The 55075-nt window shown below is 62.7% G+C and carries 58 protein-coding genes, 2 tRNA genes and 1 riboswitch (2 of these 61 cut by a window edge); of the genes, 37 read left to right on the forward strand and 23 right to left on the reverse strand.

Going from position 1 to position 55075, the window contains the following annotated elements; translation table 11 throughout:
* From polA to ACR3EK_RS14820, 3 genes are all read right to left on the reverse strand, one after another.
* Nucleotides 1-1662, reverse strand: partial view of a DNA polymerase I gene (gene polA / locus ACR3EK_RS14810; RefSeq protein ID WP_480633772.1) — the 5' portion only. Its footprint begins 1137 nt before the window's first position; only the first 1662 of its 2799 coding nucleotides appear in the window; the start codon lies at nt 1660-1662; its stop codon lies off the left edge, out of view.
* Between the two features lie 70 nt (nt 1663-1732).
* Nucleotides 1733-2203 (reverse strand): hypothetical protein, encoded by a 471-nt coding sequence (locus ACR3EK_RS14815; RefSeq protein WP_480633773.1) that lies wholly within the window; start codon nt 2201-2203, stop codon nt 1733-1735.
* A gap of 81 nt (nt 2204-2284) precedes the next feature.
* On the reverse strand, nt 2285-2461 hold the full coding sequence (locus tag ACR3EK_RS14820; protein WP_005980050.1) for a zinc-finger domain-containing protein: 177 nt from the start codon (nt 2459-2461) through the stop codon (nt 2285-2287).
* Between the two features lie 89 nt (nt 2462-2550).
* Between ACR3EK_RS14820 and ACR3EK_RS14825 the strand changes: the two genes are divergently transcribed.
* Complete coding sequence (locus ACR3EK_RS14825; protein WP_480633774.1) at nt 2551-3543, forward strand: ABC transporter ATP-binding protein; 993 nt, start codon at nt 2551-2553, stop codon at nt 3541-3543.
* 139 nt (nt 3544-3682) lie between these two features.
* Here ACR3EK_RS14825 and ACR3EK_RS14830 read toward each other — a convergent pair whose 3' ends face one another.
* Nucleotides 3683-4288: a PIN domain-containing protein gene (locus tag ACR3EK_RS14830; RefSeq protein WP_480633775.1), complete on the reverse strand. Its 606-nt coding sequence runs from the start codon at nt 4286-4288 to the stop codon at nt 3683-3685.
* A gap of 183 nt (nt 4289-4471) precedes the next feature.
* On the opposite strand from ACR3EK_RS14830, the gene ACR3EK_RS14835 reads away from it, so the two are divergent.
* The 3 genes from ACR3EK_RS14835 (at nt 4472) to ACR3EK_RS14845 (ending at nt 8925) form a co-directional block, all read left to right on the forward strand.
* Nucleotides 4472-7426, forward strand: a complete 2955-nt coding sequence (locus ACR3EK_RS14835; protein WP_480633776.1) for an error-prone DNA polymerase — start codon at nt 4472-4474, stop codon at nt 7424-7426.
* A 16-nt stretch (nt 7427-7442) separates the two neighbouring features.
* Nucleotides 7443-7856 carry a group III truncated hemoglobin gene (locus tag ACR3EK_RS14840; protein ID WP_170340938.1) on the forward strand — a complete coding sequence of 138 codons (414 nt, stop codon included), beginning with the start codon at nt 7443-7445 and terminating at the stop codon, nt 7854-7856.
* A gap of 115 nt (nt 7857-7971) precedes the next feature.
* Complete coding sequence (locus ACR3EK_RS14845; RefSeq protein ID WP_170341822.1) at nt 7972-8925, forward strand: DMT family transporter; 954 nt, start codon at nt 7972-7974, stop codon at nt 8923-8925.
* 70 nt (nt 8926-8995) lie between these two features.
* Here the strand turns inward: ACR3EK_RS14845 and ACR3EK_RS14850 are convergent, their stop codons facing one another.
* Nucleotides 8996-10108 carry an S-(hydroxymethyl)glutathione dehydrogenase/class III alcohol dehydrogenase gene (locus ACR3EK_RS14850; protein WP_480633777.1) on the reverse strand — a complete coding sequence of 371 codons (1113 nt, stop codon included), beginning with the start codon at nt 10106-10108 and terminating at the stop codon, nt 8996-8998.
* A 130-nt stretch (nt 10109-10238) separates the two neighbouring features.
* Between ACR3EK_RS14850 and ACR3EK_RS14855 the strand changes: the two genes are divergently transcribed.
* Together ACR3EK_RS14855 and ACR3EK_RS14860 are read left to right on the forward strand one after the other, a co-directional pair.
* Entirely contained in the window at nt 10239-10526 is a 288-nt protein-coding gene (locus ACR3EK_RS14855; RefSeq protein WP_170360393.1) for an I78 family peptidase inhibitor, read from the forward strand.
* Nucleotides 10527-10593: 67 nt separating this feature from the next.
* Nucleotides 10594-12246, forward strand: a complete 1653-nt coding sequence (locus ACR3EK_RS14860; RefSeq protein WP_480633778.1) for a Y-family DNA polymerase — start codon at nt 10594-10596, stop codon at nt 12244-12246.
* A gap of 3 nt (nt 12247-12249) precedes the next feature.
* Here ACR3EK_RS14860 and ACR3EK_RS14865 read toward each other — a convergent pair whose 3' ends face one another.
* Nucleotides 12250-12975: an SDR family NAD(P)-dependent oxidoreductase gene (locus tag ACR3EK_RS14865; RefSeq protein WP_480633779.1), complete on the reverse strand. Its 726-nt coding sequence runs from the start codon at nt 12973-12975 to the stop codon at nt 12250-12252.
* 239 nt (nt 12976-13214) lie between these two features.
* Between ACR3EK_RS14865 and ACR3EK_RS14870 the strand changes: the two genes are divergently transcribed.
* From ACR3EK_RS14870 to ACR3EK_RS14890, 5 genes are read left to right on the forward strand one after another with little or no spacing between them, the layout of a single operon-like run.
* A complete protein-coding gene (locus ACR3EK_RS14870) occupies nt 13215-14549 on the forward strand; it encodes an NAD(P)/FAD-dependent oxidoreductase (protein ID WP_170439400.1) in 1335 nt (444 codons plus the stop codon).
* The gene (locus ACR3EK_RS14875; protein ID WP_170440030.1) at nt 14500-15036 is read left to right on the forward strand and encodes a hypothetical protein; all 537 of its coding nucleotides are present in this window, start codon (nt 14500-14502) and stop codon (nt 15034-15036) included. Before ACR3EK_RS14870 ends, ACR3EK_RS14875 begins: the two co-directional genes overlap by 50 nt.
* Entirely contained in the window at nt 15036-16259 is a 1224-nt protein-coding gene (locus ACR3EK_RS14880; protein ID WP_480633780.1) for an MFS transporter, read from the forward strand. Before ACR3EK_RS14875 ends, ACR3EK_RS14880 begins: the two co-directional genes overlap by 1 nt.
* Entirely contained in the window at nt 16256-16873 is a 618-nt protein-coding gene (locus ACR3EK_RS14885; protein WP_170342870.1) for a DUF3833 family protein, read from the forward strand. The genes ACR3EK_RS14880 and ACR3EK_RS14885 overlap by 4 nt, the downstream gene beginning before the upstream one ends.
* Nucleotides 16874-16881: 8 nt before the next feature.
* Nucleotides 16882-17403, forward strand: coding sequence for a DUF3833 family protein (locus ACR3EK_RS14890; protein WP_170510733.1), 522 nt, complete (start codon nt 16882-16884; stop codon nt 17401-17403).
* A 33-nt stretch (nt 17404-17436) separates the two neighbouring features.
* Here ACR3EK_RS14890 and ACR3EK_RS14895 read toward each other — a convergent pair.
* Nucleotides 17437-17512: transfer RNA gene (locus ACR3EK_RS14895), tRNA-Lys, on the reverse strand.
* A 211-nt stretch (nt 17513-17723) separates the two neighbouring features.
* Between ACR3EK_RS14895 and dapF the strand changes: the two genes are divergently transcribed.
* Nucleotides 17724-18563: a diaminopimelate epimerase gene (gene dapF, locus ACR3EK_RS14900; RefSeq protein ID WP_480633781.1), complete on the forward strand. Its 840-nt coding sequence runs from the start codon at nt 17724-17726 to the stop codon at nt 18561-18563.
* Nucleotides 18563-19819, forward strand: coding sequence for a tRNA (N(6)-L-threonylcarbamoyladenosine(37)-C(2))-methylthiotransferase MtaB (gene mtaB / locus ACR3EK_RS14905; RefSeq protein ID WP_260063762.1), 1257 nt, complete (start codon nt 18563-18565; stop codon nt 19817-19819). Before dapF ends, mtaB begins: the two co-directional genes overlap by 1 nt.
* Before the next feature lie 6 nt (nt 19820-19825).
* On the opposite strand, the gene ACR3EK_RS14910 is transcribed toward mtaB, so the two are convergent.
* From ACR3EK_RS14910 to petA, 6 genes are all read right to left on the reverse strand, one after another.
* The gene (locus tag ACR3EK_RS14910) at nt 19826-20347 is read right to left on the reverse strand and encodes a helix-turn-helix transcriptional regulator (RefSeq protein ID WP_170451683.1); all 522 of its coding nucleotides are present in this window, start codon (nt 20345-20347) and stop codon (nt 19826-19828) included.
* Nucleotides 20344-20919, reverse strand: coding sequence for a cytochrome b/b6 domain-containing protein (locus tag ACR3EK_RS14915; protein WP_170451685.1), 576 nt, complete (start codon nt 20917-20919; stop codon nt 20344-20346). Before ACR3EK_RS14915 ends, ACR3EK_RS14910 begins: the two co-directional genes overlap by 4 nt.
* A 6-nt stretch (nt 20920-20925) precedes the next feature.
* Nucleotides 20926-21177, reverse strand: a complete 252-nt coding sequence (locus ACR3EK_RS14920) for a PepSY domain-containing protein (RefSeq protein WP_170451686.1) — start codon at nt 21175-21177, stop codon at nt 20926-20928.
* 207 nt (nt 21178-21384) lie between these two features.
* Nucleotides 21385-22170 (reverse strand): cytochrome c1, encoded by a 786-nt coding sequence (locus ACR3EK_RS14925; protein ID WP_170361312.1) that lies wholly within the window; start codon nt 22168-22170, stop codon nt 21385-21387.
* Nucleotides 22171-22188: 18 nt separating this feature from the next.
* Nucleotides 22189-23520 carry a cytochrome b gene (gene petB, locus ACR3EK_RS14930; protein WP_093964026.1) on the reverse strand — a complete coding sequence of 444 codons (1332 nt, stop codon included), beginning with the start codon at nt 23518-23520 and terminating at the stop codon, nt 22189-22191.
* Between the two features lie 12 nt (nt 23521-23532).
* Nucleotides 23533-24093, reverse strand: a complete 561-nt coding sequence (gene petA, locus ACR3EK_RS14935) for a ubiquinol-cytochrome c reductase iron-sulfur subunit (RefSeq protein ID WP_093964025.1) — start codon at nt 24091-24093, stop codon at nt 23533-23535.
* Between the two features lie 473 nt (nt 24094-24566).
* Between petA and ACR3EK_RS14940 the strand changes: the two genes are divergently transcribed.
* Nucleotides 24567-25010 (forward strand): c-type cytochrome, encoded by a 444-nt coding sequence (locus tag ACR3EK_RS14940; protein ID WP_480633782.1) that lies wholly within the window; start codon nt 24567-24569, stop codon nt 25008-25010.
* A 17-nt stretch (nt 25011-25027) separates the two neighbouring features.
* Here the strand turns inward: ACR3EK_RS14940 and ACR3EK_RS14945 are convergent, their stop codons facing one another.
* The gene (locus ACR3EK_RS14945; RefSeq protein WP_480633783.1) at nt 25028-25642 is read right to left on the reverse strand and encodes an FMN-binding negative transcriptional regulator; all 615 of its coding nucleotides are present in this window, start codon (nt 25640-25642) and stop codon (nt 25028-25030) included.
* A 54-nt stretch (nt 25643-25696) separates the two neighbouring features.
* Nucleotides 25697-25851, forward strand: a riboswitch (FMN riboswitch).
* Nucleotides 25852-25968: 117 nt separating this feature from the next.
* Between ACR3EK_RS14945 and ACR3EK_RS14950 the strand changes: the two genes are divergently transcribed.
* The 5 genes from ACR3EK_RS14950 to cobO all read left to right on the forward strand — a co-directional run bounded on the left by ACR3EK_RS14950 (nt 25969) and on the right by cobO (nt 29886).
* A complete protein-coding gene (locus tag ACR3EK_RS14950; protein ID WP_170342850.1) occupies nt 25969-26409 on the forward strand; it encodes a 6,7-dimethyl-8-ribityllumazine synthase in 441 nt (146 codons plus the stop codon).
* A gap of 94 nt (nt 26410-26503) precedes the next feature.
* On the forward strand, nt 26504-27604 hold the full coding sequence (gene aroC, locus ACR3EK_RS14955) for a chorismate synthase (RefSeq protein WP_480633784.1): 1101 nt from the start codon (nt 26504-26506) through the stop codon (nt 27602-27604).
* Nucleotides 27588-28262 (forward strand): HD domain-containing protein, encoded by a 675-nt coding sequence (locus ACR3EK_RS14960; protein WP_170361305.1) that lies wholly within the window; start codon nt 27588-27590, stop codon nt 28260-28262. Before aroC ends, ACR3EK_RS14960 begins: the two co-directional genes overlap by 17 nt.
* 32 nt (nt 28263-28294) lie before the next feature.
* Nucleotides 28295-29230: a DMT family transporter gene (locus ACR3EK_RS14965; protein ID WP_149774168.1), complete on the forward strand. Its 936-nt coding sequence runs from the start codon at nt 28295-28297 to the stop codon at nt 29228-29230.
* Between the two features lie 56 nt (nt 29231-29286).
* A complete protein-coding gene (gene cobO / locus ACR3EK_RS14970) occupies nt 29287-29886 on the forward strand; it encodes a cob(I)yrinic acid a,c-diamide adenosyltransferase (protein ID WP_480633785.1) in 600 nt (199 codons plus the stop codon).
* Nucleotides 29887-29890: 4 nt separating this feature from the next.
* On the opposite strand, the gene ACR3EK_RS14975 is transcribed toward cobO, so the two are convergent.
* The 4 genes from ACR3EK_RS14975 to ACR3EK_RS14990 all read right to left on the reverse strand — a co-directional run bounded on the left by ACR3EK_RS14975 (nt 29891) and on the right by ACR3EK_RS14990 (nt 32684).
* The gene (locus ACR3EK_RS14975) at nt 29891-30097 is read right to left on the reverse strand and encodes a hypothetical protein (protein ID WP_480633786.1); all 207 of its coding nucleotides are present in this window, start codon (nt 30095-30097) and stop codon (nt 29891-29893) included.
* Between the two features lie 186 nt (nt 30098-30283).
* Nucleotides 30284-30649 (reverse strand): hypothetical protein, encoded by a 366-nt coding sequence (locus ACR3EK_RS14980; RefSeq protein ID WP_170342836.1) that lies wholly within the window; start codon nt 30647-30649, stop codon nt 30284-30286.
* Between the two features lie 109 nt (nt 30650-30758).
* On the reverse strand, nt 30759-31709 hold the full coding sequence (locus ACR3EK_RS14985; RefSeq protein WP_170364029.1) for an AraC family transcriptional regulator: 951 nt from the start codon (nt 31707-31709) through the stop codon (nt 30759-30761).
* A 108-nt stretch (nt 31710-31817) separates the two neighbouring features.
* The gene (locus ACR3EK_RS14990) at nt 31818-32684 is read right to left on the reverse strand and encodes a branched-chain amino acid aminotransferase (protein ID WP_480633787.1); all 867 of its coding nucleotides are present in this window, start codon (nt 32682-32684) and stop codon (nt 31818-31820) included.
* Nucleotides 32685-32842: 158 nt separating this feature from the next.
* Here ACR3EK_RS14990 and ACR3EK_RS14995 point away from each other — a divergent pair, with 158 nt between their 5' ends.
* The 8 genes from ACR3EK_RS14995 (at nt 32843) to ACR3EK_RS15030 (ending at nt 40052) form a co-directional block, all read left to right on the forward strand.
* Nucleotides 32843-33355, forward strand: a complete 513-nt coding sequence (locus tag ACR3EK_RS14995) for a MarR family winged helix-turn-helix transcriptional regulator (RefSeq protein ID WP_170459594.1) — start codon at nt 32843-32845, stop codon at nt 33353-33355.
* Nucleotides 33352-34053, forward strand: coding sequence for a response regulator (locus tag ACR3EK_RS15000; protein ID WP_480633788.1), 702 nt, complete (start codon nt 33352-33354; stop codon nt 34051-34053). The genes ACR3EK_RS14995 and ACR3EK_RS15000 overlap by 4 nt, the downstream gene beginning before the upstream one ends.
* Before the next feature lie 71 nt (nt 34054-34124).
* Nucleotides 34125-35051 carry a histone deacetylase family protein gene (locus tag ACR3EK_RS15005; protein WP_480633789.1) on the forward strand — a complete coding sequence of 309 codons (927 nt, stop codon included), beginning with the start codon at nt 34125-34127 and terminating at the stop codon, nt 35049-35051.
* Nucleotides 35048-35290: an exodeoxyribonuclease VII small subunit gene (locus tag ACR3EK_RS15010; protein WP_005979588.1), complete on the forward strand. Its 243-nt coding sequence runs from the start codon at nt 35048-35050 to the stop codon at nt 35288-35290. The genes ACR3EK_RS15005 and ACR3EK_RS15010 overlap by 4 nt, the downstream gene beginning before the upstream one ends.
* The gene (locus ACR3EK_RS15015; RefSeq protein WP_170525593.1) at nt 35290-36156 is read left to right on the forward strand and encodes a polyprenyl synthetase family protein; all 867 of its coding nucleotides are present in this window, start codon (nt 35290-35292) and stop codon (nt 36154-36156) included. The genes ACR3EK_RS15010 and ACR3EK_RS15015 overlap by 1 nt, the downstream gene beginning before the upstream one ends.
* A gap of 15 nt (nt 36157-36171) precedes the next feature.
* Complete coding sequence (gene dxs / locus ACR3EK_RS15020) at nt 36172-38100, forward strand: 1-deoxy-D-xylulose-5-phosphate synthase (protein WP_480633790.1); 1929 nt, start codon at nt 36172-36174, stop codon at nt 38098-38100.
* A 196-nt stretch (nt 38101-38296) separates the two neighbouring features.
* Nucleotides 38297-38372: transfer RNA gene (locus ACR3EK_RS15025), tRNA-Thr, on the forward strand.
* A 135-nt stretch (nt 38373-38507) separates the two neighbouring features.
* The gene (locus ACR3EK_RS15030; protein ID WP_480633791.1) at nt 38508-40052 is read left to right on the forward strand and encodes a cryptochrome/photolyase family protein; all 1545 of its coding nucleotides are present in this window, start codon (nt 38508-38510) and stop codon (nt 40050-40052) included.
* Here ACR3EK_RS15030 and ACR3EK_RS15035 read toward each other — a convergent pair.
* Nucleotides 40049-40201, reverse strand: coding sequence for a DUF2256 domain-containing protein (locus ACR3EK_RS15035; protein WP_217353607.1), 153 nt, complete (start codon nt 40199-40201; stop codon nt 40049-40051). The two genes, ACR3EK_RS15030 and ACR3EK_RS15035, sit on opposite strands and share 4 nt — an antisense overlap.
* Before the next feature lie 6 nt (nt 40202-40207).
* Complete coding sequence (locus ACR3EK_RS15040) at nt 40208-41719, reverse strand: FAD-binding domain-containing protein (RefSeq protein WP_480633792.1); 1512 nt, start codon at nt 41717-41719, stop codon at nt 40208-40210.
* A gap of 289 nt (nt 41720-42008) precedes the next feature.
* On the opposite strand from ACR3EK_RS15040, the gene ACR3EK_RS15045 reads away from it, so the two are divergent.
* From ACR3EK_RS15045 to urtE, 6 genes are all read left to right on the forward strand, one after another.
* Nucleotides 42009-42317, forward strand: a complete 309-nt coding sequence (locus ACR3EK_RS15045; protein ID WP_170340832.1) for a hypothetical protein — start codon at nt 42009-42011, stop codon at nt 42315-42317.
* Between the two features lie 287 nt (nt 42318-42604).
* Nucleotides 42605-43879, forward strand: coding sequence for an urea ABC transporter substrate-binding protein (gene urtA, locus ACR3EK_RS15050; RefSeq protein WP_170340831.1), 1275 nt, complete (start codon nt 42605-42607; stop codon nt 43877-43879).
* Nucleotides 43880-43946: 67 nt separating this feature from the next.
* The gene (gene urtB / locus ACR3EK_RS15055) at nt 43947-45902 is read left to right on the forward strand and encodes an urea ABC transporter permease subunit UrtB (protein WP_480633793.1); all 1956 of its coding nucleotides are present in this window, start codon (nt 43947-43949) and stop codon (nt 45900-45902) included.
* Between the two features lie 31 nt (nt 45903-45933).
* Nucleotides 45934-47166, forward strand: coding sequence for an urea ABC transporter permease subunit UrtC (gene urtC, locus ACR3EK_RS15060; protein WP_170364400.1), 1233 nt, complete (start codon nt 45934-45936; stop codon nt 47164-47166).
* The gene (urtD, locus tag ACR3EK_RS15065; protein WP_480633794.1) at nt 47163-47903 is read left to right on the forward strand and encodes an urea ABC transporter ATP-binding protein UrtD; all 741 of its coding nucleotides are present in this window, start codon (nt 47163-47165) and stop codon (nt 47901-47903) included. Before urtC ends, urtD begins: the two co-directional genes overlap by 4 nt.
* A complete protein-coding gene (gene urtE, locus ACR3EK_RS15070) occupies nt 47893-48600 on the forward strand; it encodes an urea ABC transporter ATP-binding subunit UrtE (RefSeq protein WP_170451726.1) in 708 nt (235 codons plus the stop codon). The genes urtD and urtE overlap by 11 nt, the downstream gene beginning before the upstream one ends.
* 2 nt (nt 48601-48602) lie before the next feature.
* Here the strand turns inward: urtE and ACR3EK_RS15075 are convergent, their stop codons facing one another.
* Nucleotides 48603-49448, reverse strand: a complete 846-nt coding sequence (locus ACR3EK_RS15075; RefSeq protein ID WP_480633795.1) for a LysR family transcriptional regulator — start codon at nt 49446-49448, stop codon at nt 48603-48605.
* Nucleotides 49449-49534: 86 nt separating this feature from the next.
* Between ACR3EK_RS15075 and ACR3EK_RS15080 the strand changes: the two genes are divergently transcribed.
* From ACR3EK_RS15080 to ACR3EK_RS15090, 3 genes are all read left to right on the forward strand, one after another.
* Nucleotides 49535-50002 carry a c-type cytochrome gene (locus tag ACR3EK_RS15080; RefSeq protein WP_170419832.1) on the forward strand — a complete coding sequence of 156 codons (468 nt, stop codon included), beginning with the start codon at nt 49535-49537 and terminating at the stop codon, nt 50000-50002.
* Between the two features lie 13 nt (nt 50003-50015).
* On the forward strand, nt 50016-50924 hold the full coding sequence (locus ACR3EK_RS15085; RefSeq protein WP_170433641.1) for a c-type cytochrome: 909 nt from the start codon (nt 50016-50018) through the stop codon (nt 50922-50924).
* A 201-nt stretch (nt 50925-51125) separates the two neighbouring features.
* Nucleotides 51126-51851 carry a hypothetical protein gene (locus tag ACR3EK_RS15090; RefSeq protein ID WP_480633796.1) on the forward strand — a complete coding sequence of 242 codons (726 nt, stop codon included), beginning with the start codon at nt 51126-51128 and terminating at the stop codon, nt 51849-51851.
* Between the two features lie 61 nt (nt 51852-51912).
* Here ACR3EK_RS15090 and ACR3EK_RS15095 read toward each other — a convergent pair whose 3' ends face one another.
* Together ACR3EK_RS15095 and ACR3EK_RS15100 are read right to left on the reverse strand one after the other, a co-directional pair.
* Nucleotides 51913-52569, reverse strand: coding sequence for a response regulator (locus ACR3EK_RS15095; protein WP_480633797.1), 657 nt, complete (start codon nt 52567-52569; stop codon nt 51913-51915).
* Nucleotides 52566-53891, reverse strand: a complete 1326-nt coding sequence (locus ACR3EK_RS15100; RefSeq protein WP_170340815.1) for a sensor histidine kinase — start codon at nt 53889-53891, stop codon at nt 52566-52568. Before ACR3EK_RS15100 ends, ACR3EK_RS15095 begins: the two co-directional genes overlap by 4 nt.
* A 317-nt stretch (nt 53892-54208) precedes the next feature.
* On the opposite strand from ACR3EK_RS15100, the gene ACR3EK_RS15105 reads away from it, so the two are divergent.
* Nucleotides 54209-55075, forward strand: partial view of a M16 family metallopeptidase gene (locus ACR3EK_RS15105; protein WP_480633798.1) — the 5' portion only. Its footprint extends 423 nt past the window's final position; 867 of the gene's 1290 nt are visible here — the first part of the coding sequence; the start codon lies at nt 54209-54211; its stop codon lies beyond the right edge, outside the window.

Here is a 55075-nt window from a genome sequence, read left to right on the forward strand (position 1 = left end):
CACGTCGCGGTCGACCTTGATGCCATGCATCTCCATCTCGGCCAGAACCGGCACAAGGGGGCGCTCGAGCGTTTCATAGACGGTGGTCACCTGAACCCGGTGCAACTGCGGCTTGAACAGCTTCCACAGTCGCAGGGTGATGTCCGCATCCTCGGCGGCATAGCCGGTGGCCTCGTCGATCGGCACCTTGTCGAAGGTGATCGCCGATTTGCCCGAGCCCAGCAGCGGCTTGATCGGGATCGGCGTATGGCCCAGATAGCGTTCGGACAGGGTGTCCATGCCATGCCCATGCTCGCCCGCATGCATGGCATAGGACATCAGCATCGTGTCGTCGATCGGGGCCACACCCACGCCATAACGCGCAAATATCTTGGCGTCATATTTCATGTTCTGCCCGACCTTCAGGATCGACGGGTCCTCCAGCACCGGCTTGAGCATCTCCAGCGCCTCGTCCAGCGGCATCTGCCCCTCGGCCAGCGCGTCCGAGCCGAACAGGTCGTCGCTGGACCCATCGCGGTGGGTCAACGGGATATAGCAAGCCTCGCCGGGCTCGATACACAGCGAGATGCCGACCAGATCGGCGATCATTTCGTTCAGGCCCGTGGTCTCGGTGTCCACGGCCAGCCAGCCGCGCTCATAGGCTTGATCGATCCATTTCCGCAGCGCGGCCGCATCGCGCACGCATTCGTATTTGCTGGCATCGAACGGAATGTCCTCGGCCTGCGGCTCATCTGCCGCCGGCGCCGGAGTATCCGCGATCACCGGCGGTTCGACGCCCAGCTTGTCGGCGATCCGCTTGGTCAGAGTGCGGAACTCCATCTCGGCCAGAAACTCCATCAGCTTGTCCGGATCGGGATCGCGCAGCTCCAGATCATCCAGCGTGAAGTCCAGCGGTGTCTCACAATCCAGCTGCACCAGCCTCTTCGACAACTCGATCTGATCTCGTTTCTCGATCAGGGTTTCGCGGCGCTTGGGTTGCTTGATCTCCTCGGCGCGGTCCAGCAGCGTCTCCAGATCGCCGAACTCGTTGATCAGCAGCGCCGCCGTCTTGATCCCGATCCCCGGCGCACCCGGCACGTTGTCGACGCTGTCGCCGGCCAGCGCCTGCACATCCACCACGCGCTCGGGATAGACGCCGAATTTCTCGAACACCCCTTCGCGGTCGATGCGCTTGTTCTTCATGGCATCCAGCATCTCGACACCGTCGCCCACCAGCTGCATCAGGTCCTTGTCGGAACTGACGATGGTCACCCGCCCCCCGGCCTGGCGCGCCTGGCAGGCCAGCGTGGCGATGATGTCGTCGGCCTCGTACCCCTCCAGCTCTTTGCAGGCGATGTTGAAGGCCTCGGTCGCCTGCCGGGTCAGGGGGATCTGCGGGCGCAGGTCCTCGGGCATCGCCTCGCGGTTGGCCTTGTAAAGGTCGTACATGTCGTTGCGGAAGGTGTGCGAGCCTTTGTCGAAGATCACTGCCAGATGGGTCGGCGCGTCAGGGCCGTGGTCGCCATCCACGTAACGCTGCAGCATGTTGCAAAAGCCCGAAACGGCGCCAATCGGCAGCCCGTCCGATTTCCGCGTCAGCGGCGGAAGGGCGTGATAGGCGCGAAAGATGAAGGCCGATCCGTCGATCAGATGCAGATGGCAGCCTTTTCCGAATTTGCTCATGCGCGCTCTCCCTGTCGGTCAGGGACGGTTCTGCCACAGGGGCAGCCGGGTGACCAGTCAGGAACGCGCCCTAGCCGCCAAACAGACCGCTGAAAACATCCGAGAAACTGTTCAGCAGCGCCATGATGACCAGCGCACCGAGGAACGCGAAAAACGCCATCGCGAAGAACTGGAACAGGATCGCACCCGTTCCGATGACCACCCCGGCGATGGCCGGGCGGCGTTTTTCGTGCCGCAGGATGCCGATGACCGAGACGACGATCGCCAACCCGCCCAGCATGGCGACGCCGATCTGCAGAAAGTCATCCAGATCGCGGGTTGGGGCGACCGCCGCGGGCTGCTCCATCCCCGCGGCGGCCCGCAGGGTCGATTTGCCCAACTCGGCGGCCAGTTCGCCCAGCGTCACGCCGGAGGATTGCTGCGGTGCGAACGGCCCTGCCCAGAACACGAACAAGGCTGCGAACAGGGCCAGTACCGCAAGCATAAACCCGGCCCAACCAAAAACCGGATTGCCGGTATCAGCAGCAGTCATATCGGTCATCATTCGCACCTACGTTGGTCACACCAACGCACTAGGTGAAAATCGCGGCGAGATTTGGGCGGACCGCGGTTGGGCAGGCAATCAGTGTTGCTGTGCGTCCTTCAGAACATACTTGCAATCGCAATAGGGGCACTCGACCCAGCCCTGATCCTCGGGGATCTGCAACCAGACGCGCGGATGGCCCAGCGCGCCCTCACCGCCATCACAGGCGACACGGCTTGTCTCGACGATCTTGGTTTCCGGAGCTTCGATTGTCACGGCGTGCGATCCTTCACTGGTTGTAGGCCTCGCGGGCATGCATTAGGTGCGTTTATGAGCGATCAGGAAACCGGGGGCAAGAGCCAGCAATGACCGATGCAGCGATCAGCCTTCGCGGCCTGCGCAAAACCTATCGCGGCGGCAAGGGCCAGCCCGAGAAACACGCACTGAAGGGTATCGATCTGGATATCCCGCGCGGCTCGGTCTTCGGCCTGCTGGGGCCGAACGGGGCGGGCAAATCGACCCTGATCAACATTCTGGCGGGGCTGGTGATCAAGACCGCCGGCCAGGTGACGATCTGGGGCTTTAACCAGGACCGCAACCCGCGCCAGGCCCGCGCCGCCATCGGCGTGATGCCGCAGGAGTTGAACCTCGACCCGTTCTTCACCCCGCGCGGCGCGCTCGAGGTGCAGGCGGGGCTCTATGGCGTCCCCAAATCGCAGCGGCGCAGCGACGAGATCCTCGAACTGGTGGGCCTCAGCGACAAGGCCGAGGCCTATGCCCGCACGCTGTCGGGCGGGATGCGCCGGCGCCTGCTGCTGGCCAAGGCACTGGTGCACCACCCCAAAATCCTGGTGCTGGACGAACCCACCGCCGGCGTGGACATCGAACTGCGCCAGATGCTGTGGGCCAATGTGCGCAAGCTGAACCAGCAGGGCATGACCATCATCCTGACCACCCATTACCTGGAAGAAGCGCAGGAGATGTGCGACGAGATCGCCATCATCAACCACGGCGAGAAGGTGGCGCAGGACAGCACTGCCAACCTGCTGGGCCGCATGGACGGCCGCACCATGGTCATCACCCCCGAGGCCGCCGTGACCGCCTTGCCCGCCGCCCCCGGCGTTCAGGCCAGCCTGCGCGACGACGGCAGCCTGGCGCTGCACTACCGCAGCCCGGAAACCAGCGCCGAACAGGTGCTCGAAGCGGTCCGTCAGGCCGGCATACGCATCCGCGACGTACGCACCGAAGAGGCCGATCTCGAGGACGTGTTCCTTGCCCTGACCTCCTCACGCACCGACGATGCCCCGGCCGACGATCAGGACCAGCCGCGCCGGGGCCTGCACCGGGTCAAGCTGTGACTGGGCCCTGTGACACTTCGGTCTGGGCAGATGAGGTTTTTTCCGAACATCATAAGGCCATCCGCCGGGCCGCCCTTGTGTGGCGGCAGTGCGGGCCAAGCGGTCATCCAGCACACGCAATTCTCAGCCGAAAAGCAGGTCAGTTTCGGACGATACGAGGGCCGTAGCTGACTGACTGATCAGAGCAGACAACATGACCACGTCTTATTAACTCACCAACTAGCGTTTCTAGTTCTTCGTGTTCCAAGGTCTTTCGAAAAAGGGCATTCACCGTTCCTTTTAAGGTTTTGATCTTCCTTGGACGCGAAGTTCCTCTAGACTGCAAACTGTCAACAATCGCATCAATTTTTTGATCTAACGAACTTGCGTTCGAGATTTTGACGAATGGGATTTCGGATATGTCAATATGACGGAGAGCAGGGATCTTCCTTTGTCGCAAATGTGCAATCAAAGGGTCGAAGCCCTTGTCACGAGAAATAATATGAAAGTATGCATCGGCATTATTGGCCGCGAGTTCTCCCAAATAAAAAGCGATATGGAAGTCTAAGGCATTCGAGCCGTTACCCGTTATCTTCTTATAACCAGCACTTTCTCCTAAGCTTTGAAGTGCTTTTGCGAAGTCAAAAGGTACACTCTTTTGGTTAGCGCCGACGAAGACAATCAACTGGCAGTCATGCCCACTGAGGAGCTCAAGGTTCTTCGGCTGAACATTTTCGAAGTCGATCAGGATAAAGTTTTTCTTCAAAGGCCGTGCTCCAATTCGAGCTCGAATCAAATACAGATTACTGGATAAGGTCAATACGAAGCACCTTTGTCCGCTGTGGGCTCGAACCAAACCTTCACCGCACCTGAATCAACACCCCAATTCCTGCGCAATGCAGACAGGGACTCGAAAAAGAACAAAACAAGAATATAATGACGACTCGCCATGTATGCCGAGCTGTCGATCACGTCGAACTTCACCTTCCTCACCGGGGCCTCGCACCCCGAGGAGTACATGGAGCGCGCCGTCACCCTGGGCCTGCCCGCCATCGCCATCGCCGATGACAACTCGGTGGCCGGCATCGTCCGCGCCCATACCCAGGCGCGCGAGATCGCCCGCAAGGTGCGCGAGCGCCGCGCGTGGGAGGAGCAGAACACGCCCATCGGCCCGCCCCGCCCCGATCACATCCCGAAACCGCCCTCGTTCCCGGTGCATGCGGTGCCGCGCCTGATCCCGGCGGCGCGGCTGATCTTTACCGACGCCCCGCCCGTCACCGCCCTGCCCCTCAACCGGCAGGGCTGGGCCAGCCTGTGCCGCCTTCTGTCCACCGGACGGCTGCGCGCGGCCAAGGGCGACTGCATCCTGCACCTGTCCGACCTGCTGGAGTTTTCCGACGGCCTCCACCTGCTGCTCTGGCCACAGGCGGGCCGTCCGACCGGCGGCGCGAGCGGGTGGCGGACACAGGCGCAACAGCTGACGCGCCGCTTTACCGGGCGCATGCATTTGCTGATGCATCCGCGCTATGACGGGGCGGATTCGGCGTTTTTCCATTTGTTAGAGACTGAATCATGCCACCTGGGCCTGCCCACCATCGCCAGCGCCGCGCCGATGATGCATCACGGCTCGCGCCGCCGGCTGGGTGATGTGCTGACCGCGATCCGGCTGCGCCGCAAGGTGGACGATCTGGGCCGTCACGCGCTGGCCAATGGCGAACAGCGCCTGCGCTCGGAACCCGAGATGCTGCGCATCTTCAAGGGGCATGAAGGCGCCGTGGCCCGCGCTTATGCGCTCAGCCAGGAACTCACCTTCTCGTTGGACGAGCTACGCTATGAATACCCAAGCGAGGTCAGCGGCACCGAAACCCCCGCCCAGCGCCTGCACCGTCTGGCGCATGAGGGGCTGGCCTGGCGCTATCCCGCCGGCGCGCCCGAAAAGGTCAAGGCGATGCTGGCGCATGAGCTGACCCTGATCGGCAAGCTGAAATACGAGCCCTATTTCCTGACCGTCCGCGACATCGTGCACTTCGCCCGCGGTCGCGGGATCCTGTGCCAGGGGCGCGGCTCGGCGGCCAATTCGGTGGTCTGCTACTGCCTGGGCGTCACCTCGGTCAGCCCCGAGATGGGCACCATGGTGTTCGAACGCTTCGTCTCCGAGGCGCGGGACGAGCCGCCCGACATCGACGTGGATTTCGAACATGAACGCCGCGAAGAGGTGATCCAGCACATCTATGAACGCTATGGCCGCCACCGCGCGGGGCTGTGCGCCACGGTGATCCACTATCGCGGCAAGCGCGCCATCCGCGAGGTGGGCCGCGCCATGGGCCTGACCGAGGACACGATTTCCGCCCTGTCCTCGCAGCTGTGGGGGTTCTTCTCGACCGCAGGGCTCGAGGCGGAACGGATGCGCGAAATCGGCCTCGACCCCGAGGACCGCCGCCTAAAACAGACTCTGACACTGGTGCATCAGATCAACGGCTTCCCCCGCCACCTGTCCCAGCATGTGGGCGGGTTCATCATCACCGAGGGCCGTCTGGACGAGCTGGTGCCCATCGAGAACGCCACGATGGAGGACCGCACCGTCATCTGCTGGGACAAGGACGACATCGACAGTCTGGGCATCCTCAAGGTCGATGTCCTGAGCCTTGGCATGCTGACCTGCATCCGCAAGGCCTTCGACCTGATCGCCCAGCACCATCAGACGAGTTACACGCTCGCCACCCTGCCGCCCGAGGACCCGGCGGTCTATGACATGCTGTGTCGCGCGGATTCGGTGGGCGTGTTCCAGGTGGAATCACGTGCGCAGATGAACTTCCTGCCCCGGATGCGGCCGCGCAATTTCTATGATCTGGTGATCGAGGTCGCCATCATCCGCCCCGGCCCCATTCAGGGCGACATGGTGCATCCCTATATCCGCCGCCGCAACGGCGAGGAGGAGGTCAGCTTCCCCTCGGACGCACTGGGCGAGGTGCTGGGCAAGACGCTGGGCGTGCCGCTGTTTCAGGAACAGGCGATGCAGATCGCCATCGTCGGCGCGGGCTTCACCCCCGAACAGGCCGACCGGCTGCGGCGGTCGCTGGCGACCTTCAAGAAGCACGGCAATGTCAGCGAATTCCGCACCCTGTTCCTGCGCGGGATGCAGCGCAACGGCTATGACGCCGAATTTGCCGAGCGCTGTTTCTCGCAGATCGAGGGGTTCGGCTCCTACGGCTTCCCCGAAAGCCATGCGGCCAGCTTTGCGCTGCTGGTCTATGCCAGCGCCTGGATCAAGTGCCACCATCCGGGGATTTTTGCCTGCGCGCTGCTGAATTCGCAACCAATGGGGTTCTATGCCCCCGCCCAGATCGTGCGCGATGCGCGCGAGCATGGCGTGCAAGTGCGTCCGGTCTGCATCAATGCCAGCTTCTGGGACAACGTGATGGAGCCAGACGGCCATGGCGGGCTGGCCCTGCGGCTGGGCTTTCGCCAGATCAAGGGCCTGAGCGAAGAGGACGCCAGTTGGCTGACCGCCGCGCGCGGCAACGGCTACCACCAGGTTGACGACGTCTGGCGCCGCGCGGGCCTTGGCCCCTCGGTGATCGAGCGTCTGGCCGAGGCCGATGCCTTTGCCGCCTGCGGCCTGACCCGGCGCGAGGCGCTGTGGCAGGCCAAGGCGATCGCCACCGCCAAACCCCTGCCCCTGTTCGCGCAGGATCTGGAAGGCGAGGCGCTGGACGAACCCGCCGCCCATCTGCCGCAGATGTCGCTGGGCGAGCAGGTGGTCGAGGATTACGTCGCCACCCGCCTGAGCCTGCGGGCACACCCGGTGGCCCTGTTGCGGCACCTGCTGACGCCGGGGCAGCGCGACAATTCCGCCCCTGCATCCGGGCCGGAAAACGCGGTATCTGCCCTGAACAGAGCCTGAATCGAAAGCCTCGACCATGACCCGGCCCGTGCTGCCCCCACGTTTTCCCGCCACGCCCGACCAGATCCGCGCGCAGGTCACCGCATTCTACGCCCGCGTCCGGCAGGACGCCCTGCTGGGCCCGATCTTCAACCGCCACGTCACCGACTGGCCCGCGCATGAGGACCGGATCGCCGCCTTCTGGCGCAACGCCATCCTGTACGAGCGCGGCTACAGCGGCAATCCGCAGCGTGTGCATATCGAGCGTCCGGACGTGAAACCCGAAATGTTTGCCCATTGGCTGGACCTGTTCGAAGAGGTCGCCCACGGCACCCTGCCCCCGGAAACGGCCACGCCCTGGGTGGCGCTGGCCCGACGCATCGGCGCGGGGATGCAGGCCGGTGTCGCGGCCGCCCGCCAACCGGCCGGGGCTCCGCCGATCCTGCGCTGAACGGCCGGCCCCGCAGGGATGTTAGCGGTAAAGTTTGGACTATCCGACTCTGCCGATTGGGTTTAATCAGGCCTCAGACACCTGCCACAGCATCCAATCGCCCGGGACCAGCCAGATGAGCACACAGAACTCGACCCTGCAGGGACTTGGCTTTGCCTTTCTCGGGTTTGCCGTCTTTGCCACCCATGACGCGCTGATCAAGACGCTGGGCGGCACCTATTCCGTGCTGCAGATCATCTTTTTTGCCACGCTGTTTTCCTTTGTGCCGATGGCGGTCACGATCCTCGCGGACCGGACCGCTGGCAATTTTCGGCCGCATCACCCGTGGCTGGTGATGCTACGCTCGGGGCTGATGGTCACGTCGATGTCCTGTGCCTTCTACGCCTTTTCGGTCCTGCCCCTGGCCGAAGTCTATTCGCTGCTGTTTTCCTTTCCGCTGATCGTCACCGTCCTGTCGATCCCGATACTGGGCGAGGTCGTGCGCGCCCAACGCTGGGCCGCAGTGGGCGTGGGTCTGATCGGAGTGCTGATCGTCCTGCGCCCCGGCGCGACCGAGATCACCCTCGGCCACCTTGCCGCCCTGACGGCCGCGTTCTGCAGCGCCTTCGCATCCGTGCTGGTGCGCAAGATCGGAAACGAGGAACGCTCGGCCGTGCTGATCCTGTATCCGATGCTGCTGGCGATCGCGGTCATGAGCCTTGCGCAACCAGCGGTCTATCAGCCGCCTTCGCTGATCCATCTGGCGATGATGGCCTTGGTCGGCGTGTTCTCGGTGATCGCCCAGCACCTGATCATCCTGGCCTATCGCGCGGCGCCCGCCGGCGTTGTTGCACCCAGCCAGTACAGCCAGATCATCTGGGCCACGATTTTCGGCGCGGTGTTCTTTGGGGAAAAGCCCGACAAATGGGTGGCCGTGGGGGCCGCGATCATCATCGCATCGGGCATCTTCGTCGTCTGGCGCGAAAGCCGGGCAGACGTGTCCACGAACAAACCAGTTCTACGTGTGCGTTCGCCACGCGTAGATACGGGCGCATCAGCAAGGCCGAAGTCCAACACCGACCAGTCTTGAGCTGAGCCGCCACAAAAAAAACGGCGCAGATCGACAGCGCCGTCCAATTTTTTTCAAGGTGACCCAAGCCTCAGTAAACCACCACAGACCGGATGCTTTCGCCCTTGTGCATCAGGTCGAAGCCGGTGTTGATGTCGTCCAGACCCATGGTGTGGGTGATCATCGGATCGATCTCGATCTTTCCCTCCATGTACCAGTCGACGATCTTGGGCACGTCCGTGCGCCCACGCGCGCCGCCGAAGGCGGTGCCCCGCCACGACCGGCCGGTGACCAGCTGGAACGGACGGGTCGAGATCTCGGCCCCGGCAGGCGCCACACCGATGATGATCGATTCGCCCCAGCCCTTGTGCGCCGATTCCAATGCCGCGCGCATCACCTGCACGTTGCCGGTGGCGTCAAAGGTGTAATCCGCTCCGCCCTTTGTCAGGTTCACCAGATAGGGGACAAGATCGCCCTCGACCTCGGACGGGTTCACGAAATCGGTCATGCCGAACTTTTCGGCCATCTCGACCTTGGCGGGGTTCAGGTCGACGCCGACGATCTGATCGGCCCCGGCCAGACGCAGGCCCTGAATCACGTTCAGTCCGATGCCGCCCAAGCCGAACACGATGGCGCGGCTGCCGATTTCCACCTTGGCGGTGTTGATCACCGCGCCGATGCCGGTGGTCACGCCACAGCCGATATAGCAGATCTTGTCGAACGGCGCGTCCTCGCGCACCTTGGCCAGTGCAATCTCGGGCAGAACCGTGTGGTTCGAGAAAGTCGAGCATCCCATGTAATGCAGGATCGGATCCCCATCCAGCGTCGAGAAACGCGAGGTGCCGTCGGGCATCAAACCCTTGCCCTGCGTCTCGCGGATGGCCTGGCACAGGTTGGTTTTGGGGTGCAGACAGTATTCGCACTCGCGGCATTCGGGGGTGTAAAGCGGGATCACGTGATCGCCCGGCTTCAGGCTGGTCACGCCGGGGCCGACCTCGACCACGACGCCCGCGCCCTCGTGGCCCAGAATGGCCGGAAACAGGCCTTCGGGGTCGGCGCCCGACAGGGTGAATTCGTCGGTATGGCAGATGCCGGTGGCCTTGATCTCGACCAGAACCTCGCCCGCCTTGGGGCCATCGAGGTTCACGTCCATCACTTCCAAGGGCTTGCCCGCCTGAACGGCGACGGCGGCACGGGTTCGCATGTTGCTTGTCTCCCTGTCTTGTTTGACCCGACCCTGCGTCAAATACAGGGTGTTTTCAACTGCGCTTTCATGGCAGTCTCTGTAAGCTTTTGATATTTCAGAAACGACATTGCCGAAAAGAGGAGCGCCAATGTACCGGTTCATCCCGATCCTGATCGTCCTGGCCGCCTGCGCCGAAACCGACCTGCCCGAACCGGGCTCTGCCGAGCTGGATGCCGCCCCGGTGGATCTGGCCTTCTGCAAGGGCGAACCCTTTGCCCAGTCCGTTGGGCAACCGGTCTCGACCATTCAGGCCAGCCTGCCGGAACGGAGCCGCGTTCTGGGCCCTGATGACATCGCCACGCAGGATTACCGCATCGACCGGCTGAACGTCTATGTGAACGGAGCCGGGGTCATTCAGCGGCTGACCTGCGGATAAGGGCGGACTCGACTCGGGGTATGATTCTCAGATAAGAACAAAATGAGAACATTTTGATGTCTGCCCGATGCCCAAACGCCGAATACTCTCGTTGTGGTTTCCCCGTCTGGGGGCCGAACGGCTGATCCGCGCCGCGCGGGGCCTGCACTCTGGCCCGCTGGCGGTGGTGGCCGAACAGTCGAACATGCAGGTCATCACCTCGCTGAATGCCGAGGCACAAGCAGCCGGTCTGCGCGTGGGCCAGCCGGTGCGCGATGCCCATGCCATGTGCGCCGCCCTTGTCACCCGCCCCCGCAACGCCCCGGCCGAGGCCGCCTTTCTGACCGCGCTGCGCCGCTGGGCGGGCAAGTTCAGCCCCTGGGTCGCCGAAGAGGCACCCGACGGCCTGATCGTCGATCTGTCGGGCTGCGCCCATCTGTTCGGCGGCGAAGAGGCGCTGCTGGACGTGATCGAGACCGACTGCGCCGACATGGGGCTGAGCGTGCAGATGGGCATCGCCGACACGCTGGGCGCGGCCTGGGCGCTGGCGCGCTATGCCGGGCAAGAGGCCACGTCCGACCGCAATGGCGACGCCATTTCCCAAGAGGCCCGCGCCACCCGCGCCCGGGCTGGCAAGCGGCGGCACTGGACCAAGGGCGGCGCCGCGCCGCAGGTGGTGACCGTGGGCGGCGGAGCCAGGGTCGCGCCGCCGGGGCAGGCCTATGGCGCGCTTGCCCCCCTGCCCATCGCCGCGCTGCGGCTGGACGACCAGACCGTGGCGCAGCTGAACCGGCTGGGCCTGCGGCGGATCGGCGACCTGCTGGGCCAGCCGCGCGCGTCCCTTGCCCGCCGGTTCGGGCGCGGGCTGGTGCTGCGGCTGGATCAGGCGATGGGCAGCGCACCCGAGCCGGTCTCGCCCGCGCGGCCCCCGCATCACTTTGCGGTGCGGATGACCCTGCCCAACCCGATCGGTCTGGCCGAGGACGTGATGGCCGCCATCGACCGGATGCTGCCGACCCTGTGCGCGCGGCTGGAAGAAAAGGCGCGCGGGGCGCGGACCCTGCGGCTCGAGGCGCACCGAACCGATCAGGCGGCCGAGATCATCGAGATCGGGCTGGCCCGGCCGAGCCACGACAAACACCGCATTCGCCCTTTGTTAGAGATGAAGATCGACCAGATCGACGCGGGCTATGGCATCGACATGCTGCGCCTTGCGGCGGTGCAGACCGAGCCGGTGCATGCCCGCACCCTGACCGGCCATGCCGAAGCCAGCCGCGCCGTCCGCAACCGATTGGAGGGGAACACCGCGCTGGACGATCTGATCGGAAAGCTGGGCGCGCGGGTGGGGCTCGAGGCGATCACGCGGCAGCACCCGGCGGCCTCGCACATCCCCGAGAAAACCGCACAGACGCTGGCGGCGGCCTGGTCGGAACCGGCGCGCGACTGGCCCGCCCCGCCGCGCCCGCGCCCCCTGCTGATGTGGCGGCCCGAGCCGGTGATGGCCCCCGACCGTCCCGATGTGCCCGCCAATTTCCGCTGGCGCGGGCGCGACTGGCACCTGGCGCAGGCCACCGGCCCGGAGCGGATCGCCCCGGAATGGTGGCTGGACGACCCCAACTGGCGCAGCGGCGTGCGCGATTACTGGGTGGTGGTGACTGAACAGGGCGAGCGGCTGTGGCTGTTCTACGGCCATGGCGGCACCATGTCGGCGGGCTGGTTCTGCCAAGGGCGCCTTGGTTAGAGTCTATTTTCCACGATAGACCAGAATATCCGGAAGGTAATCGATCAGCCGGATGACCCACGAGAACGGCGCCGGAAAGTCGGTCCGGAAGCGCCGGCGCGCCATTGCGCGCAGCACGCGCTGCGCGGCGTCTTCGGGCTCCATCAGCATCGGCATCTTGAAGCTGTTCTTGTCGGTCAGCCGGGTCTTGATGAACCCCGGATTGACGATGCGCACCGTCACCCCGGTTCCGGCCAGGTCATGCCGCATCGTTTCGGCCAGCGAGATCAGCGCCGCCTTGCTGGACCCGTACCCGATCGCCGCAGGCAGTCCGTGATAGCCCGCCAGCGACCCGATCAGGGTAATGTCGCCACGCCCCGCCTTCACCATGGCCGGCACGGTTTCCCCCAGAACCCGCAGCGCGCCTGAGTAGTTCACGTCGCTGATGGCCAGCGCGGCTTCGGTCTGCCAGTCCTGCGCGCGCATCGGCTCATAGGCCCCGGCGTTGTAGACCAGACCGTCAACTTGGCCGATCTCGGCCACGGCGCGGCGCACCTGCGCCAGATCGGTCACGTCCAGCGGTACCGCACGGGCATTGGGCAGCGCGGCGCAAATCTGCTCAAGCCGCTCGGCACTGCGCGCGGACAGCACTAGGTGCGCGCCCTGACCGCCCAAGGCTTCGGCAAGCATCCGGCCCAGACCTTCGCTGGCGCCGATGATCCAATAGGTTTTTCCGTCAAAACTGCTCATGCCGGGCGGTTCGCATTTGCCGAAGCGTGAACAGCCGCGGTCTTGGGTTGGGTTGTCTCGATCATAACATCTTTCATTACGCGGACGGGCAGACCCCGGATCACCAGCAACCGCGATTGATGCAATCCTGACGCACTGCCCGCCGATCAGTGGGAAACAGGGAAAAACATGGCCCGGATTTGATCCGCTCCGGCCTACCCTGCGTATCTTATTGTAAAATGTCGCATAAAGAGGATGGCATGTTCGACGAAACCCGGGGCGTACGGAAAAAAATCGCAATTGTAGGCGCAGGCATCTCAGGATTATCAGCGGCTTATTACCTGTCGGAAAGTCACGACGTCACCCTGTATGAGGCCGAACCCCGTCTGGGCGGACATGCGCGCACGGTGATGGCCGGGCGCAACGGCGACCAACCTGTCGATACCGGGTTCATCGTTTTCAACTACGCCACCTATCCCTACCTGACCAAGCTGTTTGGCGAGTTGGACGTGCCGGTCATCAAAAGCGAGATGAGCTTTGGCGCCACCATCGACAATGGTCGCATCGAATATGGCCTGAACAATCTGCGCACCATCACCGCGCAGAAGCGCAACCTCGTGCGGCCCTCCTACTACAAGATGATCGCCGACATACTGCGCTTTGGCAAAGAAGCGCCCGAGGCCGCCCGGGATGATGACACCACGATTGGTGAGCTGGTTGACCAGATGCGGCTGGGCCACTGGTTCCGCAACAATTACCTGATGCCGATGTGCGGCGCGATCTGGTCAACTCCGGTGGAGTTCGTCGATCAGTTTCCGGCGCGGTCGCTGGTGCAGTTCTTCCGCAACCACGCCTTGCTGTCCAGCAAACGCGGCGCCCAGCACCAGTGGTGGACCGTAAAGGGTGGCAGCATCGAATATGTCCGCCGGATCGAATCCGCTCTGCGCGGCCGGGGTTGCGACATCCGCCTGGGCGCGCCGGTCTCTAACGTCGAACGCGATGCCTTGGGCGTGACCGTTCAGGCGCAGGGCCGCTCGGATCAGTATGACGAGATCATCCTGGCCACCCATTCCGACCAGTCGTTGGCCATTCTGGGCCAGAACGCCACCGCCGACGAGGCCGCGGCGCTGGGCGCGATCCGCTATCAGCCCAACCGCGCGGTCTTGCACTGCGACCCCAGCCAGATGCCGCGCCGCCGCGCCTGCTGGTCCAGCTGGACATACCGCTCGCAGGCGGGCAACGTGGGCGTGACCTACTGGATGAACCGGTTGCAGAACATCCCCGAAAGCGACCCCCTGTTCGTCACCCTGAACCCGTCTTCCGACATCGCGCCCGACAAGATCTATGACGAGGTGGAATTCGCCCATCCGGTGTTCGACAAGGCCGCGCTGAAAGCGCAGGGCCAGATCCGCGAGATGCAGGGTCGCAACCGGACCTGGTTCGCCGGTGCCTACAACCGGCACGGGTTCCACGAAGACGGAATCGCCAGCGCGATGCATGTTGTCGGGCTGTTGAACGGCGATCCGCAAACCATCGGAGCTGAAAATGCGATACCTGATCCAAGCGTCGCTGTCCCGGTTACGGCCAGCCCGTAACGCAGCGATCCTGAGCCTGGTTCTGCTGGCCCCTGCCGGGCTGGCGGCCACGCCCGTCACCAACGTGCTGCCCGATGCCGAGCTGCGTGGCACTGCCACCTTCCGGTTCCTCGGTCTGCCGATCTACGACGCGCAGCTGTTCACCAAAGGCGGCGGCCCGCTCAGCTGGTCGCAGGATTTCGGGCTGAAGCTGACCTATCGGAAATCGCTGAAGCAGAAGGCGCTGATCGAATCCACGCTGGACGAGATGGCCCGGCAGGGCAACAGCGCCCCGATCGAGGCGCAGTTGAAAACCTGCTATCAGGCGGTCGGCGCCGGTGACAGCTATCTGGCGGTCACCAAAGGCCCCGACGCGATCGAGTTCTGGCGCAACGGGCGCAAGACCTGCACCCTCTCCTATCCGGGGATCAAGCGCAGCTTCATGTCGATCTTTCTGGGCAACAACACCCGGTCCGCTGCTTTCACGCGTCAGCTGCGGGGTCAGTGATGCTGTATCCGCGTGTCAGCCTCTATGCGCTGATGCTTGCTGCGGCGGGTATCCCGCTCTACATCCACCTGCCGCGCTTTGCGGCGGTGAACCTCGGGATCGGCCTGGGCGTGATCGGCACAGTTCTGTTGCTGATCCGGCTGGTGGATTTGGTACAAGACCCGCTGATCGGCTGGGCGATTGACCGCTGGCCCGGCGCGCAGATGGGTTTTGCCGTCTTGGCCGCCGGAGGCCTAGCGATCGGTTTTCCGCTGTTGTTCTCACTGCCGCAGGGGGCGAGCGTCGCCGCTCTTGTGGCGATCCTGATCCTGCTGTTTTCCGCCTACAGCCTGGGCACCATTCTGCTTTATGGCCGCAGCGCGACGCTGGCGAAACAGGCCACCCCGCGCGAGTTGATGACCCTCGCCGCCTTTCGTGAGGGCGGGCAATTGGCCGGCGTGGTTCTGGCCGCTAGCGCACCGGCGCTGTTCGTGGCTTTGGGCGCGGGCGCGCAGGGCTATCCGGCCTTCGGGCTGTTTCTGGGCGCGTTGGCGCTGGTCACCATGGTGCTGACATTGCCGATCTGGCGGCGCGCGCCCATCACCGGGCAGGGGCTGTCGTTCAACGGGCTGGGTCAGGCCGGGGCCCTGCGTCTGCTGGCGCTGGCGCTGGTCAACAGCCTGCCGGTTGCGATCACCTCGACCCTTTTCCTGTTCTTCGTCGAGGACCGGCTGCAATTGCCGGGCAAGGCCGGGCCGCTGCTGATCCTGTTTTTCCTCAGCGCCGGGGCGACCGTGCCGCTCTGGGCACGGCTCAGCAACCGGATCGGCCCGAAACAGACTCTGATCATCGCGATGCCGCTGGCCATTCTGGGCTTTGTCGGCGCGGCCATGCTGGCGCCCGGCAACCTGGCCGGGTTCGCGGTGATCTGCCTGGCGTCGGGGGCGGCGCTGGGGGCGGACATGGTGGTTCTGCCGGCCATGTTCTCGGTGGTGCTGACACGCGCGGGGCTGAATGCCTCGGCCGCCTTTGGCATCTGGTCTTTCGCCGGCAAACTGGGGCTGGCATTGGCCGCATTCTTCACCCTTCCGCTGCTGGAACGCAGCGGCTTCGTGCCCGGTCAGACGAATTCGGCGCAGGCGTTGGAAACGCTCAACCTGGCCTATGCCGTGCTGCCCTGCATCCTGAAACTCGGCGCGTTCGGAATGGTCCTGACGCTGCCTACAGAGGTACCCGCAAAATGACATTTCTTCTGATTGCCGCACTGGCCGTATTGGCCCTGATCGCGGTCAAAACCCGCCTTCTCAGCTTTCGCGCGCAATCGCCGTCGGACTATACCGGAACCGGCCCCGATTTCTCGCTGAAGGACAATCTGAACGGGGAAATCCTGTCCGAAGGGCTGATCTATGGCCCGACCGGCAAGATGTCGAACAGCTTCGTGGCGCGGATGATCGGGGAATGGAACGGCAATTCCGGCACTCTGACCGAGTATTTCACCTATTCGAACGGCAAGCAGATGACCCGCAAATGGTACCTGACCATGGGCACAGGCAACAGCTTTACCGCAACCGCCGACGACATCGTCGGCGAAGGCCGCGGCGTGATCTCGGGCGCGACGGTCAAGCTGACCTATCGCATCGTTCTGCCCGAAGACGCCGGAGGCCACACCCTGGACGTCACCGACTGGATGTACCTGACCGAGAGCGGGGCGATCATGAACCGCTCGGAAATGCGCAAGTTCGGGCTGAAGGTGGCCGAGCTGGTCGCCACGATGCGCCCCGCCCCGCCGGAAAAGACGGCGCATGTGCCCGGCGCAAACGGCCATGACCGGACCGCCGACCCGAGGGCCCTGCAATGACCCGGCTCATGAAACAACTGGCCTTCGCGTGCCTGCTGCTGACAGCGGCCTGTGCCTTCAAACCGAAAGTCCCGACCACTTTCCTGTCGGACCGCCAGCTGAACCTCGAAGAGTTCTTTGAGGGCCACACCGTGGCCTATGGGCAGTTCCAGGACGTTCTGGGCAACATCCCGCGGCGGTTCACGGTCGACATCAACGGGACATGGGACGGCCAGACCCTGACTTTGGTCGAAGACTTCGTCTATGACGACGGCGCCACCGAACAGCGCATCTGGACCCTGACCAAAACCGGCGAGGATACCTGGACCGGCACCGCGCCCGGCGTTCTGGGCACCGCGTCGGGAACCGAGCGTGGTGACACGTTCAACTGGAAGTACCGCATCGACCTGCCAGTGAAGGATGGTACGATGCGTGTCGATTTCGACGACTGGATGTGGCTGCTGGACGATGACCGCCTGCTGAACCGCGCCTATGTCTCGCGCTTTGGCATCCGGCTGGGCGAAGTCGTGCTGTTCTTTGAAAAGAAGTGACCGCGCGGCGTCTCGATCAATCTTTGGAAAAAGTGGTGAGCCGTGCAGGATTCGAACCTGCGACCCACTGATTAAAAGTCAGTTGCTCTACCAACTGAGCTAACGGCCCACTCTTTTCATCGGATCGTTGCGATCCGTGGCGCTGTCTAAGGCATTTTCCCGACCGGGTACAAGCCCTTTTTCGCACCGCGTTCCGCCTGAAATCATTGTGTTCCCGGCGTCCCGATAGGCGGCCTAATTAGGGTTGAGGCGGCGGGGGGTCAACCCCTTTTTTCAGGAATCTTCGCGCCGGGCTGGATTCATGTCTGCGGCAAGGCTATATGCCCGCCATGCAGCAACGATCCGACACCGGTTTGCCCTTCATGAAGATGCACGGGCTTGGCAATGACTTCGTCATTGTGGACGCGCGCGCGCATCCGGTGCAGATCACGCCGGCGCTGGCGCGCGGGATCGGACACCGGCAGTTCGGGGTCGGATTCGACCAGCTGGCCGTCATCGAAAACGGCGAATCGGATGCGCATCTGGTGTTCTACAATGCTGATGGGTCGATCTCGGCCACCTGCGGCAACGCCACCCGCTGCATCGCCCGGTTCCTGATGCAGGAAAGCGGCAAATCCGAACTGACGCTGACCACCAGCCACGGCACGCTGCAGGCGCGGGACGCGGGCGACGGGCTGACTTCGGTCAACATGGGGCACCCACAGCTGGACTGGGCCGACATTCCATTGGCCGAAGAGGTGGATACGCTGGAACTGCCGATCGAAGGCGGACCGGTGGCCACCGGCATGGGCAACCCGCATTGCACCTTCTTCGTCGAAGACGCCGAGGCGATTCCGCTGGCAGAGTTTGGCGCACGCTATGAGCATCACCCGCTCTATCCGCAGCGCACCAATGTGCAGGTCGCCCAGATCATCGGGCCGGATCACATCCGCATGCGGGTGTGGGAGCGCGGCGTGGGCATTACGCTGGCCTCGGGCTCGTCGTCCTGCGCCACGGCCGTGGCCGCGGCGCGGCGCGGCCTGACCGGACGCAAGGTGCAGATCGAACTGGACGGCGGCACCATCTGGATCGACTGGCGCGAGGACGGCGTCTGGATGACCGGCCCCACCTGCCATGTCTTCTCGGGCACGCTGAAGCCCGAGTTTCTGGAGCCGCTGTGATGAACCCGCCGAAATTCACCACGCTGGGTTGCCGGCTCAACGCCTATGAGACCGAGGCGATGAAGGAGCTGTCGCAGCAGGCCGGGCTGACGGACGCGGTGATCGTGAACACCTGCGCCGTCACCGCCGAAGCCGTCCGCAAGGCCCGGCAGGAGATCCGCAAGCTGCGCCGCGAGAACCCCAACGCCCGGTTGATCGTCACCGGCTGCGCGGCCCAGACCGAACCCCAGACCTTTGCCGAGATGGACGAGGTCGATGCGGTGATCGGCAACACCGAAAAGATGCGCCCCGAAACCTGGAAAGGCATGGCCGCCGATTTCATCGGCGAGACCGAGACGGTTCAGGTCGATGACATCATGTCGGTCACCGAAACCGCCGGCCACCTTATCGACGGATTCGGCACCCGCTCGCGCGCCTATGTGCAGGTCCAGAACGGCTGTGATCATCGCTGCACCTTCTGCATCATCCCCTATGGCCGCGGCAACTCGCGCAGCGTCCCGGCGGGCGTGGTGGTGGACCAGATCAAGCGGCTGGTGGACCGGGGCTACAACGAGGTCGTGCTGACCGGGGTCGACCTGACCTCATGGGGCGCCGACCTACCCGCAAGCCCCAAGCTGGGCGATCTGGTCATGCGCATCCTGAAACTGGTGCCCGACCTGCCGCGCCTGCGCATCAGCTCGATCGATTCGATCGAGGTGGACGAGAACCTGATGCAGGCCATCGCGACCGAGCCGCGCCTGATGCCGCATCTGCACCTGTCGCTGCAGCATGGTGACGATCTGATCCTGAAACGGATGAAGCGCCGCCACCTGCGCGACGACGCCATACGCTTCACCGAAGAGGCCCGCAGGCTGCGCCCCGAGATCACCTTTGGTGCCGACATCATCGCGGGCTTTCCGACGGAAACCGAGGCCCATTTCGAGAACTCGCTGAAACTGGTCACCGACTGCGACCTGACCTGGCTGCACGTCTTCCCCTATTCCAAGCGCGAAGGCACGCCGGCGGCGCGCATTCCGCAGCAGGTCAACGGCAAGGTGACAAAGCAACGTGCCGCCAGGCTACGTGAGGCGGGTGACGCGCAGGTAGCCAGACACCTGGAAGCCCAGCTGGGCAAGACCCATCACATACTGATGGAAAATCCCCACATGGGCCGGACCGAGCAGTTCACCGAGGTAACATTTGCGAACGCGCAACCCGAAGGGCAGATCGTGACTGCCACCATCACCGGGGTTCGCGATCAGCAGTTGGTGGCCTGACGTCTCTCAGGCCGGACCGTCGCTTGCCAGAAGCTCTTCCATGAAAACACTGATCAGTTGGGCGCGTCCGTCCACGCCGGCTTTTCCATAGATCGAAGCCGACTGCGCGCGTACGGTACCCACGGCACGGCCTCGGATCCGGGCGATATTCTCATTGTCGACGCCTTTGAGGATCAACAGGCCCACTTCGCGCTCGGCGCTGGTCAGGCCCCAGCGGGTAAAGAAAGTGTCGATCACGGCGCTCATTTCTCCCTGCGCCGCGCGCAGTCCTTGTTTTGCCTGGTCCATTCGCGCCAGCAATCGGCGCAGCTCGAGCATGAAGAACAGGACGCCAAGGCAAAGGACGGTCGCGACCAGGGATTCCAAAACGAGATGTGCCAGGGGCTCGCTGCCATCGAGGTCCAGAATGGCGTCGCCCATGTAGAATGCGGCGCATAGACCCTGAACCACGATCATCGCCGCCATCAGAACGGCCCGGCGTGCATCCGTATCGCCGGACCGCAGGTTTTCGGTGATCCATTTGATCATTTGGTCGACCAGCCATCAGGAATATTCTTGTCCCCTGATACCATGGCTTTAACCAGAGCGACACCGGTTCGACGTTGGTCCAAAAGCACGCCAAGCACGTGCAGAACAACGCTTAGCATCAGCCAGTTGAACGCCAGCTCGTGCGCATCCTCGACCCAACCCACCCCGAAGAAGGCCGTGGTACCCATCATGATGCCTGTGGCGCAGATGACGCCCAACGTCATCCAGATGTTGTAGACCATCAGCGCGCCCAGAGGATTGTGCGAAAGGTGAACCGACCGGTCGCCCCGGACGGTATCACGCAAATGTCGGACCGCAGCATTCGGGCTGAACGGAAATGCCGAGAACCTGGCCGGGGCCGGCCCAAGGACGCCCCAGGCCAGGCGCAACAGAACCAGCCCGAGCACGGCATAACCGACATATTCATGCAACAGCCCCTCAGGGTCAGTCAAAGCGGCGTTGAGCAGAATGCCCAGAACCACCGACCAGTGGATCAGGCGGACCAGCGGGTCCCAGACCCGGATGGTGCGGGCGCCCTCGCGCCCGCTCTCGTACTGGATTGACTCGGACATTGCCGGTCACTTGTCCTCGATCTTTTGGATCTTGCCGGACGCGGGGTCCACATAGATCTCGGCCATCTGTCCGTCTTTCACGACATAGGCCTCGATTTCACCGTCCTCCATTTCGATCTTGCGCACGTCATAGCCAAGCTCGGTCAGAGTGGCGCGCACCTCGGTCTCTGTCTTGCCCAGTTCCGTATCCGGCACCAGGTCCAGAGCCAGAACCGGAGTGGCCACAAGCGACGCGGCTGCAAGTATGGGTAGTTTCATGTCGGGTCTCCTCGGTTTCGATCCTGCGTCAGACCGCCTGACGCTGTCGAAAACCTGAGCAGCCGACACCGCCGGCGCCATGCGCATTCCGCTTAAAAGCCGTGAATAAGCCCGCGCTGATGCCCGGTTCGGCGGGTTTCCGACCGCAAAAAGAAAAAACCCCGCGCCATGCGCGGGGTTGTCTTGCTTTTGCAGGCGACGCTCAGGTCAAACCGACTTTTTGCCTTTGACCGGCGCCCACAGACGCTTGTTCACCAGGTAGAGAAGCACCGACATGATGGTCAGGAACAGAACCCCGACAAAGCCCGAGGCCTTGCGATCCATCATTTTTGGTTCGGCGGCCCACATCAGGAACGCAGCGACGTCCTGGGACATGGCCTCGACGGTGTTTTCGTGTCCGTCGGCAAACTCGACCTGTTCGTCAGACAACGGCGGGCCCATCGAAATCCAGCCGCCCGGGAAGGCGGTGTTTTCGTACAGGATAGTGCCGGCCTCTTCTTTTTCCTTGCCGGTATAACCGTCCAGCAGCGACGCGATGTATTCAGCGCCACCCATGCCTTTGACCAGCTGGTTGATCCCCAGACCGTAGGGGCCGTGGAAGCCAGCACGCGCCTTGGCCATTAGGCTCAGGTCAGGTGCGCCCACGGCATCGTTGGCCGGGAAGTGATCGGTCGGCCTAGCCGGGCGGAAATCGTCCAGCTCGGGATCGAACACCTCGAACGAGCCAGCGGCATAAGCGATGACTTCTTCTTCCGAGTAGCCCAGCGCCGTGAGGTCGCGCAGCGGTACGTATTTCAGACCGTGGCAGGCCGCGCAAACCTCGGTATAGATCTGCAGGCCGCGCTGAAGCTGGTTCTGATCGTAAGCGCCAAAGGGCCCTTCGAACGAGAAGTCGAAGTCCTCGATATGCTGCTCGCCGCCTCCGGCTGCGGATACCGCAGCAGGAGCAAGGGCGATGGCAAACGCGGCACCGATTGCAAGTTTCTTGAACATGGTTTCCGGTCCCTCTTCTTACTCGGCCGGCGTGGCGTCGGCGTCAGCCTTGCCATAATGCGCGTTGAAGTCTTCTTCGATGGTTTCCGGCTGGGCATCGGGCTTTTCGATGACACCCAGGATCGGCAGGATCACGAAGAAATAGGCGAACCAGTAGGCGGACGCGATCAGCGAGAAGGTCGCATAGGGCTCTTCCGCCGGCATCGCACCCAGCCACATCAGGGCAAAGAAGTCGATGACCAGCAGGTAGAACCACCATTTGAACATCGGGCGGTACTTGCCCGAACGCACGGTCGAAGTGTCCAGCCACGGCGCCAGCGCCATTGCCAGTATTGCACCGAACATCGCCAGAACACCAAAGAACTTGGCGTCGATGATGCCACCGGTAATGAAGCTGGCGAACTGCACGACCCAGACTTCGCTAGTGAAGGCACGCAGGATCGCGTAGAACGGCAGGAAGTACCATTCGGGCACGATGTGCGCGGGCGTGACCAGCGGGTTGGCTTCGATGTAGTTGTCCGGGTGGCCCAGGTAGTTCGGCATGAAGCCAACGATTGCCCAGAACACGACCAGGATGACGGCCAGCGCGAACAGGTCCTTGATCACGAAATAGGGCCAGAATGGCAGCGTGTCTTTCTCGGCCTCGGCTTTCGACGTGCGGCGAACTTCAACACCCGTGGGGTTGTTGTTGCCGGTGGTGTGGAAGGCCCAGATATGCACGATGACCAGCCCTGCGATGATGAAGGGCAGCAGATAGTGCAGCGAGAAGAAGCGGTTCAGCGTCGCGTTGTCGACGGCCGGTCCGCCCAGCAGCCAGGTCTGGATCGCTTCGCCCACGAAGGGGATCGCGCCGAACAGGCCGGTGATCACGGTGGCGCCCCAGAAGGACATCTGACCCCAAGGCAGAACATAACCCATGAAGGCGGTGCCCATCATCATCAGGTAGATCAGCATGCCGATGATCCAGGTCACTTCGCGCGGCGCCTTGTACGAACCGTAGAACAGGCCGCGGAAGATGTGGATATAGACCGCCACGAAGAACAGCGACGCGCCGTTCATGTGCAGGTACCGCAGCATGTAGCCGCCGTTTACGTTGCGCATGATGTGCTCGACGCTGGCAAAGGCCAGATCGACATGCGGGGTATAGTGCATCACTAGAACGATGCCGGTGACGATCTGCAACGCCAGGCAGAAGGTCAGGACGATGCCCCAGATCCACATCCAGTTCAGGTTCTTCGGGGTGGGGATCATCAAAGTGTCGTATAGAAGGCCGACGATGGGCAGACGGCTGTTCAGCCACTTCTCGCCGTTGGTCTTCGGTTCATAGTGATCGTGCGGGATACCGGACATGAGCGCGTCTCCTTAACCCAGCTTGATGGTGGTTTCGTCGAGGAACTCGGCGACCGGGATATGCAGGTTTTCCGGAGCGGGACCTTTGCGGATACGGCCCGCCGTATCGTAGTGCGATCCGTGGCACGGGCAGAACCACCCGTGAAAATCACCAGCGCCGTCGCCCAGAGGAACGCAGCCCAGATGGGTGCAGACGCCCATCATCACCAGCCATTCGCCGGCTTCGTCCAGCGTCCGGTTTTCATCGGTCGCGGGCAGGTTCGGCTTGTTTTCGTTCCGGTCGTTCTGATCCGGCAGATCCTCCAGCGGCACTTCGCGGCCCCAGTTGATCTCTTCTTCGGTACGGCGACGAATGAAGACGGGCTTGCCCAGCCACTTGACCGTGATCTGGGTGCCAATCTCGACGCCGCTGACGTCCACGCGGATCGAGGACAGCGCCTGAACGTCTGCCGAGGGGTTCATTTGGTTGACCAGGGGCCACACGGCGGCTCCCGTTGCAACGACACCTGCGCCGCCGGCGGCGTAGTAGAGGAAATCTCTGCGGGTGCCTTCGTGGTCTTCTGCGTGGGACACGAGGTTTTCTCCGATTCCAGCGCCCGGCTACGGGCAAACATGCATCAGCACCGCATCAAAGCGGCGTCTCATCGCGGGTATCTAGCTGGCGGAAATCGGTTCGTCCAGCGGTCATAGGCGCGCACTACGCCGCATCTGGGCATTCATGTCACAATGAAGGGGTCATTTTTCAAGAACTTCCTCGGATGTTGCGAAAATCGCCGTTCGAAGGCGCGAATCACTTCGCAGGTGATTCTCTGACCCTTCGCCACGGCTGTCGCCCCTGGCCCGGCCGAGCACCTGTTCACTCGGGTACCCGGCACGAGGCAAACATGACAGCAACCGGACCGCGCGGATTCGGGCCCAGAGAACTCATGTAAACTTCTATTCTGAAATTATTTTTTCGGTTGCGCTGCGGTGAATTTCCCGGTTGCGACCCCGGGGTTTTTCAAGCAAAGGCGGCGGGCGCGCGACCGACCTGAATGAGGACCCAAATGACTTTGTTAAAAAATTCCATTCTGCTGCTCGCGTTCGCCGCCGCACACCACGCCGCCGCCGAAGGCGACGCCGCGCGCGGCGAGAAACTCTACAACCGCTGCTCGTCCTGTCACGCCATCATCAAGGATGGCGAGGTTCTGATCAAAGGCGGCATCACCGGCCCGAATCTCTATGGTGTGGTCGGCAGGGCCGCCGGAACCGAAAACGACTATCTGAACGGCAGTGAACGGCTGCCCATCGGCATGTTCACCGATGACATGATCCGCGCCGGTGAAAACGGCCTGGTCTGGACGCAGGAAAATATCGCCGCCTACGCCCGCGACCCGATCGGGTTCATTCAGGACTTCCTGAATGACGACACCGCCCGCCCGAACATGAGCGTCAAGCTGAAGACAGGCGCCGAGGATATCGCCGCCTATCTGGCTACGTTCACCGACTGAACCCAACCCGGCGCCAGTCAACTGTCCCGCATCAGGGCGGCCAGTTGACCAAGCTCGGTGCCGATCCCGGACTGCTCGACATTCTCGGCCGCGGCCAGTCGCGCCGCCTCGGGCTTGTTCTGGTTCAGTTTCCAGGTGCCGTCGATCTGGGTGATCTGCATGCGGCAGGGCACGATCATGCGCATCATCCGCTCCAGCGCCGCCGGGTCCATCTTGTCGGCGCGCCAGGGCGGCTTGGGTTGCAGCCGCTGTTCGAAAAAGGCCGATTGCCGGTCCAGCAGATCGCGCAGCCGGTCCTGCGGCTGCAATTCCAGCCGGCCGGTCAGGTGCACCGCCACGTAATTCCACGTGGGCACCTGATCCGCGACCCCGTACCAATCGGGCGAGACATAGCCGTCGGGCCCCTGAACCGCGATCCGCGCCTCCTGCGGGTTGGCCAGCGCCCGCACGATCGGGTTCGAACGCACCAGATGCAGCTCGGCCGCCGCCCCATCCTCGGACAGCAGAAAGGGCACGTGGCTGATCAATGGCGGGCCGTCGACCGACAGCGCCAGTACGCCGAATCCCCGGCTGCGGGCAAACTCCACATGGCGCGCGCGGTCCTCGGCGCGAAAGGCTGGGTTGGGGTGCATTGCCGTCCTCCTGCAGACAGGTCTTGCAGATCGCGCGCACGCTTGGCAAGGTCGCGCCGTTCTCAGGGCGGGGCGGAATTCCCCACCGGCGGTATGCGGGCCCAGGCCCGCCAGCCCGCGAGCGGCTCTGTCATCCAACCGGCAGAGTGTCAGCAGATCTGGTGAGAGGCCAGAGCCGACGGTTAAAGTCCGGATGAAAGAGAACGAGCAGCGCGCCTCGCCAAGGGCGCGTCTGTCCGTGATCGCCTTGGGTGACGTGTCATGCCGCGCTGGCCGCGAAACCATTCGCACCCGCCAGCAGGCCACCAAGCTGAAAGGAGATCACGATGACACACACCCGCTATGCTTTCGTCAAAGCCAACTGGCATGCCGATATCGTCGACCGCGCGCTGGACGGTTTTCTGGAGCTGATCCCCGCCGATCAGGTCGATGTGTTCGACGTGCCGGGCGCGTTTGAAATGCCCCTGCTGGCCCGCGACCTGGCCCGGACGGGCCGCTATGCCGCCGTGGCCTGCGCGGCCTTTGTCGTCGATGGCGGTATCTATCGGCACGATTTCGTGGCGCAGGCCGTGGTTGACGGGCTGATGCGCGCGGGGCTGGAAACCGGCGTGCCGGTCTTGTCGGTGTCGCTGACGCCGCACCAGTACCAGGAAACCGACCATCACAACGCCATCTACCGCGCGCATTTCGTGGAAAAGGGGCGCGAGGCAGCTCGGGCGGCGCTGAAAATCGTCGAAACTCGCGCCGCACTGACCCGTGCGGCCTAGGCACACCGGGTTGGGGCAGCGATGCCCCAACCGCAAATCAGCTTGAGGCGGCAGGCTCTCGCCGTTAATCACGACCCTCAAAGGAGCACGCCCCATGTCGATGAACAGCTTTGGACACCTTTTCCGCGTCACCACCTGGGGTGAAAGCCACGGCCCCGCGCTGGGCGCCACGGTGGATGGCTGCCCGCCCGGCGTCCCGATCGACGAGGGCATGATCCAGCACTGGCTGGACAAGCGCAAACCGGGGCAGAACAAGTTCACCACCCAGCGGCGCGAGCCCGATCAGGTGAAAATCCTGTCGGGCGTGTTCGAGGGCCAGACCACCGGCACCCCGGTCCAGCTGATGATCGAGAACACCGATCAACGCTCGAAGGATTACGGGGACATCATGGACAAGTTCCGCCCCGGTCATGCCGACATCACCTATTGGCAGAAATACGGCATCCGCGACTATCGCGGCGGCGGGCGCAGCTCGGCCCGGGAAACGGCGGCGCGGGTGGCTGCGGGCGGGCTGGCGCGCGAGGCCATCAAGCAGATCGCGCCCAACGTGCAGATCACCGGCTACATGTCCCAGATCGGGCCGCACCGGATCGACCGCACCAACTTTGACTGGGCGCAGATCGAACAGAACCCGTTCTGGACCCCGGATGCGCAGGCGGCACGGGACTGGGCGGCCTACCTGGACGATCTGCGCAAATCCGGCAACTCGGTCGGCGCGGTGGTCGAAGTGGTGGCGCGTGGTGTTCCCGCGGGCCTGGGCGCGCCGGTCTATGGCAAGCTCGACACCGATCTGGCCGCAGCGATGATGTCGATCAACGCGGTCAAGGGCGTCGAGATCGGCGAAGGCATGGCCGCCGCCGAACTGACCGGAGAGGCCAATGCCGACGAGATCTTCATGGGCCAGGACGGCCCGCAATACAGCTCGAACCACGCGGGCGGCATTTTGGGTGGCATCTCGACCGGGCAGGACATCGTGGTGCGTTTTGCAGTCAAACCGACCTCATCGATCCTGACCACGCGCAAGACCATCACCAAATCGGGCGAAGAGACCGAGATCATCACCAAGGGCCGCCACGACCCCTGCGTCGGCATCCGCGCCGTCCCGGTGGGCGAGGCGATGATGGCCTGCGTGATCCTGGACCACCTGCTGCTGCATCGCGGCCAGATCGGTGAAAACCGTGGACGGATTGGCTGAGCTGCGCGACCGTCTACGCGCGGTCGTCGCGCAGCGGATGATCACCGACCCGGCCCATGACCTGGCCCATCTGGACCGTGTCTGGGTAAATGCCCGCGCCATCGCCGATGCGCAAACCGACAGGACCGTGCTGCTGGCGGCCTGCTATCTGCACGATCTGGTCAACCTGCCCAAGAACGACCCCGACCGACACCTGGCCTCGCGCCGGTCGGCCCAGGAGTCCGAGCCTGTTCTGCGAGAACTGGGCCTGAGCGATGCCCAGATCGCCGCCACCCGCCACGCGATCGAGGCGCACAGTTTTTCCGCCAACATCCCGCCCGAGACGCCCGAGGCGCGAATCCTGCGCGATGCCGACCGGTTGGATGCGCTGGGCGCCATCGGGATCGCGCGGAATTTCTCGGTGTCCGGCGCTTTGGGGCGGACGCTCTATGATCCGGCCGATCCGTTCGCATCGCACCGGCCGCTGGACGATCTGCACTATTCCATCGACCACTGGAAGGTGAAGCTGCTGGCCCTGCCCGACGACATGCTGACCGAAGCCGGACGGCAGATCGCTCAGCAACGGGTCCGGCGCATGATCCGGTTTCTGACCGAATTTGCCGAAGAGATCGGCAGCCCCCTGCCCGACAGCTGGACACGCCCCAATCCGACCCGTTGATCTTTGCCGCGCAAAGGCGCAGGGTCGCGCCGATGGCCCAATCCCTGACCTCTCATCGCCCCGTGCTGGCCGTGACGCTGAAACTCAGCGCGCTGTTCCTGTTCACGGCGATGTCGGCGCTGGTCAAGGCGCTGTCGGCGGATTTCCCGCCAGGCCAGATGGTGTTTTTCCGTTCGCTTTTCGCGGTGCCGGTGATCGTGGCCTGGCTGATCTCGCGCGGGGAACTGGCGCAGGGCTTTGTCGTCAGGAAACCCATGGGCCATTTCTGGCGCGGGGTGCTGGGCACCACCGCCATGGGCCTGACCTTCACCGGGCTCAGCCTGCTGCCGCTGCCCGAGGTTACGGCGATCGGCTATGCCACTCCGATCTTCACCCTGATCCTGGCGGCGCTGCTGCTGGGCGAGCGCATCCGCCTGATCCGCATCGGCGCAGTGGCGATCGGGCTCTTGGGCGTGCTGATCATGATCTGGCCCCGGCTGGGCTCGGCCGATCTGGGTACCGGCGCCACGATCGGCGCGCTGTGCGTGCTGGGCGCGACCGTGGCCCGTGGCTTCGTGCAGATCCACATCCGGCAACTGGTTCAGGTCGATCACCCCGCCGCAATCGTCTTCTATTTTTCGATGACCGCCACGCTGCTGTCAGCGCTGACCGTGTTCTGGGGCTGGACCATGCCGACCCTGAACCAGCTGCTGATCCTGATTACGATGGGGCTGATCGGCGGCGTCGCGCAGATTCTGGTGACCTCGTCCTACCGGTTCGGGCAGGCCTCGATGCTGGCGCCCTACGACTATACGTCGATGCTGTTTGCCATCTTCATCGGCTATGTCTGGTTCGACGAACTGCCGACCCTGGCGATCCTGCTGGGGGCGGCACTGGTGATCGCCGGCAATGCGGTGGTGATCTGGCGCGAACACCAGCTGGGTCTGGAACGCGGCAAGGCGCGGTCGCTGACCGATCACAAACCCTGACTTTACCTTTCGCGCCCATCGCCTAGGTTGGCGCGGACAATCAACGAGGTTTTGCCATGAGCGACGCACAGGACCACAAACAGAAGATGCAACAGGTGCAGGCCCAGCACCGCAAGAAAGTGTCCGAGGCCGTAGATCCCGGCCGCGGGCTGGTGCTGATCAACACCGGCAAGGGCAAGGGCAAATCCTCGGCCGCCTTCGGTGTGGTGATCCGGGCGCTGGGCTGGGGTCAGAAGGTCGCCGTGGTGCAGTTCATCAAGGGCAAATGGAAGACCGGCGAGCGGCGGTTCTTCGAAGAGCGCGATCTGGTCACCTGGCACACGATGGGCGAAGGCTTCACCTGGGACACCCAGGACCGCGAGCGCGACATTGCGGCCGCCACCGCAGCCTTCGACAAGGCGCGCGACCTGATGTCCAGCGGCGACTATGACCTTGTGGTGCTGGACGAGATCAACATCGCCCTGCGCTATGAATACCTGTCGGTGGACGCGGTGATCGAGGGGCTGAAGGCGCGCTCGGACCGGACCAGCGTGTTCCTGACCGGGCGCGACGCGCCACAGGAGCTGCGCGACTATGCCGATCTGGTCACCGAAATGACCGAGGAGAAGCACCCGTTTCAGGCCGGCATCAAGGCCCAGCGCGGCGTCGATTTCTGATCGGTCAACGCGGGACGGCACCACTTGCCGGTGCCGCCGGCGTGCTCTGCGGGACAGTGGCGATCCGGGCGTCCGCAACCCCGGCCGCCCGGTCACAGCGTCCGTCCTGGCATTTGCAGTCCAGGTAGGCCACCAGGTCGCCACCGGCGCAGCACCCGCTGCCAAGGGGCAGGTCTGAACTGGACAGAAGTTCAAGTATCGGGTCGCGCATCGCGTGGCCTTTCCGAAATCGTTTCCGAGACGGTGGCGCGCCCTCGCGGGTGTACGGCTTGGCGTGCAAGCCGTCTCGGAATCAAAGGCTTGATACCGGGGTATCTGGCGTTGGGCTAAAACTGACAATTTCTGTCGGACTTTTCAAGACCAAAATTCGCCCCGGCCAAATGGCCGGAGCAAGGGGTCAGGCGGTGGCTGTCTGGTCGGGCGCGCTGAGCGAGATTACGGCCACCACGGCGGCGCCATTCAGCCAGTAGTAGACCGCATCCAGACCGGTGAAGCCGAACAGGCTGGGCGCGAACAGGAAGGTGAGCCCCACCAGCAGATCGACGGCCAGGTGAAACCTGTAGGGCAGCACGCGCCAGACGCCCAGGTGATGATCCGTCAGCACCGTCAGCATGAAAGCCGCCACGCCGGTGGCCACCGAGAGCCACAGCGCAATCGGGTTCGACGCGCCCAGTCCCAGAAGAAATGGCAACCCCATCAGGGCCAGGGCAACCGGGTAGTCCAGATAGGCATGAATGGTGCGGGTAACGAAACGCAGAGACATGATGTTTCCTTTCCTTGATTGAGGACGGATCAAGGATATGTTCGCCAGCCCGAACGTAGCAGCCCAGATCGTTTGGAATACCTTGCAAATCGTCCGCCAGTTTGCCGGATCAGTGCATCGCCCTGTAGGCGGCTGGAGACAGGCCGATCTGCTTCTTGAACACCCGCGAAAACGCCGCCTCGGAGGCATAGCCGACCTGAGCCGCCGCGTCGGCCACGTTCCAGCGGCTTTCGATCAGTCCGTGGCAGGCGATCTGCATACGCCAGTCGGTCAGGTATTGCATGGGCGTGGCGCCCATCTTCTGGGTGAACAGCTGTGCGAAGGTCGTGCGCGACATTCCGGCTTCACGCGCCAGCGATGCCACGCTCCACTCGCGGGCCGGGTCGCGGTGAAAGGCGCCCAGCGCGCGCGAGATACGTGGATCGGCGAAGCCCGACAGGGCCGCATCGGTGGGACTTTGATGCTCCAGATAGGCGCGGATCGCCTGGGCGAACAGAACCTCGGACAGTTTCAGCGCGATCAGGTCCCCGCCGATCCGGGCACCCGCAACCTCGGATTCGATCATCCGCAGCGTCGCCTCGATCCAGGCCCCGGCGGATTCGCCGTAATTCTCGATCAGGATATAGGGCGGCAGACGGTCGATCAGCATATGCCCTGTGCCGCGCCGCCCGGCCGGACCGGCAAACGAGAAATGCCCGCAGATCAGTTGGGTGTCACGGTCCTGCTCGGCTCCGCCATAGACCAGCACACCGTCACCTTTGTAGCCGGCCCGGTCCAGAACCTGCTCCAGCGGCAGAGCATCCACGGGCCGGACCTCGTTGCACAGCAGCGCATGTGCGGCCCCGTGCGGGATCAGGATCAGATCCCCCTGCCGCAACCGCAGGGTCTCGCCGGTGGTGGACACATGCACCTTCAGCTCTCCGCGCTGGACGAAGTGAAACCGGGCGACGTTTTCGAATGCAGGCACCTGCACGCCGAAGGGCGGCGTGAACGAGGTACGGAAATACAGGGTGCCCCGCAAAGACAGGCGCGTCAGGATATCGCTGAGCAGGTCCAACATGCGCCAAGGATACGGATTCGCACCCGACCGTCCAGCGCAGCGGACGATCTGCAACAAACCCCGGACGGGCGGCAAGGCCGGTCGGCCGCCGCCCGAGCGGATGTCGGATCAGCTGCGAACCAGCTGTTCGTAATCGTTGGCGATCTCACGGGTCAGGTCGCCGACCTCGAAGGTATACTCACCGATCTGGCCCACCGGCGTGACCTCGGCCGCGGTGCCGGTCAGCCAGCACTGTTCGAAATCGGCCATCTCCTCGGGCAGGATGTGGCGTTCGTGGACGGTGATGCCCTTGTCTTTCAGCATCTGAATCACCGTCTGGCGGGTGATCCCGTTCAGGAAGCAGTCGGCCAGCGGCGTATGCACTTCGCCATCCTTGACGAAGAATACGTTGGCACCGGTCGCCTCGGCCACATAGCCGCGGTAATCCATGAACAAGGCATCCGAACAGCCCTTGGCCTCGGCCTTGTGCTTGGAGATGGTGCAGATCATGTACAGCCCCGCCGCCTTGGCATGGACCGGGATCGTTTCCGGGCTGGGCCGCTTCCACTCGGCGATGTCCAGCTTGGCGCCCTGCATCTTGGCATCGCCGTAATAGGCGCCCCAGGGCCAGACCGCGATGGCCATGCGGACCGGGTTGCGCGCCGAGGCCACGCCCATGTCCTCGCCCGAGCCGCGCCAGACCAGCGCGCGCACATATGCGTCCTTGTGGCCGCTTTTTTCCAGCGTTTCGGCCTTGGACGCCTCGATCTGATCGATCGTGTAGGGCATCGGCATGTCCAGCGCCTCGGCCGATTTGATCAACCGCTCGGAATGCTCGCGGCTTTTGAAGATCTTGCCGTTATAGGCGCGCTCGCCCTCGAAGACCGAGCTGGCATAGTGCATCGCATGGGTCAGGACATGCACTTTGGCATCGCACCAGGGCACAAATTCGCCATCCATCCAGATGACACCATCACGATCGTCATATCCCGCCATCCGAAACCTCCTGACCCGGGTCACATTTCCGATTGTTGCGCCACTTAGGTCCGACCCGGACACAAAATTGCGCAAAAACTGCGATTCGATACCTGTCCGCCCTTGGAATGTCAATAACGCTGACTTAAAGTCGGGGCGTGTAACGAATGAGGCCCGATATGTCCGAGATCCGCCCCGCCCCGGTCTTTGGCGGAGAAAGCCTGTTGTTTCTGACAGATGAACAGCTTCGGCAGGGGATCGAGGCGATGTTCTTCGCCTATCGCGGCTTTACCGCCGACCCCGACCGCATCTTGAGCGAAATGGCCTATGGCCGGGCGCATCACCGGGCGATCCATTTCATCAACCGTGCGCCGGGCACCACGGTGAACAACCTGCTGGCGATTCTGGGGGTGACCAAGCAGTCGCTGAACCGGGTGCTGCGCACGCTGATCGACGACGGCCTCGTCGAGAGCCGGGTCGGCACCGTCGACAAGCGCGAACGCCACCTGTACCTGACCGAAAAGGGCAAAGCGCTCGAGTCGCAGCTGTCGGACGCCCAGCGCGCCCGGATGCGCGCGGCCTACAAGGAGGCCGGCCCCGAGGCGGTTGCCGGGTTCCGCAAAGTTCTTGAAGCGATGATGGATGCTGATATGCGTCGGGCTTACACGAAACTGCGGGATTCAACTTCATGAGCGATGTGGACGCCCATCTTCTGATCGTCGATGACGATGAACGCATCCGCGATCTGCTCAAGAAATTCTTGATGCGCAGCGGATTTCTGGTGACGGCGGCGCGTGATGCCGCCCATGCGCGGCGGATCCTGTCGGGGCTGGATTTCGACCTGATCGTGATGGACGTGATGATGCCGGGCGAGGATGGCGTTAGCCTGACCCGGGCCCTGCGCGAGACGCATGACACGCCGATCCTGCTGCTGACCGCACGCGGCGAGACCGAGCACCGGATCGCCGGGTTGGAAGCCGGGGCAGACGATTACCTGGCCAAGCCGTTCGAGCCCAAGGAACTGCTGCTGCGGATCAACGCGATCCTGCGGCGGATGCCGGAAACCACGGCGCAGGATACGGCTGCCAAGATCCTGCATCTGGGGCCGATCCGCTATGACATCGAACGCGGCGAGATGTGGCAGGGCGAAGAGCCGGTGCGGCTGACCGCCACCGAAAGCCAGTTGATGAAGATCTTCTCGGCCCAACCGGGCGAGCCGATCAGCCGGTCGAAGCTGGTCGAGGATCTGGGGCGCGACAAGGGGCAGGCGCAGGAACGTGCGGTGGACGTGCAGATCACGCGCCTGCGCCGCAAGATCGAACAGGACCCGAAGCAGCCGCGCTATCTGCAAACGGTTCGGGGCGCAGGATATATGCTGGCGCCGGATTGATTTTGCCGCCGCCCGGCGTTTTCTTGCCTTCGGCGAGGATATTTTTGGCCAGATGAAGTTGGGGGATATTCATGAAGACCGCTGTTTTGACGCATACCGACTGTCTGGGTCATGTCACCCCTGAGGGGCACCCCGAGCGGGTGGCCCGGCTGGAACATATCCTGCATGCGCTGGAGTCGTTGGACCTGCAGCGGGTGACCGCGCCGCTGGCGGCGGATGATGATCTGCTACGGATTCATCCCGAGAGTTACATCCGCGAAATCCGTGACAGCCGCCCGACCGAAGGGTTCCGCCAGATCGACGGGGATACGTTCATGTCACCCGGCTCGGTCGATGCGGCCTATCGGGCGGCGGGGGCCGTTGTGCGGGCGGTGGACATGGTGCTGGGCGGTGAGGCGCCAAATGCGTTCTGCGCCATTCGGCCGCCGGGCCATCACGCCGAACGGGAAACCGCCATGGGGTTCTGCCTGTTCGGCAATGCCGCCCTGGCGGCGAAACATGCGCTGGATCATCACGGGCTGGATCGGGTCGCGGTGGTGGATTTCGACGTGCATCACGGCAATGGCACGCAGGATCTGCTGTGGGACGAGGCCCGTGCGCTGGTGATCACCAGCCAGCAGATGCCACTGTGGCCGGGTTCGGGACGGCCGGATGAAACCGGGGCGCATGACACCATCGTGAACATCCCGCTGGCCCCCGGCACCGGTGGGGCCGAGATGCGCGCGGCCTACGAGGCGCAGGCCTTTCCTCGGCTGCGCGCGTTCAGGCCCGAGCTGATCGTCATCTCGGCCGGGTTCGACGCGCATCAGGACGATCCGCTGGCCAATCTGAACTGGTCCACCGACGACTTCGCCTGGATCACCGCGCAGCTGTGCCGGATCGCTGATGAGCTGTGTGGGGGCCGTATCGTCTCGACTCTGGAAGGCGGGTATGATCTGAACGCACTGGCCAAGGCCACACGCGCCCATGTTGAAGAACTGATGAAGGCAGCCCGATGACCGAGACCCCCGTTGAACAGATGACATTCGAACAGGCGATGAAAGAGCTGGAGGCCGTGGTCGGCCAGCTGGAGCGCGGCGACGTGGCGCTGGACCAGTCGATCGCCCTGTACGAGCGCGGCGCCAAGCTGAAGAAACGCTGCGAAGACGAGTTGAAGCGCGCCGAGGAGAAAGTGGCCGCCATCACGCTGGATGCCGATGGGCAGCCCACCGGGACGACCCCTGTCGAAGGCCTGTAATGTTTTCCGAAAGGCTGGTGCAGGATGCTGCGCTGATCCAGGCGCAGTTCGATCTGGTTCTGAATGCGTTCGAACCGGTCGATGTCACCCGGGCGATGGCCTATGCCACGCAGGGCGGCAAGCGGCTGCGCGGATTTCTGGTGCTGGAAAGCGCCCGGCTGCACGGAATGGACGAGACCTGCGCGATCTGGCCCGCGACCGGGATCGAGGCGCTGCACGCCTACAGCCTGGTACACGACGATCTGCCCTGCATGGACGATGACGATCTGCGGCGCGGTCGTCCGACCGTGCACAAGCAATGGAACGACGGCATCGCGGTTCTGGCTGGCGACGCTTTGCAGGCGCTGGCGTTCGAGCTTTGCACCCGGCCCGAGGTCGGATCTGCAGGCGTTCGGGCCGAACTGGCGCTGACCCTCGCCCGGGCCAGCGGTGCGCAAGGCATGGTTCTGGGTCAGGCGTTGGACATCGCTGCCGAAACTGCCGAACAACCTTTGACCCTGCCGGAAATCACGCATCTTCAGGCCGGCAAGACCGGGGCGCTGATCGAATGGTCGGCGTGCGCCGGTGCTGTTCTGTCGGAGGCTGATCCGACCCCATTGCGCCAATATGCCCGTGCGCTGGGTCTTGCCTTTCAGATCGCCGACGACATCCTTGATGTGGAGGGTGACAGCGAAAAGGCGGGCAAACGATTGCAGAAGGACGCACAGGCGGGCAAGGCAACTTTCGTTTCGCTGCTGGGTCTGGATGCAGCGAAGGCGCGCGCTGCCGAGCTGGTCGAGCAGGCCTGCGCCGCGTTGGACGCGTACGGACCGCGGGCCGAAACCTTGAAGGACGCCGCCCGCTTCGTTATTGCGCGTGAAAGCTGAACCGTAAGGGATGCCATGTCAGACCGTCCGAACACCCCGCTTCTGGACCTTGTGAACCGCCCGGCGGATCTCAAGCAGTTTTCGGACGTGCAGCTGCATCAGCTGGCACACGAGTTGCGGGCCGAGACGATCTCGGCCGTATCGGTGACCGGCGGGCATCTGGGCGCGGGGCTGGGCGTGGTCGAGCTGACCGTGGCCCTGCACGCGGTGTTCGACACGCCGCGCGACAAGATCATCTGGGATGTCGGGCACCAGTGTTATCCCCACAAGATCCTGACCGAGCGGCGCGACCGCATCCGCACCCTGCGCCAGAAAGGCGGCCTGAGCGGGTTCACCAAGCGCAGCGAAAGCCCCTATGACCCGTTCGGCGCGGCGCACAGCTCGACCTCGATCAGCGCGGCGCTGGGCTTTGCCGTGGCCCGCGACCTGGGCGGGGTCACGCCCGAGGGGCTGGGCGACGCGATCGCGGTGATCGGCGACGGGTCGATGTCGGCCGGCATGGCCTTCGAGGCGATGAACAATGCTGGCCACCTGAAAAAACGCCTGATCGTGATCCTGAACGACAACGAGATGAGCATCGCCCCGCCCGTGGGTGCACTGTCGAACTATCTTTCACGCATCTATGCCGAAGAGCCGTTCCACGATCTGAAGGCCGCCGCCAAGGGGGCGGTGTCGCTGCTGCCCGAACCGTTCCGCGAAGGCGCCAAGCGCGCCAAGGAAATGCTCAAGGGCATGGCCGTGGGCGGCACGCTGTTCGAAGAGCTGGGATTCTCCTATGTCGGCCCGATCGACGGGCATGACCTGGACCAGCTGCTGCCGGTGCTGCGCACGGTCAAGGCGCGGGCGACCGGGCCGATTCTGATCCACGCGCTGACCAAAAAGGGCAAGGGCTATGCCCCGGCAGAGCAGGCCCGCGACAAGGGCCATGCCACCGCCAAATTCGACGTGGTGACCGGCAAGCAGCAGAAGGCGCCGTCGAACGCGCCATCCTACACCTCGGTCTTCGGCAAGACCCTGGTGGACGAGGCCAGCCGCGACGACAAGATCGTGGCGGTGACCGCGGCGATGCCCGACGGCACCGGGCTGAACCTGTTCGCCGAACGCTACCCGTCGCGCTGTTTCGACGTGGCGATTGCCGAGCAGCACGGGGTCACTTTCTCGGCCGCGCTGGCTGCGGGCGGGCTCAAGCCGTTCTGCGCGATGTATTCCACGTTTTTGCAGCGCGGCTATGACCAGGTGGTGCACGACGTGGCGATCCAACGCCTGCCGGTGCGCTTTGCCATCGACCGTGCGGGGCTGGTTGGTGCTGATGGCGCGACCCATGCCGGGTCGTTCGACATCGCCTACCTGTCCAACCTGCCGGGCATGGTGGTGATGGCCGCCGCCGACGAGGCCGAGCTGGTGCACATGGTCGCCACCGCCGCCGCCCATGACGACGGACCGATCGCGTTGCGCTATCCGCGGGGCGAAGGCGTGGGCGTCGATCTGCCCGAACGTGGACAGGTTCTGGAAATCGGCAAGGGCCGCCTGATCCAGTCGGGGGCGCGGGTGGCGATCCTGTCCTTCGGCACGCGCCTGGCCGAGGTGCAGAAGGCCGCCGAATCTTTGGCCGCGCGCGGCATCACCCCCACCATCGCCGACGCCCGGTTCGCCAAGCCGCTGGACCGCGACCTGATCCTGGACCTGGCCGCCAACCACGAGGCGCTGATCACCATCGAAGAAGGCGCCATCGGCGGGTTCGGCAGCCACGTGGCACAACTGCTGGCGGATGAGGGCGTGTTCGACCGCGGACTGAAATACCGCTCGATGGTTCTTCCGGACATTTTCATCGACCAGGCCAGCCCCGCCGACATGTACGCGGTCGCAGGCATGAACGCCGAAAATATCGAAGCCAAGGTGCTTGCCGTTCTGGGCATCGCATCAATCGGCGAAAAACGCGCCTGATCCCGACCGGATCGTCGGCTGCCCTCAGCCAGAGCGGCACTCGGGTCGAACGACGGGTGAACAAGGCCAGTCGCCCACCAGCAAAACCTCACATCGGGGTCAACAACCGGTCTTGCCTACGCCGGTTGGACGGTTTAAACGATCCTTCGCACCGCATACCGCGCCCCCACGGGAACGGGTGCGCGTCGAAAAATGGGCCGCTGTAGCTCAGCTGGTAGAGCACGTCATTCGTAATGATGGGGTCGGGGGTTCGAGTCCCTTCAGCGGCACCATAGCTTCTCGGAACAGACTTCGGTGGTTTGCCGCCAGTTTTCCCGTCTGTTGCTTAGGTTCTTCAATTTATCTGCCGTGCAACCTTTCCGGAAGTTTGGGTTGCTCATCCGCGTGGCGGCCCTAACTCGACGGAAATGACGCAGACAAACGAACGCTCCCCCAGCCGGCTGATCTTGGTGCTGGGCGACCAACTGAGCCAAGACTTAAGCGCCTTGAGTCAGGCGGAGAAGGCGCGAGACACGGTGTTGATGGCCGAAGTCGCGGACGAGGCGGGATATGTTCCGCATCACAAAAAGAAGATCGCGTTTGTCTTTTCGGCAATGCGCCATTTCGCAGATGAGCTCGGTGCGGCGGGGTGGCAGGTCCGTTATGTCAGGCTGGATCACCCTGACAATACCGGCTCCATCACAGGCGAGATCGCGCGGGCCATCGCGGATCTGTCGATTACAAACGTTCAGGTGACCGAGCCCGGCGAGTATCGGCTGCAAACCGCCTTGCTGGAGTGGGCGGACCAAAGCCAAACCGATCTACATATGCTGGAAGATGACCGGTTTGTCGCCACGCATCAGGAGTTCCGCAATTGGGCGGACGGACGCAAGCAGTTGCGGATGGAATATTTCTATCGCGAGATGCGGCGCAAAACGGGGCTGTTGATGAACGGCGACCAACCCGAAGGCGGGCGCTGGAACTTTGATGCGGAAAACCGCAAACCCGCCACTGCCGATCTGTTTATGCCCCGACCGCCCCGATCCGACCCGGATGACATCACCACCGAGGTTCTGAGCCTTGTCGAAACCCAGTTTGGCGACAACTTCGGACAGCTGCGCCCGTTCTGGTTCGAGGTGACCCGCGCCGGCGCGCTCGAGGCGCTGGACCATTTCGTGGAACACGCTCTGCCTCTGTTCGGGGACCATCAGGACGCAATGCTACAGGCAGAACCGTTCCTCTATCACTCGGTCCTGTCGCATTACCTGAACGCGGGTCTGCTGGGGCCGATGGAGATCTGCCGGCAGGTCGAGCGTGCCTACTATGAAGGCCGCGCGCCTTTGAATGCGGTCGAGGGCTTTATCCGTCAGATCATCGGCTGGCGAGAATATGTTCGGGGCCTCTATTGGCTGAACATGCCCGGGTACACGGAACGGAACCACTTCGGGGCAACCCGCCCGCTGCCGGATTTCTACTGGACGGCCAAAACGGAAATGGCCTGCATGGCGGCCGCTATCGGGCAGACGCGCGACCACGGCTATGCCCACCATATCCAGCGCCTGATGGTGACTGGCAATTTCGCGATGCTGGCCGGGGTCGATCCGCACGAAGTCCACGAGTGGTACCTGGCGGTTTACGCCGATGCGTATGAATGGGTCGAGGCCCCCAACGTGATCGGAATGAGCCAATTCGCCGATGGCGGATTGCTTGGGTCAAAACCCTACGCAGCAAGCGGAAACTACATCAACAAGATGTCGGATCACTGTTCGCATTGCCGCTATGACGTGAAACGCAAGTTCGGTGCGAATGCCTGCCCTTTCAATCCACTGTACTGGGATTTCCTAGCACGCAACGCCGACAAGCTGCGTGGCAATCCCAGGTTGGGCCATGCCTACCGAACCTGGGACCGGATGGACCCCGAAAAACAGGCCCAATACCGCGACAGCGCGCGCGAGATACTCGACAGCCTCTAGCGTTGGCCGGTCGAAGATGATCGGGCTCGGCGGCAACGCTGCGAGCAGTGGCGGACCTCGTCCCAGACCTTGGCCCATTTTCGCCGCCAGGTGAAAGGACGCCCGCATGTGGCGCAGGTTTTCGTCGGAAGATCCGACTTTTTCCGCATCCGCATCTAGTCCCCCAGATCCAATGACAATTGCGCCGGGTTGCGGGTGACCGCACGGCTGTTTCCTTTCCGCAAGCGCCCCTTACGGCTGCCATGCCGGGCCAAGACCTTCGCAGCCTCGTCCCGGAAACCTTCCCCGCGCCGCACCGCCCAGATCCGATCCCGGGCGAATCGGGCCGCCGCGACGTGATCAACGATGGGCATCGGGTAGCGTTTGCCCAGCACGGCACCTGCGTTCTCGGCCTTCCACGGCTCTTGCAGATGGCGATCCGGGATATCCGCCAATTCCGGCAACCAACGGCGGGTAAAAGTCCCGGTCGGGTCCTGATCATGGCCCTGCTTCACCGGGTTGTAGATCCGCAGCGCGTTGATACCCGTGGTGCCGGCCTGCATCTGCACCTGGCTCCAGTGGATGCCCGGTTCGTAATCGTTGAACAGGCGGGCGAGAACCTCACCGGGCGCGCGCCAGTCAAGCCACAGGTGATAGCTGGCCGTCGCCATCACCATCGCGCGCATTCGAAAGTTGAGCCACCCCGTTGCCCGCAAGTACCGCATGCATGCGTCAACAAATGGCAGGCCGGTCTCACCGTTGGCCCAGGCCTCCAGCCGATGCGAATCCGGGGCCGAGGGGCGGATCCCGTCATAGGCGCGATGCACGTTCTGGAACTCGATCCGGGGGTCATCCTCCAGTTTCTGGATAAAATGACAGTGCCAATGCAGCCGACCTTCGAACGAGGACATCGCCCCCCGCCACTGTTTGTCGGAGGTGTGGCTCAACGCTTTTTGCCGCGCCCATGTGGCCTGCATCACCTCGCGCATCGACAGCGTTCCCCACGCCAGATGCGGGGACAGGCGCGAACACGCGTGTTCCCCCAGCTGCGGTGAGGACATCGCGCTGCGATAGGTCCGGCCGCGCGTGCTCAGGAATGTGGTCAACCGGTCCGACGCCGCCGTGTGGCCGCCCGACTGGCGCCGTGGACATGGGTCCGGGTACAACCCCAATTCCGTGCTTGACGGGATCCCACCCGGGTCCATCGGGATGGGCCGCAACATGGGTGCGGGCGTGATCGGTTCGCTCATGAAGCGATCCCACTCTTTGGCCCAGCCATCGCGCGACGCCAGACGACGGCGAACCCCGTGATTGCGCGGCTGGTGCCATGGAATGCCCCGGGTTCGGCACCAGGACGCCACGCGTTTGTCCCGCTGAAAGGTCCAGTCGTTTCCCGTTTCTTCATGCGACCACAGGGCCGTGAGGTCGAACCTGTGCGCAAAATCGTCCAGGACCGACAGCATCTCGCCCGTCCGTATGATCAGGGGCTGGCCCAATTCCGCAAGCTGCCCGCGCAGCTCGACCAGGGTTTCGTGGATGAACGCCCATTGGCGAGCGGACATGTCGGGTTGACGCCAAAGATCGGGTTCAACCACGTAAAGCGGCACCAGCGCCCCCCGCTGTGCCGCATGAGCCAGGACACGATTGTCCTGCACCCTGAGATCCCGCTTGAACCAAACGATCTGCAAAACCGTTCTCCGAACCAAATCTGGGCAATAGCTAGTCTGGTCCGGCCAGCCCTCAACCGGGTTCAATGCGCCCCGGTAGGACCAGGACGCAAATAGCGCGCGGAACCGGTTCCGTCATGACCCGTTGCGACCGAAGCCTGTCGGGAAATGGGCAGGCCAGTTCACAAAGCGCTGCCTTGACGGGCGCTTTTTCGGTTGCAATGATCAAAACATGGGCGCTTTGAAAACTATTTTCGTTTCAGCACTATGCACTTTCTCATCCATCGGATTGCTTCATGCTGAAACCGACATGGTCAAATCGTTTGCCGGCTGCGCCGGGCGTTTTTCGGCCGAGATGGAGCATGCCTGGCTTCTGAACGACCCCAAGGCGCAGGACTATGAGTTGCTTCGCGGCGGTTTCGTGTCCTTGCTTGAGGCGACCGTGACGGCAGAGGAGGCCGAACTGGTCCTGAGCCACCGGGTGAACTCAAAACACGCCCATGCGCGCTTGCTCCATACGGCAACCTTTGGCTCGGACATCACGGCGGCCAGCGCCGCGCGGCAAACGGCCAGCGACCTTCTCGATCAGTGCAGCCTGCTGATACTGGGCGGCGTCTAAGACCACTCTTCGCTGCAGCGCCGCATTTTTGGGCGAACCATGCGGCACCGCCGCAAATTTGGGCAACACGCTGAATCAATCCAAAAACTCACGCCACCGGACTCTGAGCCCCGGCAAAAGCTGACCTAGCAATGTGGTGCGCCGAAAGACGGCTTGGAAAATGTGCGAAGGTGCCCGGCCTAGGAACCTGATGACGCCCTCGCACACCGCAATTAAGCGTGGGGGGTATATGGGATGTTTCGACGTTCCGGACAAGCCTGCTGCGCATCGCACAAAAGGAAACGCTGATGCACTCCAAACTACTCAACACTACTGCTGCTGTATTGTTCGCAACCGCCCTGCCCGCGCTGGCCGATTGCCCGATCAAAGTGGGCGTTCTGCACTCATTGTCCGGCACGATGGCCATCTCCGAGACCACGCTGAAAGACACGATGGAGATGCTGGTCGAACAGCAGAACGAAGCTGGTGGCCTGCTGGGCTGCGAGTTGGAAGCCGTAGTTGTCGACCCCGCCTCGGACTGGCCACTGTTTGCCGAGAAAGCGCGCGAACTGCTGACCGTCCACGAAGTTGACGTGATCTTTGGCAACTGGACATCGGTCTCCCGCAAATCCGTGTTGCCGGTCATCGAAGAGCTCAACGGTTTGCTGTTCTATCCGGTTCAGTACGAAGGCGAAGAAAGCTCGAAGAACGTCTTCTACACCGGTGCCGCACCGAACCAGCAGGCGATCCCCGCAACGGACTACTTCCTTGAGGAACTGGGGGTCGAGAAATTCGCCCTTTTGGGCACCGACTACGTGTATCCGCGCACGACGAACAACATCCTCGAAAGCTATCTGAAGCAGAAAGGCATCGCCGAAGAGGACATCTTCGTGAACTACACCCCCTTTGGCCATTCCGACTGGTCCAAGATCGTGGCGGATGTCGTTGCGCTGGGCGCGGACGGCAAGAAAGTCGGCGTCATCTCGACCATCAACGGCGACGCGAATGTGGGCTTCTACAAGGAACTGGCCGCCGCAGGTATCTCGGCGGATGACATCCCAGTAGTTGCCTTCTCGGTCGGCGAGGAAGAATTGGCCGGTCTGGACACAACCAACCTTGTCGGGCATCTGGCGGCGTGGAACTACTTCCAGTCGGCAGAGAGCGAAGCGAACGAGGCCTGGGTTGCCGCCTGGAAAGCCCGCATGGGCGAAGATCGGGTGACCAACGATCCGATGGAAGCGCATTACATCGGCTTCAACATGTGGGTTAACGCCGCGACCGAGGCGGGCTCGACGGATGTCGATGCCGTGCGCGCAGCCATGTACGGCCAGGAATTCCCGAACCTGACGGGCGGCACGGCCGTCATGCTGCCGAACCACCACCTCGCCAAGCCGGTTCTGATCGGCGAAATCCAGGAAGACGGTCAGTTCGACATCATCAGCCAGACCGAAGAGGTTCCGGGCGATGCCTGGACGGACTACCTGCCCGAATCCGCGGTTCTGATCTCGGATTGGAAAGAGCTGGGTTGCGGTATGTACAACACCGAAACTAAAAGCTGCGTACAGATCAAATCGAACTACTAAGATCTGAACCGGAATACCTCGGGGCGCATCACATGTGCCCCGGGGCCCAATGCCGAGGTCTCCCCAAATGACGCTTTCGATTTGCCGGGCTTTGCTTGCCCTGCTGCTGTTCGTGGCCCCTGGTCTTTTGCAAGCCCAATCCTCCGACGCGCCGGTCCAGAAGCTTTTGCAGGCCCATGCGGAGGTCATTCAAAAATCCTCTCGCAAGACGATCGGCCCTGCGATTGACGCCCTGGCGCAGAGTGGATTGCCCGAGGCACAAACCGTCCTGGAGCGGTGGCAGGCCAAGGACATGTGGTTCAACCGGGATACGGGCCTTTTCGTTTTTGCGTCCAAAGCCGATGGCGGTTTGCGGGTTTTTGACATCTCGGATGGGGCCGAGATCGGTGTCGTCGACAAGAAGAACTACAAACAACTCAAGCCGAACTCGGGCATTCGCGGGTTGATCGCTTCGGCGCTGGTGCAGTTTCAATTGAACGACCCCGACCCACTGAACCGAAGCGCAGCGCTGACGGCAATCGAGCGGGACGCGGAACCCTCGCACCTATCCGCCCTGCGCGGCGCCATTGCCGGAGAGCAGGACGCGGATCTGCGGGCCCGCAAGGACCGGCTCGAGCGTCTGTTGACGATCCGGTTTGATGATGACGCGGTCGCAAGGCTGGCTGCAATCGACAGCTTCGCCGGCGATCTGGGCGTTGACGTGCGCGCAACGCTCAATCCCCTAGTTGCATCTGGAATCAAGGTGTCCGACACGGCTCCGGATGGCGCTGTGACCATCGAGGCCGGGTCGGACGAACTGACACAGAAACAGGCCTATGACCTGTTGGTTGAGAACGGGTTGGCACCGGCCCTGGTGGACGACGGCACCATCAAAGAGACCCTGATTTCGAATATCGACGGTGACAGGGTCGCAGGCGTACAGGTGGCAAGTCTGGACGAAGATGCGGCACGACAAGCGGCATACCAGCTGCTGGCCGATCAGGGGCTCGCCGCTCCGTTGGTGACGCAGGACGACATCGCCGAGGCCGTGCAACAGTACAAGTTCTACCGAGTCTACACCTCGGCACCGTTGCCGGTGGCGCTGGCCGCGCAGGCCGTGCTGGACGATATCGAGATGCAAGTCGCTCTCAACCAGACGGCGGATCTGGTTCTGGATGCGCTGTCTCTCGCCTCGATCTATTTCCTTGCCGCCATCGGCCTTGCCATCACTTTCGGCGTCATGGGCGTCATCAACATGGCGCATGGTGAGTTCATCATGATGGGCGCCTATACCGGATATGTGGTTCAACTGTTCATTCCGGACCTGACCCTGTCGATCATTGTCGCCATTCCCTGCGCATTCCTGGTGACCTTCGGCGCCGGTGTTCTGCTGGAACGTCTGGTCATTCGCTGGCTGTATCACCGTCCGCTGGAGACGCTGCTTGCGACCTTCGGGGTTTCCATCGCGCTGCAGCAACTGGCCAAGAACATCTTTGGAACCCAGGCGCGTCCCCTGACCGCCCCGGCCTGGCTGGACGGTTCGATGGTGCTGAACGATATCGTCTCCATCAGTTACATCCGCATCGCGATCTTTGTTCTGGCGCTGCTGTTCCTCGCGCTTTTCCTCATCGTCATGAACCGGACCCGGCTGGGGCTTGAGGTGCGCGCCGTGACGCAGAACCCGCGCATGGCTTCCTCGATGGGTATCAATCCCGACCGGATCAACATGCTGACCTTCGGCTTTGGCTCGGGCATCGCGGGCATTGCCGGCGTGGCAATCGGGCTTTACGCAAAGGTCACGTCCGAGATGGGATCCGACTATATCGTGCAAAGCTTCATGACAGTGGTCGTGGGCGGTGTGGGCAACATCTGGGGGACGCTGCTGGGGGCCACGATGGTCGGCACGCTGCAGAAGGGGATCGAATGGTTCAACCCGTCCAATACCCTGGCGGCGCAGACCTACATGATCCTGTTCATCATCCTGTTCATTCAATTCCGGCCGCGCGGCATCATCGCGCTCAAGGGTCGGGCGGCGGAAGCGTGATATGGTTGACATGACATCCACAGCCAGCCCGATGCGAAAGCCATTTGTGCTGCGATATCCCTCGGTCGCGATCTTCTTGATCATTCTGGCCCTGTTCACGGCGACCATAACAGTGCTGGGCGAAGGGTTCGGGATCGGCCTGATATCCACCAGCTTCGTCAAGACATTGGGCAAGACCCTCTGCCTGTGCCTTGCGGCCTTGGCGATGGACCTGGTGTGGGGCTACACGGGCATCCTGTCCTTGGGGCATATGGCCTTCTTCGGTATCGGCGGATACGCCATCGGCATGTGGCTGATGTATGCGCGGACCGAGATCATCGTGATCGAAAGCCTCGCGTCCTCGGCCTTGCCACCAACGGCCCAGGAAATCTCTGATGGTATCGCCACCCAGATCTTCGGCGTCGTCGGCGCATCCGAGTTCCCACCGATCTGGGCTGTTGCGCATTCGCTGCCCTTGCAACTGGCCGCGGTCGTACTGGTGCCCGGCTTGCTGGCCCTTGTGTTCGGGTGGCTGGCCTTCCGCAGTCGCGTGACCGGGGTCTACCTGTCGATCCTGACACAGGCGATGACGCTGGCGCTGTCTCTGTACCTGTTTCAGAACGACAGCGGGCTGCGCGGGAACAACGGCCTGTCGGGTCTGCAGAATCTGCCGGGTCTGGATTCGGTGCCGCAATCGACGGTTTCGATCCTGTTCTTCTGGGCGTCGGCCCTCGCGCTGGGGCTGGGCTATCTGGTGTGTGCCTGGATGGTGTCCGGCAAGTTCGGATCGGTCATTCGCGCCATCCGGGACGACGAAAGCCGGGTTCGGTTCCTTGGGTATTCGGTCGAAGCCTACAAGCTGTTCATCTTCACCTTCACCGCCGTGATCTGCGGCATCGCGGGTGCCCTGTATTACCCGCAAGCCGGCATCATCAATCCAGCCGAGATCGCGCCCATTGCATCAATCTACCTGGCTGTCTGGGTGGCGATCGGCGGACGGGGCCGTCTGTACGGAGCAGTGATCGGCGCGGCATTCGTTTCTCTGCTGTCCACCTGGTTCACAGGTGGTCAGGCCCCCGACATCTCGCTGGGGTTCTACACGATCCAATGGGTCGACTGGTGGACCATCCTGCTTGGGCTGTCATTTGTCGCGGTCACGCTGTTTGCGCCTCGGGGTATCGGCGGTCTGATCGACAGATTTGCCGAGCGGCGCGCCCCGGACCGCCACGGCGCCGATCTGGGCCCGGACCTTGGGTCGCTGCGCGAAAAGGAGGCCGACGAATGAGCACGTTGCTTGAAGTCTCCGGCGTGTCCGTAACCTTCGACGGATTCAAAGCCATCAACAACCTGACATTCCAGATTGGCCCAGCCGAAATGCGCGCGGTCATCGGCCCGAACGGGGCAGGCAAGACGACGTTTATGGACATCATTACCGGCAAGACCAAACCGGATGACGGCCATGTACTGTGGGGTGACAAATCCGTGTCGCTCCTGTCGATGAGCGAAAGCCAGATTGCCCAGGCCGGCATCGGCCGAAAGTTCCAGCGCCCCACCGTTTTTGAGGACCAGAGCGTTCGCGAGAACCTGATGCTGGCCCTCAGGAACAAACGCGGCCCGCTGGCGGTCCTGCGGTTTCGGGCCGGACAGGCGGACTATCAGAAAGTCGCTGACCTGGCCCAGGAAATCGGACTGCAGAATGCCTTGAACCGCAAGGCGGGTGAGCTGAGCCACGGGCAGAAGCAGTGGCTTGAGATCGGCATGCTGCTGGCGCAGGATCCGCAGTTGCTGCTGGTCGATGAGCCGGCCGCCGGAATGACCCCCGCCGAGCGCGAGCACACAACCGACATTCTTGTCGCCGCCGCCAAAACCCGCGCCGTGGTGGTGGTTGAACATGACATGGAGTTCGTCCGCCGCCTGAACTGCAAGGTCACGGTGCTGCACGAGGGGTCGGTTCTGGCCGAAGGGTCGCTGGACCACGTCACCAATAATGACAAAGTGATTGAGGTGTATCTTGGCCGCTGAGCTTCTGGAAATCTCGGACCTGTCCCTGCACTACGGCGGCAGCCAGATCCTAAGCGGGATCGACATCACCGCGCGTCAGGGCCAGGTCACCTGCGTGATGGGCACCAACGGCGTCGGCAAGACCAGCCTGTTGAAAGCCATCTCCGGAACGCACCCCCGCAGCGGCGGTGAATACCGGCTTGGCGACGAGGAGATCGGCAAGGCCACATCCTATGAGCTGGCTCGAAAAGGTGTGGCCTATGTTCCGCAAGGACGAGAAATCTTTCCGTTTCTGACGGTCCGCGAGAACCTGGAAACCGGCTTTGCCTGCCTGCCCCGCAGCGAACACAGGATACCTGACTACATCTTCGAACTGTTCCCGATTCTCAAAGAGTTCCTGTCGCGGCGCGGTGGTGATCTGTCAGGCGGTCAGCAGCAGCAGCTCGCAATTGCGCGGGCCTTGATCACGAAACCCAGGCTGCTTTTGCTGGATGAACCAACCGAGGGCATCCAGCCCAACATCATCAAGCAGATCGGCGAAGTCATCCGCCTGTTGCGCGATCAAGGTGAGATGGCGATTGTCCTGGTCGAGCAGTATTTTGATTTCGCGTATTCTCTGGGCGACAGTTTTCTGGTGCTGGAACGCGGGTCGCCATTCCTGAAAGGATCAAAATCCGAACTTGGTCAGCAGCAGCTCAGGGCGGCCGTTTCGGTTTGATCTTACCGGCCCAGTGCTTCGGGCAGGTGTTCCACCAAGGCCCGCTGCACGACGGCAAACCGCGGTGTGCGCGCAATCTCTTCAAGCGTGGCAACCCACAGAGGAACCTCGATTTTCGGATCGATGTCCGGCGCCCGCCGCAACCGCAGGTCCGCATCACCGATGAACGTCGGCAAAAATGCCTTGCCGACACCTGTCGCAGCCATCTGCTGGAGCACAAGGAAACTGTCCGCGCCGATGGTCGTGTCTTCATCCCGCACATGTTCGGCCATCCATCTGGCCGGGACCGAACCGCTCAGCGCCCCGTCCAAACGCATCCATTTTCGGTTGGCGGACCCATCGTCGTAGACCCCGAAGGCCAACGCGCCAGCCCGCTCGCCCACCAAGTCTTCGCCCAGGCGTATTGATGGACGCACGGCAATGTCAGCGGTCAGCCGCGACAGGTCATGGTGATTGTTCCCGCTCAGCAGACTCAGTTCCAAACCCGGATAAAGCGCAGAAATGCGGTTCAGTATCCCGGGCAAAACAAGCTGGCAAAGGCTGTCGGTCGAGGCAATCCGCACCCGCCCGGTCGGCGAACGGTCCGCGCCCACGATTGCCCGTTCAACCGAAAGCACCGCATCCTCGACATTTTCCATGGCAGAAAGAATGGCCCGGGCCTCGGGCAGCGTGCTGTAGCCCGTCGGGTTCTTTTGAAAGATCACGCACCCATGGCGTCGTTCAAACGCGGCCACCCTGCGCAGCACCGTTGCATGGGTCACGCCCAGCGCTGTGGCCGCTGCATTCAACGAGCCGTGCCGGCTTACGGCGAGTGCGTATCGGATGTCATCCCAGTTTTGATTGTTCATAAGTTAACAAGAAACGCAGAGAAATAAACAATTACAAGAAATTTCGATCAAGTTACCATTCGACACATTCATGTGGGAGAGATACCATGATCAAGAAATTCTCAATCCTTGCGGCGAGTTTGTTTTCTGCGGCCGTTATTGGCACGGCCGTAGCCCAGGAAAGCGAAAACCCGGCCGTCAAGGCGCGGAAGGCCGTCATGCAGCTGTATGCGTTTAATCTGGGCACGCTTGGCGGCATGGCCAAGGGCGAGGTGGAATACAACGCCGAGGCCGCGACGCGCGCGGCAAACAACCTGGTTGCCGTGACGCAGATCGATCAGTCGGCCATGTGGCCAGCCGGGTCCGACAATGTCTCCGACCCATCTTCTCGTGCGCTTCCGGCAATCTGGGAGAACTTCCCGGATGTCAGCGCCAAGGGCAAGGCAATGGCTGAAGCCGCGGTTGCGATGCAGGCCGCCGCCGGGCAAGATGTCGAAGCGCTGAAAGCAGCGATGGGACCATTGGGTGGAGCCTGTTCGGCATGTCACAAGGCTTACAGAGCCCCAAAGAACTGACAAGGCCCTGACGGTGCGGCGGCTTCTGTCGATTGCCGCGGGCGTCGCGGTCGTGGCCGGGCTGACCGGTCTGGTTCTGACCCGACCGCAACACGTCGATCCGGCCGAGTTGGACGGTATTGCCCCTGATCTTGTCAGGGGCGAGACCGTGTTCTTTGCGGCCGGATGCGCCTCGTGCCATTCAGCGCCGAACTCCGAGGGTGAGGAAAAGCTGGTGCTGGCGGGCGGACGCCGGTTCGAGACAGATTTCGGTACGTTCATAGCTCCGAACATATCCAGCGACCCAGAAGCCGGGATTGGGTCATGGTCGGCGCTGGAACTGGCGGATGCCCTGATCTACGGAACCGGGCCGGCCGGGCAGCACTATTACCCGGCCTTCCCTTACACGACCTATACGAACATGACGCCGGAGGATGTCGTGTCGCTGCACGCATTCCTCGGCACCCTGCCGGCCGCCTCGCAGGAAAGTATCGCGCATGAGGTCGGTTTCCCCTTCAACATCCGGCGAAGTTTGGGCGGCTGGAAGCTTCTCTACCTTGAACCAGGGTGGGTGGTGGACGGTGATCTCGATGCGCAGCAGCAGCGCGGGCGCTACCTGGTCGAAGCCTTGGGCCATTGCGCCGAGTGCCACACACCCAGAGATGGTCTTGGCGGCATGAACCGGGATCAATGGCTGGCGGGTGCGCCAAATCCCAGCGGAAAAGGGCGCATTCCCGGCCTGACCACCAACCACCTGGATTGGTCCGAAGCCGACATCGCCGAATACCTGAAGTCCGGTTTCACTCCGGACTATGACAGTGCCGGCGGAGAGATGGCCGAGGTCATCGAGAACACTTCCCGTCTGTCCGATGAGGACCGGTTGGCGATTGCCGCATATCTCAAGGTTGTTCCGGTACCGGCCAACGACGCCACAACAGACTGAGCCGACGCCCACATCCCCCGGCAACCTACGAGCCTTGGCGGTTCGCCAGTCGACGTGATCTTGGCACCTTGTGCCTTTTCGCTTCCCCCTTCGGACGTTTGGTTGGAAATTCGTCAGACCTAAGCCCGATGTGGACGGATCCAACCCGCTTTAGCCTCCCTTCGACAACCAGACATTTGTCGAACAGCAAAGGAGGCTGAAATGATTGCGAACCGGAAACTGGGACAACTTCTCAGCACTGTGGCACTGGCGACGTTGATTTCGGCGGCGCCATACACTCCCAAGTTCAGCACCGAGGGCGGCTTACAGCTTGAGCCCGCTTACGCGTTTGCGAAAAGCGGCAAAGGCAAGAGTGGCAGCGGTCGGGACGACGATGATGACGATGACGATCGGGACGATGATGACGACGACCGGGATGACGACGACGATGATGATCGGGATGACGACGACGATGACGACGATCGGTCAAGTCGCAGCGGCAGCAAAAAGGGATCTTCGCAATCCGGAAGCACCGCGACCGGGTCGGCCGGCATAACCAAGGTCGAGACAACTGCAAACGGTATCGAAGTTCGCTATGCCGACGGAACAAAGGAAGAAATCGAAAACGGCAGATACGAGAGAAAGAATGCTCAGAATCGGACCGTGGAGGAACGGCCGGCCACAGGTGCCGATATCTCAAGGCTTCGTTCCCTGGCGAACGGCATTTCGATCAAGAATGTAAGCGCATCCGGGCAAGGTGGTACGGCCGGAAGCCGCCCCACAAAGATCGAACGTCAAGGCAACAACATCGAAGTCAACTACGCCAACGGCTGGAAAGAAGAGATCGAGTTCGGGCGCTACGAGCTGAAAGACCCCTTCAACCGGACCGTTGTGGAAAGAACAGCCACGGCCGCAGACATCCGGAGGCTGCAATCGGTCGCGAACTGACGAACAGCGCGAAATTCCCGGACGGTCTCTCGGTCAGAGAGGCCGTTTCGGCGTTCACAGGCTATGCGGGCTTGTTTTTCTTGCCCCACGCGTCGTGCGCGATAAGCGCGGCCTCGACCCGGTTCCGCGCGTGCAGCTTGGACAGGATCGCCGTCATATAGTGTTTCACGGTCTTTTCCTGAAGATTCAGTTCCACGGCGATCTCGCGATTGCTCAAACCCTTGGCCACGCGCCTGAGTATCTCCTCTTCGCGATGCGTGAGATCATCCAGGACATCGCTGCTGTTCGCAGGGCTTGCGTCGTTGTTGATCTGAAGCAGTACCCGCGAAGCCAGCCCCGGCGAAACGAACCCCTCCCCCGCGGCGATGCTGCGCAGGGAGGCGGTCAGTTCGCTCGCGGTTACGCCTTTGACAATGTATCCAATCGCTCCGGCCTCGAGTGCATCGGCAACATCGCTGCTGTTCTCCGAAACCGTCAGAATCGCGATGCAGGGCGGTTTTTTCATTGCGGCGATCCGGCGTGTCGCGTTGATCCCACCTCCGGGCATCGAGAGATCGAGAATTGCGACGTCGGGCTGGTGCTGAGCGACAAGCGCAACAGCCTCGTCGGCGCTGGATCCGGCCGCGAGAACTTCGAACCCTTCTGCTTCATCCAAGGTCCGCCGCAGCCCATCCCGGAAAATCGGATGATCATCTGCTATGACAAGTGTCTTGGTCATGGTGAGCTCGTTTTGTTGGGAAACAGGGTCATTTCGACGGTGGTGCCCTGGCCGGGACTGGACGAGACCTGAAACCTGCCGCCGATGCTTTCGACCCGATCGCGCAGCCCCAGCAGCCCCTGGCCGCCATCATCGCGCAGAACAGTACCGTCCAAAGGATCAAAGCCGGGTCCATCGTCCTTGACCTGAATGACAATGCAATCGTCGCGTACATGGCAGGTGACGCTGCAGCGGGACTGCGGGGCATATCGCGCGGTATTCGAGAGTGTTTCCTGAAGAAAGCGGAAAACGCACAGTTTGTCAGACACCGACAAATTCGGCATGTCACTGCCATGAAACGAGATTTCAGGCCGCAACGGGCTGTGCTCCGCGTGGTCCTCGACCGCTCTTTTCACGACATCAATCAAGGTCAGGTTGTCGATATCGGGTGCGGACAGCCCCCGGGACAGCGCGCGGATTTCGGTCAAGGACTTCTGCAGCGACTGCTGGATTTCCTCGGCCTCCTTCGGTTTTGGGGATTTGTCCGAAAACGCGGCCTCCAACCGAAGGGCGGCAAGTGAAAGGTACTGCGCCGGGCCGTCATGAAGTTCGGCGCCGAGTTTCTTCAGAAACCGGTCCGTCTGCGCGGCATACCGCCCCGAGGCCTCGACCACCCGCGACCGCAGCATCGCATTCTGCGCCGCCATCCTTTCGCTTTCCGCCAGCCGTTTCTTCAATAGCCTCGCCTGCCGCCGGATGGTGTTGTCCCCGATCGCAACGATGCAAAAAAGGACAACCGTGCTTGCCAGAAAGGCGGAACCGACCACCAACCAGCTTGTGCGCCTGGCTTTTGCCAGATCCATCTCCAATTGATCGGCTCTTTCATAGAACTCGGCCACGGCAATGATTTCACCGGACCACAGCTCACGAATGGGGCTGTAGACCTCGAGCAGCGGTATCCCCAACGCCGCTTCGGCAGCGCTTTCATCATGATCCAGTTCCTCGAACGAGCCCGAGATTTCGCCGATCCAGGCGCGCTGAAGGTCGCCCGTCGGCTCGAAACGGTTACCGATGATGCTTGTGTCCGAGGCGTGTACGACCACACCGCCCTGCTTCCAGAACTTGTATGATACGATACGATCGCGCATCGGCTGGGTCATGAATATCTCGTCCAGCGCCCGCCTCGCCTGTTCGGACAGGCGGTCACCCAAAGCCAGTTCCTGGCTGAGAGGTGAGACGATGCTTTCCATATACAGCGCCGCCGAATTGGCCGAGTTCTGCACAACCGCGTTCTGGATTCGATTTGAAACCCACACACCGACAATCGCGGTTGCAGATCCCATCACAAGGATGCTTGCCGCAAGAAAAACTCGCGACAACGACCAATTCCCAATCGTCAGCTCAGCAACTTTCGTCCTCATCTTGGTCCCGACTATGACCCACAATCGAAAACCGCACCACAGACCTTGGTCTGACGTGATCCAGTTGTTCGCCCCAGCAAGCCCCGCCCGCAGCCCCAGAAGCACACCCCGACTTGCGATGCCTATTACGACTTGAAAAACACTCCGCGCCCCGCAAGCATTGACGCAACCGTTACCCCTTTGGTTGAGCGTCGGTTGACCGGCGTTTCTGCGAAAATCTAATAGTTCAAAGGATTTTGATGCGCGCCGCCGTATTTTTCTTGTCGATCGTCTTTTTGGTTTTTTCCGGATCCGCTCAGGCTCAGAGCATCATTCCGCTTGCCCAGAAGGGCGGGCTGCACGCGGCATATGTGGTTCCAGTGGACACCTTCGACCGCGTGGATGTTCAGTTGATTGTTCTTTCGGGGTCGTATGACGACCCGGACCCGTCCGGCACAGCCCATCTGACCGAGCATCTCGCCGCGTTCTCGGCCGACGCCACCATTCTCAGAAAACCGCGCGAGCGCGATATCTACGCCACCACGCACAATGTCGCGACCGTGTACACGAATTCCGGGCTGCCATCCGAGGCAGAGATGTTGTTGCGGCTTTCCCGCGCCGTTCTGGACATGCCATCCGTATCCAGGCAATTTGCGGAGAGCGAAGTCGCTATCGTCCAGCGGGAAACCTTGCTGCGTGAACGGCAATATCCGTTTCGCTGGCTCAGCCGAATGGCACTTCAAAACCTCTACGGCACCTTGCGCGGCCGGGCAGACAACACCGTCGAGGATCTGCCCAAGCTGAGCCTCGAGAAGGCCTATCAGTTTCACAAGGAACACTATGTGCCGTCTAACGTGACGTTGATTGTCTCCGGAAACATTGAACCAGCCCGGGCCGAAGAACTGGTGGCGCGGTTGTTTGGCGATACCGAGCCATCTGACGCTCCGAAAAAACCGTGGTTGGATCAAAAGCCGGATCCCGAGAAACAGTCCGTCGTGCGCCTGCAGTCGGATCGGTTGCAACGCGACACCGTGCTGTTCGCAAAATTCGTGGAATTCGAAGACCGCTCCACGAGCATCGACATGCAAGGCGCGTTCTTCATCGCAAGCGGGATCCTGAACGAACGG

The sequence above is a fragment of the Ruegeria sp. BC8 genome (genome assembly GCF_056535705.1).

What these genes read in the sequence shown, in the direction of transcription:
- ACR3EK_RS14815 (WP_480633773.1), bottom strand. Translation starts at nt 2,203, where the DNA reads ATGACCGATATGACTGCTGCTGATACCGGCAATCCGGTTTTTGGTTGG.
- ACR3EK_RS14825 (WP_480633774.1), top strand. Translation starts at nt 2,551, where the DNA reads ATGACCGATGCAGCGATCAGCCTTCGCGGCCTGCGCAAAACCTATCGC.
- ACR3EK_RS14835 (WP_480633776.1), top strand. Translation starts at nt 4,472, where the DNA reads ATGTATGCCGAGCTGTCGATCACGTCGAACTTCACCTTCCTCACCGGG.
- ACR3EK_RS14840 (WP_170340938.1), top strand. Translation starts at nt 7,443, where the DNA reads ATGACCCGGCCCGTGCTGCCCCCACGTTTTCCCGCCACGCCCGACCAG.
- ACR3EK_RS14845 (WP_170341822.1), top strand. Translation starts at nt 7,972, where the DNA reads ATGAGCACACAGAACTCGACCCTGCAGGGACTTGGCTTTGCCTTTCTC.
- ACR3EK_RS14850 (WP_480633777.1), bottom strand. Translation starts at nt 10,108, where the DNA reads ATGCGAACCCGTGCCGCCGTCGCCGTTCAGGCGGGCAAGCCCTTGGAA.
- ACR3EK_RS14855 (WP_170360393.1), top strand. Translation starts at nt 10,239, where the DNA reads ATGTACCGGTTCATCCCGATCCTGATCGTCCTGGCCGCCTGCGCCGAA.
- ACR3EK_RS14860 (WP_480633778.1), top strand. Translation starts at nt 10,594, where the DNA reads ATGCCCAAACGCCGAATACTCTCGTTGTGGTTTCCCCGTCTGGGGGCC.
- ACR3EK_RS14865 (WP_480633779.1), bottom strand. Translation starts at nt 12,975, where the DNA reads ATGAGCAGTTTTGACGGAAAAACCTATTGGATCATCGGCGCCAGCGAA.
- ACR3EK_RS14870 (WP_170439400.1), top strand. Translation starts at nt 13,215, where the DNA reads ATGTTCGACGAAACCCGGGGCGTACGGAAAAAAATCGCAATTGTAGGC.
- ACR3EK_RS14875 (WP_170440030.1), top strand. Translation starts at nt 14,500, where the DNA reads ATGCGATACCTGATCCAAGCGTCGCTGTCCCGGTTACGGCCAGCCCGT.
- ACR3EK_RS14880 (WP_480633780.1), top strand. Translation starts at nt 15,036, where the DNA reads ATGCTGTATCCGCGTGTCAGCCTCTATGCGCTGATGCTTGCTGCGGCG.
- ACR3EK_RS14885 (WP_170342870.1), top strand. Translation starts at nt 16,256, where the DNA reads ATGACATTTCTTCTGATTGCCGCACTGGCCGTATTGGCCCTGATCGCG.
- ACR3EK_RS14890 (WP_170510733.1), top strand. Translation starts at nt 16,882, where the DNA reads ATGAAACAACTGGCCTTCGCGTGCCTGCTGCTGACAGCGGCCTGTGCC.
- dapF (WP_480633781.1), top strand. Translation starts at nt 17,724, where the DNA reads ATGCCCGCCATGCAGCAACGATCCGACACCGGTTTGCCCTTCATGAAG.
- mtaB (WP_260063762.1), top strand. Translation starts at nt 18,563, where the DNA reads ATGAACCCGCCGAAATTCACCACGCTGGGTTGCCGGCTCAACGCCTAT.
- ACR3EK_RS14910 (WP_170451683.1), bottom strand. Translation starts at nt 20,347, where the DNA reads ATGATCAAATGGATCACCGAAAACCTGCGGTCCGGCGATACGGATGCA.
- ACR3EK_RS14915 (WP_170451685.1), bottom strand. Translation starts at nt 20,919, where the DNA reads ATGTCCGAGTCAATCCAGTACGAGAGCGGGCGCGAGGGCGCCCGCACC.
- ACR3EK_RS14920 (WP_170451686.1), bottom strand. Translation starts at nt 21,177, where the DNA reads ATGAAACTACCCATACTTGCAGCCGCGTCGCTTGTGGCCACTCCGGTT.
- ACR3EK_RS14925 (WP_170361312.1), bottom strand. Translation starts at nt 22,170, where the DNA reads ATGTTCAAGAAACTTGCAATCGGTGCCGCGTTTGCCATCGCCCTTGCT.
- petB (WP_093964026.1), bottom strand. Translation starts at nt 23,520, where the DNA reads ATGTCCGGTATCCCGCACGATCACTATGAACCGAAGACCAACGGCGAG.
- ACR3EK_RS14940 (WP_480633782.1), top strand. Translation starts at nt 24,567, where the DNA reads ATGACTTTGTTAAAAAATTCCATTCTGCTGCTCGCGTTCGCCGCCGCA.
- ACR3EK_RS14945 (WP_480633783.1), bottom strand. Translation starts at nt 25,642, where the DNA reads ATGCACCCCAACCCAGCCTTTCGCGCCGAGGACCGCGCGCGCCATGTG.
- ACR3EK_RS14950 (WP_170342850.1), top strand. Translation starts at nt 25,969, where the DNA reads ATGACACACACCCGCTATGCTTTCGTCAAAGCCAACTGGCATGCCGAT.
- aroC (WP_480633784.1), top strand. Translation starts at nt 26,504, where the DNA reads ATGTCGATGAACAGCTTTGGACACCTTTTCCGCGTCACCACCTGGGGT.
- ACR3EK_RS14965 (WP_149774168.1), top strand. Translation starts at nt 28,295, where the DNA reads ATGGCCCAATCCCTGACCTCTCATCGCCCCGTGCTGGCCGTGACGCTG.
- cobO (WP_480633785.1), top strand. Translation starts at nt 29,287, where the DNA reads ATGAGCGACGCACAGGACCACAAACAGAAGATGCAACAGGTGCAGGCC.
- ACR3EK_RS14975 (WP_480633786.1), bottom strand. Translation starts at nt 30,097, where the DNA reads ATGCGCGACCCGATACTTGAACTTCTGTCCAGTTCAGACCTGCCCCTT.
- ACR3EK_RS14980 (WP_170342836.1), bottom strand. Translation starts at nt 30,649, where the DNA reads ATGTCTCTGCGTTTCGTTACCCGCACCATTCATGCCTATCTGGACTAC.
- ACR3EK_RS14985 (WP_170364029.1), bottom strand. Translation starts at nt 31,709, where the DNA reads ATGTTGGACCTGCTCAGCGATATCCTGACGCGCCTGTCTTTGCGGGGC.
- ACR3EK_RS14990 (WP_480633787.1), bottom strand. Translation starts at nt 32,684, where the DNA reads ATGGCGGGATATGACGATCGTGATGGTGTCATCTGGATGGATGGCGAA.
- ACR3EK_RS14995 (WP_170459594.1), top strand. Translation starts at nt 32,843, where the DNA reads ATGTCCGAGATCCGCCCCGCCCCGGTCTTTGGCGGAGAAAGCCTGTTG.
- ACR3EK_RS15000 (WP_480633788.1), top strand. Translation starts at nt 33,352, where the DNA reads ATGAGCGATGTGGACGCCCATCTTCTGATCGTCGATGACGATGAACGC.
- ACR3EK_RS15005 (WP_480633789.1), top strand. Translation starts at nt 34,125, where the DNA reads ATGAAGACCGCTGTTTTGACGCATACCGACTGTCTGGGTCATGTCACC.
- ACR3EK_RS15010 (WP_005979588.1), top strand. Translation starts at nt 35,048, where the DNA reads ATGACCGAGACCCCCGTTGAACAGATGACATTCGAACAGGCGATGAAA.
- ACR3EK_RS15015 (WP_170525593.1), top strand. Translation starts at nt 35,290, where the DNA reads ATGTTTTCCGAAAGGCTGGTGCAGGATGCTGCGCTGATCCAGGCGCAG.
- dxs (WP_480633790.1), top strand. Translation starts at nt 36,172, where the DNA reads ATGTCAGACCGTCCGAACACCCCGCTTCTGGACCTTGTGAACCGCCCG.
- ACR3EK_RS15030 (WP_480633791.1), top strand. Translation starts at nt 38,508, where the DNA reads ATGACGCAGACAAACGAACGCTCCCCCAGCCGGCTGATCTTGGTGCTG.
- ACR3EK_RS15035 (WP_217353607.1), bottom strand. Translation starts at nt 40,201, where the DNA reads ATGCGGAAAAAGTCGGATCTTCCGACGAAAACCTGCGCCACATGCGGG.
- ACR3EK_RS15045 (WP_170340832.1), top strand. Translation starts at nt 42,009, where the DNA reads ATGGTCAAATCGTTTGCCGGCTGCGCCGGGCGTTTTTCGGCCGAGATG.
- urtA (WP_170340831.1), top strand. Translation starts at nt 42,605, where the DNA reads ATGCACTCCAAACTACTCAACACTACTGCTGCTGTATTGTTCGCAACC.
- urtB (WP_480633793.1), top strand. Translation starts at nt 43,947, where the DNA reads ATGACGCTTTCGATTTGCCGGGCTTTGCTTGCCCTGCTGCTGTTCGTG.
- urtC (WP_170364400.1), top strand. Translation starts at nt 45,934, where the DNA reads ATGCGAAAGCCATTTGTGCTGCGATATCCCTCGGTCGCGATCTTCTTG.
- urtD (WP_480633794.1), top strand. Translation starts at nt 47,163, where the DNA reads ATGAGCACGTTGCTTGAAGTCTCCGGCGTGTCCGTAACCTTCGACGGA.
- ACR3EK_RS15075 (WP_480633795.1), bottom strand. Translation starts at nt 49,448, where the DNA reads ATGAACAATCAAAACTGGGATGACATCCGATACGCACTCGCCGTAAGC.
- ACR3EK_RS15080 (WP_170419832.1), top strand. Translation starts at nt 49,535, where the DNA reads ATGATCAAGAAATTCTCAATCCTTGCGGCGAGTTTGTTTTCTGCGGCC.
- ACR3EK_RS15090 (WP_480633796.1), top strand. Translation starts at nt 51,126, where the DNA reads ATGATTGCGAACCGGAAACTGGGACAACTTCTCAGCACTGTGGCACTG.
- ACR3EK_RS15095 (WP_480633797.1), bottom strand. Translation starts at nt 52,569, where the DNA reads ATGACCAAGACACTTGTCATAGCAGATGATCATCCGATTTTCCGGGAT.
- ACR3EK_RS15100 (WP_170340815.1), bottom strand. Translation starts at nt 53,891, where the DNA reads ATGGGATCTGCAACCGCGATTGTCGGTGTGTGGGTTTCAAATCGAATC.